Annotated in this window: 53 protein-coding genes and 1 pseudogene (1 of these 54 running past the window's edge); 27 read left to right on the forward strand and 27 right to left on the reverse strand. The window is 63.0% G+C overall.

Going from position 1 to position 55,712, the window contains the following annotated elements; genetic code table 11:
• Positions 1-284 precede the first annotated feature (284 nt).
• A complete protein-coding gene (locus tag DNK06_RS21235) occupies positions 285-1,685 on the reverse strand; it encodes an MATE family efflux transporter (protein WP_131181985.1) in 1,401 nt (466 codons plus the stop codon).
• A gap of 116 nt (positions 1,686-1,801) precedes the next feature.
• Between DNK06_RS21235 and pdxB the strand changes: the two genes are divergently transcribed.
• On the forward strand, positions 1,802-2,953 hold the full coding sequence (pdxB, locus tag DNK06_RS21240) for a 4-phosphoerythronate dehydrogenase PdxB (RefSeq protein ID WP_131181986.1): 1,152 nt from the start codon (positions 1,802-1,804) through the stop codon (positions 2,951-2,953).
• 26 nt (positions 2,954-2,979) lie between these two features.
• Here the strand turns inward: pdxB and DNK06_RS25160 are convergent, their stop codons facing one another.
• From DNK06_RS25160 to DNK06_RS21255, 3 genes are all read right to left on the reverse strand, one after another.
• Positions 2,980-3,156, reverse strand: coding sequence for a PA1571 family protein (locus tag DNK06_RS25160; RefSeq protein ID WP_165493687.1), 177 nt, complete (start codon positions 3,154-3,156; stop codon positions 2,980-2,982).
• A 241-nt stretch (positions 3,157-3,397) separates the two neighbouring features.
• Entirely contained in the window at positions 3,398-3,685 is a 288-nt protein-coding gene (locus DNK06_RS21245; RefSeq protein ID WP_131181987.1) for a DUF3509 domain-containing protein, read from the reverse strand.
• Positions 3,686-4,067: 382 nt separating this feature from the next.
• Positions 4,068-4,289: a hypothetical protein gene (locus DNK06_RS21255; RefSeq protein WP_131181989.1), complete on the reverse strand. Its 222-nt coding sequence runs from the start codon at positions 4,287-4,289 to the stop codon at positions 4,068-4,070.
• A 448-nt stretch (positions 4,290-4,737) separates the two neighbouring features.
• On the opposite strand from DNK06_RS21255, the gene dnaX reads away from it, so the two are divergent.
• From dnaX to DNK06_RS21285, 6 genes are all read left to right on the forward strand, one after another.
• Complete coding sequence (dnaX, locus tag DNK06_RS21260; RefSeq protein ID WP_131181990.1) at positions 4,738-6,840, forward strand: DNA polymerase III subunit gamma/tau; 2,103 nt, start codon at positions 4,738-4,740, stop codon at positions 6,838-6,840.
• Positions 6,841-6,857: 17 nt separating this feature from the next.
• Entirely contained in the window at positions 6,858-7,184 is a 327-nt protein-coding gene (locus DNK06_RS21265) for a YbaB/EbfC family nucleoid-associated protein (RefSeq protein ID WP_007162246.1), read from the forward strand.
• A gap of 210 nt (positions 7,185-7,394) precedes the next feature.
• The gene (recR, locus tag DNK06_RS21270) at positions 7,395-7,994 is read left to right on the forward strand and encodes a recombination mediator RecR (RefSeq protein ID WP_131181991.1); all 600 of its coding nucleotides are present in this window, start codon (positions 7,395-7,397) and stop codon (positions 7,992-7,994) included.
• Between the two features lie 173 nt (positions 7,995-8,167).
• Positions 8,168-8,674: a sigma-70 family RNA polymerase sigma factor gene (locus DNK06_RS21275; protein WP_131181992.1), complete on the forward strand. Its 507-nt coding sequence runs from the start codon at positions 8,168-8,170 to the stop codon at positions 8,672-8,674.
• Between the two features lie 3 nt (positions 8,675-8,677).
• On the forward strand, positions 8,678-9,625 hold the full coding sequence (locus DNK06_RS21280) for a FecR domain-containing protein (RefSeq protein ID WP_131181993.1): 948 nt from the start codon (positions 8,678-8,680) through the stop codon (positions 9,623-9,625).
• A 148-nt stretch (positions 9,626-9,773) separates the two neighbouring features.
• Positions 9,774-12,263, forward strand: coding sequence for a TonB-dependent siderophore receptor (locus DNK06_RS21285; RefSeq protein WP_131181994.1), 2,490 nt, complete (start codon positions 9,774-9,776; stop codon positions 12,261-12,263).
• Between the two features lie 206 nt (positions 12,264-12,469).
• On the opposite strand, the gene DNK06_RS21290 is transcribed toward DNK06_RS21285, so the two are convergent.
• The gene (locus DNK06_RS21290) at positions 12,470-13,381 is read right to left on the reverse strand and encodes an AraC family transcriptional regulator (protein ID WP_131182043.1); all 912 of its coding nucleotides are present in this window, start codon (positions 13,379-13,381) and stop codon (positions 12,470-12,472) included.
• A gap of 279 nt (positions 13,382-13,660) precedes the next feature.
• Here DNK06_RS21290 and DNK06_RS21295 point away from each other — a divergent pair, with 279 nt between their 5' ends.
• Genes DNK06_RS21295 through DNK06_RS21305 form a run of 3 tightly spaced genes read left to right on the forward strand, consistent with a single transcriptional unit; the run spans position 13,661 to position 15,155 of the window.
• Positions 13,661-14,398, forward strand: a complete 738-nt coding sequence (locus DNK06_RS21295) for an SDR family oxidoreductase (RefSeq protein ID WP_131181995.1) — start codon at positions 13,661-13,663, stop codon at positions 14,396-14,398.
• A gap of 17 nt (positions 14,399-14,415) precedes the next feature.
• Positions 14,416-14,859: a carboxymuconolactone decarboxylase family protein gene (locus DNK06_RS21300; protein ID WP_131181996.1), complete on the forward strand. Its 444-nt coding sequence runs from the start codon at positions 14,416-14,418 to the stop codon at positions 14,857-14,859.
• 20 nt (positions 14,860-14,879) lie between these two features.
• Positions 14,880-15,155: a putative quinol monooxygenase gene (locus DNK06_RS21305; protein WP_131181997.1), complete on the forward strand. Its 276-nt coding sequence runs from the start codon at positions 14,880-14,882 to the stop codon at positions 15,153-15,155.
• Positions 15,156-15,222: 67 nt separating this feature from the next.
• Here the strand turns inward: DNK06_RS21305 and DNK06_RS21310 are convergent, their stop codons facing one another.
• Together DNK06_RS21310 and DNK06_RS21315 are read right to left on the reverse strand one after the other, a co-directional pair.
• Positions 15,223-15,651: an organic hydroperoxide resistance protein gene (locus DNK06_RS21310; RefSeq protein ID WP_131181998.1), complete on the reverse strand. Its 429-nt coding sequence runs from the start codon at positions 15,649-15,651 to the stop codon at positions 15,223-15,225.
• Positions 15,652-15,862: 211 nt separating this feature from the next.
• Positions 15,863-16,312, reverse strand: coding sequence for a MarR family winged helix-turn-helix transcriptional regulator (locus DNK06_RS21315; RefSeq protein ID WP_131181999.1), 450 nt, complete (start codon positions 16,310-16,312; stop codon positions 15,863-15,865).
• Positions 16,313-16,815: 503 nt separating this feature from the next.
• Here DNK06_RS21315 and DNK06_RS21325 point away from each other — a divergent pair.
• Positions 16,816-17,208, forward strand: a complete 393-nt coding sequence (locus DNK06_RS21325; protein WP_131182001.1) for a flagellar basal body L-ring protein FlgH — start codon at positions 16,816-16,818, stop codon at positions 17,206-17,208.
• A gap of 69 nt (positions 17,209-17,277) precedes the next feature.
• Here the strand turns inward: DNK06_RS21325 and DNK06_RS21330 are convergent, their stop codons facing one another.
• Complete coding sequence (locus DNK06_RS21330) at positions 17,278-17,535, reverse strand: YgaP family membrane protein (RefSeq protein WP_131182002.1); 258 nt, start codon at positions 17,533-17,535, stop codon at positions 17,278-17,280.
• A 13-nt stretch (positions 17,536-17,548) separates the two neighbouring features.
• Positions 17,549-17,926 (reverse strand): Rho termination factor N-terminal domain-containing protein, encoded by a 378-nt coding sequence (locus DNK06_RS21335; protein ID WP_131182003.1) that lies wholly within the window; start codon positions 17,924-17,926, stop codon positions 17,549-17,551.
• A gap of 234 nt (positions 17,927-18,160) precedes the next feature.
• Between DNK06_RS21335 and DNK06_RS21340 the strand changes: the two genes are divergently transcribed.
• The 3 genes from DNK06_RS21340 to katE all read left to right on the forward strand — a co-directional run bounded on the left by DNK06_RS21340 (position 18,161) and on the right by katE (position 23,428).
• Positions 18,161-18,559 (forward strand): DUF2513 domain-containing protein, encoded by a 399-nt coding sequence (locus tag DNK06_RS21340; RefSeq protein WP_165493686.1) that lies wholly within the window; start codon positions 18,161-18,163, stop codon positions 18,557-18,559.
• 19 nt (positions 18,560-18,578) lie between these two features.
• Positions 18,579-21,035, forward strand: a complete 2,457-nt coding sequence (locus tag DNK06_RS21345) for a glycogen/starch/alpha-glucan phosphorylase (RefSeq protein WP_131182005.1) — start codon at positions 18,579-18,581, stop codon at positions 21,033-21,035.
• A gap of 254 nt (positions 21,036-21,289) precedes the next feature.
• On the forward strand, positions 21,290-23,428 hold the full coding sequence (gene katE, locus DNK06_RS21350; RefSeq protein WP_131182006.1) for a catalase HPII: 2,139 nt from the start codon (positions 21,290-21,292) through the stop codon (positions 23,426-23,428).
• A 76-nt stretch (positions 23,429-23,504) separates the two neighbouring features.
• On the opposite strand, the gene DNK06_RS21355 is transcribed toward katE, so the two are convergent.
• From DNK06_RS21355 to DNK06_RS21365, 3 genes are read right to left on the reverse strand one after another with little or no spacing between them, the layout of a single operon-like run.
• On the reverse strand, positions 23,505-23,741 hold the full coding sequence (locus tag DNK06_RS21355) for a hypothetical protein (RefSeq protein WP_131182007.1): 237 nt from the start codon (positions 23,739-23,741) through the stop codon (positions 23,505-23,507).
• The gene (locus tag DNK06_RS21360) at positions 23,738-24,364 is read right to left on the reverse strand and encodes an NAD(P)H-binding protein (RefSeq protein ID WP_131182008.1); all 627 of its coding nucleotides are present in this window, start codon (positions 24,362-24,364) and stop codon (positions 23,738-23,740) included. Before DNK06_RS21360 ends, DNK06_RS21355 begins: the two co-directional genes overlap by 4 nt.
• Positions 24,365-24,373: 9 nt before the next feature.
• Positions 24,374-24,706, reverse strand: coding sequence for a hypothetical protein (locus DNK06_RS21365; RefSeq protein ID WP_131182009.1), 333 nt, complete (start codon positions 24,704-24,706; stop codon positions 24,374-24,376).
• Positions 24,707-24,892: 186 nt separating this feature from the next.
• Here DNK06_RS21365 and DNK06_RS21370 point away from each other — a divergent pair, with 186 nt between their 5' ends.
• The 7 genes from DNK06_RS21370 to glgB all read left to right on the forward strand — a co-directional run bounded on the left by DNK06_RS21370 (position 24,893) and on the right by glgB (position 37,101).
• Positions 24,893-25,384, forward strand: coding sequence for an MgtC/SapB family protein (locus DNK06_RS21370; RefSeq protein WP_131182010.1), 492 nt, complete (start codon positions 24,893-24,895; stop codon positions 25,382-25,384).
• 81 nt (positions 25,385-25,465) lie between these two features.
• Complete coding sequence (locus DNK06_RS21375; protein ID WP_131182011.1) at positions 25,466-25,708, forward strand: hypothetical protein; 243 nt, start codon at positions 25,466-25,468, stop codon at positions 25,706-25,708.
• A gap of 174 nt (positions 25,709-25,882) precedes the next feature.
• Positions 25,883-26,707: a non-homologous end joining protein Ku gene (gene ku / locus DNK06_RS21380; protein ID WP_131182012.1), complete on the forward strand. Its 825-nt coding sequence runs from the start codon at positions 25,883-25,885 to the stop codon at positions 26,705-26,707.
• Positions 26,708-26,718: 11 nt separating this feature from the next.
• Complete coding sequence (ligD, locus tag DNK06_RS21385; protein ID WP_131182013.1) at positions 26,719-29,265, forward strand: DNA ligase D; 2,547 nt, start codon at positions 26,719-26,721, stop codon at positions 29,263-29,265.
• A 264-nt stretch (positions 29,266-29,529) separates the two neighbouring features.
• Positions 29,530-31,554 carry an alpha-1,4-glucan--maltose-1-phosphate maltosyltransferase gene (locus tag DNK06_RS21390; protein WP_131182014.1) on the forward strand — a complete coding sequence of 675 codons (2,025 nt, stop codon included), beginning with the start codon at positions 29,530-29,532 and terminating at the stop codon, positions 31,552-31,554.
• A gap of 13 nt (positions 31,555-31,567) precedes the next feature.
• A complete protein-coding gene (gene treS, locus DNK06_RS21395) occupies positions 31,568-34,900 on the forward strand; it encodes a maltose alpha-D-glucosyltransferase (protein ID WP_131182015.1) in 3,333 nt (1,110 codons plus the stop codon).
• Positions 34,897-37,101 (forward strand): 1,4-alpha-glucan branching protein GlgB, encoded by a 2,205-nt coding sequence (gene glgB / locus DNK06_RS21400; protein WP_131182016.1) that lies wholly within the window; start codon positions 34,897-34,899, stop codon positions 37,099-37,101. The genes treS and glgB overlap by 4 nt, the downstream gene beginning before the upstream one ends.
• Before the next feature lie 143 nt (positions 37,102-37,244).
• Here glgB and DNK06_RS21405 read toward each other — a convergent pair whose 3' ends face one another.
• Positions 37,245-37,529 carry a hypothetical protein gene (locus DNK06_RS21405; RefSeq protein ID WP_131182017.1) on the reverse strand — a complete coding sequence of 95 codons (285 nt, stop codon included), beginning with the start codon at positions 37,527-37,529 and terminating at the stop codon, positions 37,245-37,247.
• A gap of 285 nt (positions 37,530-37,814) precedes the next feature.
• Here DNK06_RS21405 and DNK06_RS21410 point away from each other — a divergent pair.
• The 4 genes and pseudogenes from DNK06_RS21410 to DNK06_RS21425 form a co-directional block, all read left to right on the forward strand.
• A pseudogene (locus DNK06_RS21410) lies at positions 37,815-37,925 on the forward strand (transposase domain-containing protein); the annotation flags it as partial.
• A gap of 113 nt (positions 37,926-38,038) precedes the next feature.
• Positions 38,039-39,130, forward strand: coding sequence for a DUF1615 domain-containing protein (locus DNK06_RS21415; RefSeq protein ID WP_423228078.1), 1,092 nt, complete (start codon positions 38,039-38,041; stop codon positions 39,128-39,130).
• An 80-nt stretch (positions 39,131-39,210) separates the two neighbouring features.
• Entirely contained in the window at positions 39,211-40,050 is an 840-nt protein-coding gene (locus DNK06_RS21420) for an AraC family transcriptional regulator (protein ID WP_131182019.1), read from the forward strand.
• A gap of 47 nt (positions 40,051-40,097) precedes the next feature.
• The gene (locus DNK06_RS21425; protein ID WP_131182020.1) at positions 40,098-40,703 is read left to right on the forward strand and encodes a LysE family translocator; all 606 of its coding nucleotides are present in this window, start codon (positions 40,098-40,100) and stop codon (positions 40,701-40,703) included.
• 150 nt (positions 40,704-40,853) lie between these two features.
• On the opposite strand, the gene DNK06_RS21430 is transcribed toward DNK06_RS21425, so the two are convergent.
• Positions 40,854-41,531 (reverse strand): GNAT family N-acetyltransferase, encoded by a 678-nt coding sequence (locus tag DNK06_RS21430; RefSeq protein WP_131182021.1) that lies wholly within the window; start codon positions 41,529-41,531, stop codon positions 40,854-40,856.
• A 38-nt stretch (positions 41,532-41,569) separates the two neighbouring features.
• Complete coding sequence (locus tag DNK06_RS21435) at positions 41,570-42,196, reverse strand: FMN-binding negative transcriptional regulator (RefSeq protein ID WP_131182022.1); 627 nt, start codon at positions 42,194-42,196, stop codon at positions 41,570-41,572.
• A 90-nt stretch (positions 42,197-42,286) separates the two neighbouring features.
• On the opposite strand from DNK06_RS21435, the gene pdxR reads away from it, so the two are divergent.
• Positions 42,287-43,843 carry a MocR-like pyridoxine biosynthesis transcription factor PdxR gene (gene pdxR, locus DNK06_RS21440; protein ID WP_131182023.1) on the forward strand — a complete coding sequence of 519 codons (1,557 nt, stop codon included), beginning with the start codon at positions 42,287-42,289 and terminating at the stop codon, positions 43,841-43,843.
• 238 nt (positions 43,844-44,081) lie between these two features.
• Positions 44,082-45,308, forward strand: a complete 1,227-nt coding sequence (locus tag DNK06_RS21445; RefSeq protein WP_242674753.1) for a PrpF domain-containing protein — start codon at positions 44,082-44,084, stop codon at positions 45,306-45,308.
• 52 nt (positions 45,309-45,360) lie between these two features.
• On the opposite strand, the gene DNK06_RS21450 is transcribed toward DNK06_RS21445, so the two are convergent.
• The 12 genes from DNK06_RS21450 to DNK06_RS21505 all read right to left on the reverse strand — a co-directional run.
• Positions 45,361-46,353: a lysylphosphatidylglycerol synthase domain-containing protein gene (locus DNK06_RS21450; protein ID WP_131182024.1), complete on the reverse strand. Its 993-nt coding sequence runs from the start codon at positions 46,351-46,353 to the stop codon at positions 45,361-45,363.
• Positions 46,350-47,582, reverse strand: a complete 1,233-nt coding sequence (clsB, locus tag DNK06_RS21455) for a cardiolipin synthase ClsB (RefSeq protein WP_131182025.1) — start codon at positions 47,580-47,582, stop codon at positions 46,350-46,352. Before clsB ends, DNK06_RS21450 begins: the two co-directional genes overlap by 4 nt.
• Positions 47,579-48,358 (reverse strand): endonuclease/exonuclease/phosphatase family protein, encoded by a 780-nt coding sequence (locus DNK06_RS21460; RefSeq protein WP_131182026.1) that lies wholly within the window; start codon positions 48,356-48,358, stop codon positions 47,579-47,581. The genes clsB and DNK06_RS21460 overlap by 4 nt, the downstream gene beginning before the upstream one ends.
• Entirely contained in the window at positions 48,355-49,266 is a 912-nt protein-coding gene (locus tag DNK06_RS21465; RefSeq protein ID WP_131182027.1) for a DUF72 domain-containing protein, read from the reverse strand. Before DNK06_RS21465 ends, DNK06_RS21460 begins: the two co-directional genes overlap by 4 nt.
• An 86-nt stretch (positions 49,267-49,352) precedes the next feature.
• Positions 49,353-49,766 (reverse strand): CBS domain-containing protein, encoded by a 414-nt coding sequence (locus tag DNK06_RS21470; protein WP_131182028.1) that lies wholly within the window; start codon positions 49,764-49,766, stop codon positions 49,353-49,355.
• 149 nt (positions 49,767-49,915) lie between these two features.
• Positions 49,916-50,560 (reverse strand): glycosyltransferase family 2 protein, encoded by a 645-nt coding sequence (locus DNK06_RS21475; RefSeq protein ID WP_131182029.1) that lies wholly within the window; start codon positions 50,558-50,560, stop codon positions 49,916-49,918.
• Positions 50,557-51,183 carry a class I SAM-dependent DNA methyltransferase gene (locus DNK06_RS21480; RefSeq protein WP_131182030.1) on the reverse strand — a complete coding sequence of 209 codons (627 nt, stop codon included), beginning with the start codon at positions 51,181-51,183 and terminating at the stop codon, positions 50,557-50,559. Before DNK06_RS21480 ends, DNK06_RS21475 begins: the two co-directional genes overlap by 4 nt.
• Positions 51,180-51,938 (reverse strand): PIG-L deacetylase family protein, encoded by a 759-nt coding sequence (locus DNK06_RS21485; RefSeq protein WP_131182031.1) that lies wholly within the window; start codon positions 51,936-51,938, stop codon positions 51,180-51,182. The genes DNK06_RS21480 and DNK06_RS21485 overlap by 4 nt, the downstream gene beginning before the upstream one ends.
• Positions 51,935-52,972, reverse strand: a complete 1,038-nt coding sequence (locus DNK06_RS21490) for an acyl-CoA dehydrogenase family protein (RefSeq protein ID WP_131182032.1) — start codon at positions 52,970-52,972, stop codon at positions 51,935-51,937. The genes DNK06_RS21485 and DNK06_RS21490 overlap by 4 nt, the downstream gene beginning before the upstream one ends.
• On the reverse strand, positions 52,969-55,098 hold the full coding sequence (gene glgX, locus DNK06_RS21495; RefSeq protein WP_131182033.1) for a glycogen debranching protein GlgX: 2,130 nt from the start codon (positions 55,096-55,098) through the stop codon (positions 52,969-52,971). Before glgX ends, DNK06_RS21490 begins: the two co-directional genes overlap by 4 nt.
• 18 nt (positions 55,099-55,116) lie before the next feature.
• Entirely contained in the window at positions 55,117-55,443 is a 327-nt protein-coding gene (locus tag DNK06_RS21500; RefSeq protein ID WP_131182034.1) for a DUF2934 domain-containing protein, read from the reverse strand.
• Positions 55,440-55,712: the end of a malto-oligosyltrehalose synthase gene (locus DNK06_RS21505; RefSeq protein WP_131182035.1), read on the reverse strand. Its footprint extends 2,532 nt past the window's final position; 273 of the gene's 2,805 nt are visible here — the last part of the coding sequence; its start codon lies beyond the right edge, outside the window; the stop codon is at positions 55,440-55,442. Before DNK06_RS21505 ends, DNK06_RS21500 begins: the two co-directional genes overlap by 4 nt.

A 55,712-nucleotide genomic window follows, 5' to 3' on the forward strand; every position in this document is an offset into this window, starting at 1 on the left:
ATGCGCTGCTGGCGATTTCGTCGTACGCTTTTGCATGGCCTTGCCCTCGCTGCCGTTGGTCATCATTAGAATGCCACCGTGGCGCATCGACGCCTCGGCGGGGGCGAGTCCATCTAATTACGACTACAGTTTCTCAAGAGGCGATAGGATGTAGGGTGGATGACGCTCTTTTCATCCACCATTGCGATCGCAGAGCGGTGGACGGATCGGGCCGCGTAGGCAAGCGTCAGCTGCGCGCCCCGATCCACCCTACGAATGGCCGCTTCCGCCATAATCCTGTCATTTCATATCGACGCCTCTTCGTGCCTGCGCGCCTCGACCAGCCGGATATGCCGTCGGGCGCTGCTTTTCAGGCGCAGGGTCAGCATCAGGGCCGCGCAGGTCAGGCCGACGATCAAGCCTTCCCACAATCCAGCCGGGCCGCTGGCCTCGCCGAACAGGTCGGTCAGGCCCAGTACGTAGCCGACCGGCAAGCCGATCCCCCAGTAGGCGAACAGGGTCATGATCATGGTCGCGCGAGTGTCCTGGTAACCGCGCAGGGCGCCCGCAGCCGTGACCTGGAGGGCGTCCGAGAACTGGAATAGCGCGGCGTAGACGATCAGGCTCGCGGCCAGGGCGATGACTTCCGGCGCGGGCGTGTAGATCTGCGCGATCTGCTCGCGCATCAGCAGCATGCAACTGGCTGACACGCAGGCATAGGCCAGGGCGGTCACCATGCTGACGCCTGCGGCGAAGCGTGCCTCGCGCGGCTCGCCGCGCCCCAGGGCCTGGCCGACGCGTACGGTGGCCGCCATGCCGATGGAGTAGGGGATCATGAACACCAGTGAGGCGAAATTCAGGGCGATCTGATGCCCGGCCACCACAGTGGCGCCCAGGCCGCCGATCAGCAGGGCGATCACCGCGAAGATGCTCGACTCGGCGAATACCGAGATACCGATTGGCAGGCCGATGCCCAGCAGTCGTTTGATCAGCGGCCAGCGCGGCGGGTCGAAATGCTGCAGTGGCGTGGTGTTTTTATACGCCGGCGCGCGGCGAATCCACCAGAGCATGCCCAGCAACATGAACAGCATCACCAGCGCGGTGGCCCAGCCACAGCCGACACTGCCCAGCGGCGGCAGGCCGAGCTTGCCGTAGATCAGCACGTAGTTCAGGGGGATGTTCAGCATCAGGCCGAACAGGCCCACCACCATGGCCGGTCGTGTGCGGCCCAGGCCGTCGCTGTAGCAGCGCAGTACATGGAACAACGCCACGCAGGGGAAGCCGAATGCCACGCCGTGCAGGTAGCCCATGGCCGGCTCGATCAGGTCGGGGTCGACTTTCATCAGCCGTAGCACGACCTCGGCATTCCACAGCACGGCGCCCGCCAGGCAGCCCACCGCCAGAGCCAGCCACAACGCCTGGCGCACCAGCGGGCCGATTTCCGAGTGCTTCCCGGCGCCGAAACGCTGCGCCACCTTTGGTGTGGTGGCCAGCAGGATGCCGGTCATCAGCAGGAATACCGGTACCCAGATCGAGTTGCCCAATGCCACCGCGGCCAGGTCGCGCGCGCTGAAGCGCCCGGACATCACCGTATCGACGAAGCCGATGGAGGTGTACGCCAGTTGCGCGATGATGATGGGCGTGGCCAGGGCCAGCAGCGTGCGCAGTTCGGTGCGCACGCGCTGCAGGCGGGATCGGGCAGGCATGGAGGATTCGCAGTCATACGTGGAAAGCCGTGCAGTCTACGCGCTGACGGTTCGGTCAGGAAAGGCGCCGGGCGATGTATCTGGTTAGAATGTACGCCTGATTGCGGAGATCCCCCATGCGCATAGTCGCCGACGAAAACATCCCCCTGCTCGAAGAGTTCTTTGCCGGTTTTGGCGAGATTCGCCGGTTGCCTGGCCGGGCCATCGACCGTGCTGCTCTCGGCGATGCCGAGTTGCTGCTGGTGCGCTCGGTGACCAGGGTCGACCGGGCGTTGCTGGAGGGTAGCCAGGTACGTTTCGTCGGTACCTGCACTATCGGCACCGACCATCTGGATCTGGATTATTTCGCCGAGGCCGGCGTTGCCTGGAGCAGTGCGCCGGGTTGCAATGCGCGTGGTGTGGTGGATTACGTACTTGGCAGCCTCCTGGTGCTGGCCGAGCGACTCGGCGTTGACTTGCCGGAACGTACCTATGGCGTGGTCGGCGCCGGCCAGGTCGGCGGGCGGCTGGTACAGGTGTTACGCGCTCTGGGCTGGCGCGTGTTGGTCTGCGATCCGCCGCGCCAGTGTGCCGAGGGCGGTGATTTCGTTGAGTTGCAGCAGATTGTCGAGCAATGCGATGTGATCAGTTTGCATACGCCGCTGGAGCGCGGCGGCGAATGGCCTACTTATCATCTGTTCGATGCCGAGCGTCTGGGGCGGCTCAAGCCGGGTGCCTGGCTCATCAATGCCAGCCGTGGTGCGGTGGTGGATACCGTCGTCCTTCGTGAACGCCTGCAACAGGGCGCTGACTTGCACGCGGTGCTGGATGTCTGGGAGGGCGAGCCGCTGGTCGATCCGCTTCTGGCCGCGCTGTGCGCTATCGCTACGCCGCATATCGCCGGCTACAGCCTGGACGGCAAGCTGCGCGGTACGGCGCAGATCTACGAGGCTTTCTGTCGGCGCCAGGGCATTTCGCCGACACTGGCACTGGATACCTTTACACCTGAGCGCTGGTTGCCGCGCCTCACTATTTCCGCCGGAAGTGATCCCGCCTGGGCACTGGCAACCCTGTGTCGTGCGGTCTATGACCCACGTCGCGACGACGCTGACTTACGCCGCAGCCTGGTCGCCGACGCGCAGGCACGCAGGGCTGGTTTCGATCTGCTGCGCAAGCAGTATCCGATGCGTCGGGAAATCGAGGGGCTTGAGGTGGAGCTGAGAGGCGAAGATGAAAGCTTGCGAGCGCTGATCACGGCGTTGGGGGCGCGCGTAATCAGCGTGGCGTAACGGCGGCGTGTGGGCTGGCGGGTGCTTCAGGAAGCGCTTTCTTCCCGTGCTTTGTCCAGCCCCTTGTCCAGCTCGCTGCAAGCTTGCTGGATCATGCTTTCAGTGATCGGAACCTCGCGGCCGCTGGGGTCGATCACCGCGCCATTGGCGATTTCCGATTTGGCGCTGGATCGATTGGCGTGTTGCTCGTCAGGGCTGCTCATGGGTGTTTCCTCATCCGTTTTTCGCGTGTCTACCGAATAGGGCAGTGCCCGTGCGGTGCCGACAGATAAAGTCTGGGGGCGCTCAGGTATGGCTTCAAGCGCGCTCTGCTTCACTGTTGCAAAAAAATTCCTGTCCAGGCAATAGGCCGACGAGTGGAGTACTGCGCTTTGCGCGCTCAGGATCGCAAAAACGACAAAGCCCCGCGCCGATCAGGCTGCGGGGCTTTGTCTTGGACAGGTCTCAGGCGTGGTGGTAGCTGATTACGCTGTCCTGTTCCTTGAGCATCTTGCGCATTTCGGCCGGAATATTGCCAGCTCTGACGGCGAGTTCGAGGCGGATATCTTCGAGACTCTGAGCGAACGCATTCGAATCATTGAGCTGCAGCTTCTGCAGCACCCGGCTGTAGGCGGTGGCGTCGGCTTCATCGATCAGGGAAAGAACGATGCTGCCGTCCGGGCGAGGCCGACTGAAGGTGGCGCGTAGGGGGGCGAATAGCTGCTCGACAAGCTGTCGATTACTATTTTCCATTGACGAACTCCAGTTGAAGTATGAATACCTATGAGTAGCCAGGATTCATTTAGTTCGACGATGGCTGCTATTTGCTCCCGTAGGGTCTGTTGATGTTTCAGCACGACCGCGCCGGAGCCCGTTTTGCCGCGAGGCAAGGCACGAGCCGCGAAGTTTAGCTGGCTAAATGAGCCGGCGAGAAACGCAGCATCGCGACAAAACGGGCCCGGCCCTTTGGGTTGCGCGGGAAATCTCGCCATGCGTTGTTGGAGGACTTGGCAAGGGAACAACCATTACCGGCGTCCTCCGCCTAGCCTGGCGAGATTTCTCGCGGCAACGCGGCTTGCGCTGAAACGTCAACAGACCCTAATAGTGATGTTGTTTGCAACATTACTTGTTTCGATCAGCGACGCAGTGCCTGACGCGTACGTTCGATCACGCCTTTCAGGGAATCGTCGCTGTACTGGCCGGGGTACAGACGCTGGCTGTGCTGCGCGACACCAGTGTGGTCGACCACGGTAAAGCTGAAGCTGCCCTTGCGGGGCGCCAGGATATGACAGGCGAGCGGAGCGAAAGCGTTGGACAGGGTATGGATAGCAGTTTGGATTTGTTGATTGGTATTCATATTCGGGTGTTTCCTGATACTACGGGCACATGATCGCGCCATAAAAGAGGGCTCCGGGCACTGGCTTGGGCCAATGGGATTGATTATCGGAGCGGACTGCGCGCTTTTAAGTTCCACCTGTAAGTGAGGTGAAAACTAGAGCGGGTCTGTACTTCGGAAGGCTGGCGGAAGGTCGACGCGTGAGCGGGACGGCCAGATCAGTCAGCGGAGGGGGTCTTGGCATTTATGCGTGCATCGTTTGCGATGCCGATTGCCAGGAAACCATCGAGAAGGCCATAAGGCCGAATGACTTGCAGCGTGGTACGAACGATGCGGACTATACGTGGCTGTATAAAATTTAGCCAGCCCTGATCCCATTCTTTTTCATGTCCGCTGATCGGCATCGCACTGAGAGAGCGATTTGAGCTAGCATTAGTCCTCTTTTGCTTTCCTCTGGCGACGGTTTTCAATGAGTTATCAGGTTCTTGCACGCAAATGGCGCCCGCGTTCGTTTCGCGAAATGGTCGGGCAGACCCATGTGCTGAAAGCGCTGATCAACGCACTCGACAGCCAGCGCCTACACCACGCCTATCTGTTTACCGGCACCCGTGGCGTGGGCAAGACCACGATCGCGCGGATCATCGCCAAGTGCCTGAACTGCGAAACCGGTATCAGTTCCACGCCCTGCGGCACTTGCTCGGTGTGCCGGGAGATCGATGAAGGCCGCTTCGTCGACCTGATCGAAGTGGACGCCGCCAGCCGCACCAAGGTGGAAGACACCCGCGAACTGCTCGACAACGTGCAGTACTCGCCGAGCCGTGGGCGTTTCAAGGTCTACCTGATCGACGAAGTGCACATGCTCTCCACCAGTTCCTTCAACGCCTTGCTCAAGACGCTCGAGGAACCACCACCCCACGTCAAATTCCTGCTCGCCACCACCGACCCGCAGAAGTTGCCGGTCACCGTGCTGTCGCGCTGCCTGCAGTTCTCCCTGAAGAACATGCCGCCAGAACGTGTGGTCGAGCACCTGACCCACGTTCTGGGTGCCGAGAACATCCCCTTCGAAGACGATGCCCTGTGGCTGCTCGGTCGCGCGGCCGACGGTTCCATGCGCGACGCCATGAGCCTGACCGACCAGGCCATCGCCTTCGGTGAGGGCAAGGTACTCGCCGCCGACGTGCGCGCCATGCTCGGTACCCTCGACCATGGCCAGGTGTACGGCGTGCTCCACGCGCTGATCGAGGGCGACGCCCGCGGCTTGATCGAGGCGGTGCGCCAGCTCGCCGAGCAAGGCCCGGACTGGAGTGGCGTGCTGGCGGAAATGCTCAATGTGCTGCACCGCGTGGCCATCGCCCAGGCGCTGCCGGATGCGGTGGACAATGGTCAGGGCGACCGTGACCGGGTTCTGGGTCTCGCCCAGGCGCTGCCGGCTGAGGACGTACAGTTCTATTATCAGATGGGCCTGATCGGCCGGCGTGACCTGCCTCTGGCGCCGGATCCGCGCAGCGGTTTCGAGATGGTGCTGCTACGCATGCTGGCGTTCAGGCCAGCGGGCGAGGGCGATGTCCCGAAGGTGGCGCTAAAGCCACTGGGGATCAGCCAGGCCAAGGCTGATCCCCAGGCAACTCCGCTGGCCGACGCGGCTCCTGCCGTGTCGCCGTCTGTTGCCAGTGCCCCCCCCGGGGTTGCGGCGGCGTCAAGCGAACCCGCGCCAGTCGCCGTCGTGCAACCAGCACCAGCACTTGAGCCTGTTGTCGAACCTGCGCCTGTCGCGCCAGCGCCCGTTGCGCAAGCGGCGGTTGTTGCTGTACCTGCGGTAACCCCGCCTTGGGAAGAGGCTCCGGCCGAAATCAAAACCATCGCGCCTGCGGCGCCAGTGAGCGAAGCGCCGCAGGAGCCGGTTGCCGTGCAGGCGCAGCCTGAGCCGAAGCCTGAGGAACCAGCCAAGGCACCTGAACCCGAGCCGGCAGCAGCATTGCCCGTTCCGGAACTGGCCGAGGTGCCGGTGATCGATAGCAGTGATCTGAATCCACCCGACAACGATGACGAGCCGCCACCCGGTGACTACGACTACGTGGCGATGGATACCGAGAACCTGGATTACGATTTCGCCGATGCGCTATCCGACGAGCAGCCGGAAGCGGAGCCCGAGCCTGCTTCATTGCCGGCCAGCGGTCTGGCGGCGGACTGGCTCGAGTTGTTCCCGAAACTGGGCCTGAGCGGCATGACGGGCAGCATCGCCGCCAACTGCAGCCTGATCGCCGTGGAGGGTGACAAGTGGCTGCTGCACCTGGATCCCGCCCACAGTGCGCTGTTCAACGCGACCCAGCAGCGGCGCCTGAACGATGCGCTGAACGGCTACCATGGCCGTGAGCTGCAACTGAATATCGAGCTGATCAAGCCCGAGCAGGAAACGCCTGCCCAGGCGGCGGCGCGCAAACGCGCCAATCGCCAGCGCGAGGCCGAGGCTTCGATCCAGAACGATCCGCTGATCCAGCAGATGATTTCGCAGTTCGCGGCCTCCGTGCGTGCGGGCAGCATCGAACCCGTCGATACCGTCGTTAATCCCTGACTACCGAGGACAACATCATGATGAAAGGTGGCATGGCCGGCCTGATGAAGCAGGCACAGCAGATGCAGGAAAAAATGCAGAAGATGCAGGAAGAATTGGCCAACGCCGAGGTCACCGGGCAGTCCGGCGCCGGTCTGGTCAGCGTGGTGATGACGGGCCGTCATGACGTCAAGCGCGTCAGCCTCGACGACAGCCTGATGCAGGAAGACAAGGAAATCCTCGAAGACCTGATCGCCGCTGCCGTCAATGATGCCGTGCGCAAGATCGAACAGAACAGCCAGGACAAGATGTCCGGCATGACCTCCGGCATGCAGCTGCCGCCCGGCTTCAAGATGCCGTTCTAAGGCCGCTGCAAGGCGATAGCGGCCGTAGGGTGGATGACGCTCTTTTCATCCACCATTGCGATCGCAGAGCGGTGGACGGGTCGGGCCGCGTAGGTGAAGCGTCGTCCACCCTACGCATGTCCGCTTCCGCCTTAAAGCATCCGCAGGATCGAGTCGCATAGCGACGCTTTGCCGTACTATCTTCCCGTTTTTATCGTCGAGCCCCGCACCATGAGCTTCAGTCCCCTGATCCGCCATCTGATCGACTCCCTGCGCATCCTGCCCGGCGTCGGCCAGAAGACCGCCCAGCGCATGGCCCTGCAGTTGCTCGAGCGCGACCGCAGCGGCGCAGTGCGTCTGGCCCAGGCGCTGAATCAGGCAATGGACGGTGTCGGTTACTGCAAGTCGTGCCGCAGCCTGAGTGAAGACGAGCTCTGCCAGATCTGCCTCGATCCGCGCCGTGACGACAGCCTGCTGTGTGTGGTCGAAGGGCCGATGGACGTCTATGCCGTGGAGCACACCGGTTTCCGTGGACGTTATTTCGTGCTCAAGGGCCACCTGTCGCCGCTCGATGGGCTGGGCCCGGAAGCCATCGGCATTCCGGAATTGCTGTTGCGCATCGATGCCGGCCAGTTCAACGAAGTGATACTGGCGACCAACCCGACGGTGGAGGGCGAAGCGACTGCCCACTACATCGCCCAGTTGCTGGCCGGCAAAGGCCTGGTGGCTTCGCGCATTGCCCACGGCATGCCGCTCGGTGGAGAACTGGAACTGGTGGATGGCGGCACCCTGGCCCATGCATTGGCAGGTCGCCGACCGATAAATATCTGAGCGAAGGTCGCTCTTGTAGCCAGGGTTGAAAATAACGATACCCAGGGTGCGATCTACCGGGTATCGCTGCGCTCGACCCAGGCGACCGGTCAGCAAAACTACGAATCCCTATAATTCGCTTCTGAGAAGCATTACCATTCTTGCCTTGTCCAGGTACGGTGATGGTGTGCTCGATGTCGCTTGTTTCCTCTCAGCAATCCCTGCAACAGTTGTATCGCGAGCACAGCAGCTGGTTGAACGGCTGGCTGCGCAGGCGTCTGGGCTGTGCCGAGAATGCGGCGGATCTGGCTCAGGACACCTTCCTGCGCGTGCTCAGCAAGGAGCGCGAGCTGCCGGCACTGCGCGAGCCGCGTGCCTACCTGTCGACCATCGCCCACTCGCTGCTGGTCAATCACTGGCGGCGCCAGGCGATCGAGCGTGCCTACCTCGAAGCCCTGGTGTTGCAGCCCGAGCAGCGTGCACCCTCGCCGGAAGCGGCCGAACTGATCATCGAAACCCTGCTGGCCATCGACGCCATGCTGCTGCGCCTGCCGAGCAAGGTGCGCGAGGCGTTTCTGCTGTCGCAGCTGGACGGGCTTACCTATGCGGCCATCGCGCAGCGCCTGCAGGTTTCCGAGCGCATGGTGAAGAAGTACATGGCCCAGGCGATGTTGCAGTGCCTCGTTCTGGTCGAGTGCTGAGCGATGGCTCCCGATCACCGCACCCTGCAGGAAGCCGCCGAGTGGTTCGCGGTGCTGGCCGATCCACCGGTCAGCGACCATCAGCAACAGGCCTGGCGGCAGTGGCTGGCGGCGCGGCCCGAGCATGCGGCGGCCTGGCAGCGGGTCGAAGCGATCAGCGGCCAGTTCGCCCGGCTGCCCGGCGATACCCGCCGTCAGGCCGCCGGCCAGGCGCTGCGCAGTACAGGTCGCAGCCGGCGTCAGGTGCTTGGCCTGTTCGCATTGCTGGGCGCAGCCGGCATGCTGACGGTGGCGGCACAGGGGCGTCCCTGGCGCGCCTGGGTGGCCAGCGAGCGAACCGGCACCGGCGAGATTCGTGACAGACGCCTGGCCGATGGTACCCATCTGTGGCTGAGCAGCCGTACCGCCCTGGATGTCGATTACAGCGCGTCGGCACGTCTCCTGCGGCTGTTCCAGGGCGAGGTGCTGATCGACACGGCCCGCGATCCGCGCCCGTTGGTGGTGGATGCCGTGCACGGTCGTTTGCAAGCACTGGGCACCCGTTTCAGCGTGCGCGAAGGCGATGGCTTCACTCAGCTCAGCGTGTTCGAAGGAGCCGTGCGTATCGAGCCCTTTGGCAGCGCCGTACCACGGGTATTGCAGGCGGGAAATCAGGTGCGCTTTGGCCAGCATGGCATCGCGGCCAGCGAGCCGGTGGATCAGGCCCGTGAGGCCTGGAGCCGGGGTGTGCTGCTGGCCGATAACCGGCGGTTGGGGGATTTCATCGAGGAGCTGGCCGAACATGTACCGGGCTATCTCGCATGCGACCCGCGGGTTGCCGATCTGCGCCTGGTCGGTGCCTATCCCCTGAGCGATACCGGGCGCATTCTCGACGCCCTGGAGGGCAGCCTGCCGGTTCGCGTCAACCGCCGCTTGCCATGGTGGGTGACCCTGGAGCCGCTGCAAGGCTGAAAGCGTGGGCCGTCAGCCGTGTGCCGTGGCGGTCTCGCGGCTTTCGCCAAAAAAATTGCAATCAGTGGTTCCCCTTTTTCGGTTTCGCTTGGCTTCAGTGCATCCGGCCCTTGCGTGTCATGCGCGGCCCCTGCAATGAGGAATACCCATGTACCCGAGTCTCAGTTTCTCGCCGACCTGCCTGCGTCGCTCCATCCGCCTTGCCACGCTGACGCTGGCGGCATTGTCGCCGGTGATCGGCCATGCCCAGGCCGTCGAGGCTGACAGCTACCAGCAGAGCGCACGTAGCTACCAGATTCCGGCCGGCCCGCTGTCGGCAGCATTGAGTCGTTTCGCGGCGGAGACAGGTGTCTTGCTGTCGGTGGATGCACGCCTCACCGAAGGCAAGCAGAGCCCTGGTCTGCAGGGCGAGTTCGACATCGACGAGGGGTTTTCCCGATTGCTGCAAGGCAGCGGCCTGCAGGCAGCCGCTGACGGCAATGGCGGCTACTCGCTGCAGGCCGCTGGCCAGGACGACGCAGGCTCGCTGGAACTGGAGAGCACCGCTATCCGTGCCTTCGCCCTCGGCAATGCGCTGGGCAGCATGGACGGTTACAACGCCACCCACAGCAGCGTGGCGAGCAAAACCAGCAAGGAGCTGCTGAAAACCTCGCAGAGCGTGTCGGTGGTCACTCGCGAGCAGATCGAGAAGCAGGGCGCCGTCAGCGCTGCCGATGCGATGCGCTACACCCCGGGCGTGCTGACCAATCCCTATGGCAATACGCACCGCTACGATTACCTGGCGATTCGCGGCATCAACGATGGCGCGGTGGACAACATCATCATCGACGGCCTGAAGTCCATGGGCGATCCCGGCTCCTACAGCAGCCTGCAGATCGACCCGTACTTCATCGAGCGTATCGACGTGCTCAAGGGCCCATCCTCGGTACTTTACGGCCGCAGCAATCCGGGAGGTCTGGCCGCCATCAGCACCAAGCGCCCCGAGTTCAGCCAGGCTGGGCAGGTCGATATCTCCTACGGCAGCAACAACCGCAAGTCGCTGGGTTTCGACGTTACCGGGCCGTTGAACGAGAACATCGCCTACCGCGTCGTCGGGCTGGCCAAGGACGCCGACTCCCAGGCCGATCATGTCACGGAGACCCGCTATGCGCTGATGCCCAGCCTGGCGTTGAACCTCGGTGAAGACACTTTCATGACCCTCTACGCCTACCTGCAGGACGATCCCAACGGTGGCTACCACGGCAGCCTGCCGGCATCCGGTACCCTGCACAAACGCAATGGCCAGCGAATCTCGAGCAGTTTCTTCGAGGGCGACCCCGCCGTCGAAGAGTTCACCCGAACCCAGCAGATGCTCGGTTACGAGCTGGAGCATCGTTTCGACGATACCTGGAGCGCCCGGCAGAACTTCCGCTACCTGGATGCGCGCGTGTCGAACAGCCAGATCTGGGGCTCGGGTTATCTGAGTGACACCAGCAACGAGCTGTATCGCGGCTACAGCGGCGGCCAGGAGCGTTTGCACGCCTGGATCGTCGATAACATGCTGCAGGCCGAGTTCGCCACTGGTGCCGCTCAGCACACCGTGGTGGTCGGTCTGGATTATCAGTACTCGAAGAACAAGATCGCCGACCAGCGTGACAACTCGATACTGCAGCCGCCAGGTTCGGTCACGCCCATCGATGTGTTCGATCCTGTCTACGACAACAACGGCCTGACAGCCATCAACCCGGTGACCGATGCCCTGCGTCGGCAGAAGCAGACCGGCTTGTACGTACAGGATCTGATCGAGATCGACAGCTGGAACCTGTCCCTCGGCCTGCGCCAGGACTGGTACGATGTTTCCATCGACGATGAAATCAACGGCCAGAACGACAACCAGGGCGAGAAACTCAGCGGCCATGTCGGCGTGCTCTACGCGTTCGACAACGGTGTGTCGCCTTACGTCAGTTATTCGACCTCGTTCAACCCGACCTCCAATTACTCCAGTGGCGCACAGATTCTCGACCCGACCACGGGCGAGCAGTGGGAAGCCGGTATCAAGTTCCAGCCCCAGGGCACCGACGACCTCTACACGCTGTCGTTCTTCAACCTGGAAATGGAAAACCTGTTCGCCAAGGAAAACAGCCTGGTCACTGACAGCTTCTACAAGGGCGTTGGCGGCATCCAATCCAAGGGCATCGAGCTCGAAGCGCGCTTCAAACCCATCGACAACCTGCAACTGATGGCCAGCTACACCTACACGGACGTCTCCTACAGCAAGTCCTACTTCGTCAACGACGGTGCGGGTGTAGTGGATGCCAAAGGCAATACGCCACCGCAGACGCCGGAACAGATGGCCACCCTGTGGGCGGACTACAGCTTTACCGAAGGTGCGCTCGCCGGGCTGACGGTCGGTGCCGGTGCGCGTTATGTAGGGGAGAGCAAGGGCAGCGAACTGAATGACTTCAAGGTGCCGTCCTATACCCTGTTCGACGCCTCCGTCGGTTATGACCTGACCCAGGTCGGGCTGCGGGGAACCTCGGTGCGGGTCACCGCCAACAACCTCACCGATGAATACTACGTGGCGTCCTGCTATTCGGCGGTCGCATGCTATCTGGGTGATGAGCGTAGCGTTACAGCGACCCTTACCCAGCGTTTCTAAGAGCCTGTTCACGATCTTTGTGCACTTGGCAAACAGGAACCCGTATCCCTATAGATCGGCGGCAATGTGGCGATAGCGGCCTTTCGTAGGGTGGACGACGCTTCACCTACGCGGCCCGACCCGTCCACCGCTCTGCGATCGCAATGGTGGATGAAAAGAGCGTCATCCACCCTACGGAGTGAGCGTCCGCTTACGCCTTTCTGCAATCAGCCCGCGTTGCGCAATCTGTGCATGTCGCGCAGCGGTGGTGCACCGAACAGGCGGCTATATTCACGGCTGAACTGCGACGGGCTCTCGTAGCCGACGCGGAAACTGGCCGATGCCGCTTCCAGCCCTTCGCTGAACATCAGGCGGCGGGCCTCCTGCAAGCGCAATTGCTTCTGGTATTGCAGCGGGCTCAAGGCAGTGACCGACTTGAAGCGGTGGTGCAGGGTCGAGGCGCTGAGATTGACCTCGCGGGCCAGTTCTTCGATGCGCAGCGGTTTATCGTAATGCCGGTTGATCCACTCGATGGCGCGGGCGATACGGTGGCCCTGGCTGTCGGCCATGACTAGTTCGCGTAAACGCTGACCCTGCGGGCTGCGCAGCAGGCGATAGAAAATCTCGCGCAGCGCCAGGGGCGCCAGCATGGCGGCATCGCGCGGTGTGTCGAGCAGGCGCAGCAGGCGAATCACCGCGTCGAGCATCGATGGATCCAGGCGGTCGACGAACAGTGCCCGGTTAGGGCCGGGGTCTGGCAGGCCGATAGGGCCGGCTTCGGCGAGCAGGTCGCTGATCAGCGCAGGGTCGATGTCCAGCTTCAGGCTCAGGTACGGCAGCTCGGGTGTCGCCTCGATCACCTGACCGGTGACCGGCAAGGTAACCGATGCCACCAGGTAATTCAGCGGGTCGTAGAAGTACTGTTCCGTACCCAGGCGAACCTCCTTGCGACCCTGGGCGATGATGCACAGGCAGGGCCGGTAAAGCGCCGGCATCGGCAGGCTGGGCGCTGTCGTATAGGAGAGGCCCAACCCCTCGATGAGGGTGTCGTGCATGCCCTCCGAGGGCGTTTTACGTTTGATCAAGTTGGCGAGTTCGATTTGCCGGGCGGCCAGTTCATCAAGCTGATCGGGTTGCATCATGGGGGCACTCCTGAGTCTCGGCGCAGACTATCCGGGATTTGCCCAAACGTCCTGCGCGCCAGGCGTAGTCCGCAGGAATGGGCAAGCATCTGAGAGTAATAGGCAATTTTATATCTGTACGCCAGCATGCATGGGAGTGACGAGGTAGCACTCGCAAGCAGTTGCGCAGAATCAGGCAAGAATGCTCCAGTAATCGACTAACGGAAAATTGGCCTGCCCCCCTAATCTCTGGAGCTATCGCGGCGCAGTCAGCCGCACTTACCAGAGGATCGCGTCATGTCCAATATCCAAGAAAAAGTCGTACTGATCACTGGCGCCAGCAGCGGTATCGGCGAAGGCTGCGCCCGTTTGCTGGCAGAGAAGGGCGCTCGAGTCGTGCTCGGCGCCCGCCGTGTCGAGCGTCTGCAGCAGTTGGTCGAAGAAATCGGCGCGACTGGTGGCAAGGCCATCGCCCGCCAGCTGGATGTCACCGATGCCGCCGATGTTCAGGCTTTCGTGGACGCCGCGCTTGCCGAATATGGCCGCGTCGACGTGCTGATCAACAACGCCGGAGTGATGCCACTGTCGATGCTCGAAGCCCTCAAGCTCGACGAGTGGAACCGCATGATCGACGTCAATATCCGCGGTGTGCTGCATGGCATTGCCGCTGCCTTGCCGGTGATGCAGGGGCAGCGTAGCGGGCAGATCATCAATGTGGCTTCCATCGGCGCCTATCGCGTATCGCCGACGGCAGCGGTGTATTGCGCCACCAAGTATGCGGTGCGGGCGATCAGCGATGGCCTGCGTCAGGAAGTGGGCGGCGATATCCGCGTCACCCTGGTCTCGCCGGGTGTGGTCGAGTCCGAACTGGCCGAGAGCATTTCCGATGAAGCCACCCGTGAAGTCATGCGTGAGTTCCGCAAGGTCGCCATCGGCCCCGATGCCATCGCCCGAGCCGTGGCCTACGCCATCGAGCAACCGGCAGATGTCGACGTCAGCGAGCTGGTGGTTCGTCCCACCGCAAGCATTCACTGAGCCTGGGAGAAACCATCATGAATAATCCATGGTTCGGCATGCCGGTACTGTTATTGGCCATCGCCTCTGCCGAGGCAACCCAGGATGAACGTCGGGCACGGGGCGAGAAGGTCATCGAGACGCTTGTCGGTACTGGCGGTCAGCCGGTGCTACAGGCGATGCACGAGGACTTTCCGTTTCTCGCCGGTGCCATTACCGATTACGCGTTGGGTGATGTGTGGGCGCGCGAGGTGCTCGATCACCGTACCCGACAGCTCGCCACCGTCGCGGCCTTCGCGGCTCAGGGCAACCTGGCGCAACTGAAGATTCACGCCGGTTATGCCCTGCGGCTGGGCGTCACTCCCGATGAGCTCAAGGAAATGATCTACCTGACCACCGTGACGGCTGGGTTTCCGCGTGCCATCGATGCGGCGCAAGCTCTGCGCGAGGTGCTCGCCAGCGCCGACGCTTCGCCATCCTGATTCATCCCCCGAGGGGAAACATGCTCATGCAGACCCACATCACCGTTCTTGATGCTCCACCTGGCCGCTGCGAAGAATTGGGCGGCTACCTGCGCGATCTGCTGGAGCCGGTACGTGGCCTTGAAGGCTGCGTGGCATTCGAGTTGCACCGGGATCGGCAGCGCTGGCAACTGCTCGGCAGTTGGCGGTCGAACGCCGATCTGGATCGCTACTTCCATGCGCCATTACTGCAGGAGGTGCTGGACAGCGCCTGGCGTAGCGGGGCGATCCAGCATCTGGAGAGCCGCGCCGCCTGAACCCATAACGACAACGCCCCGGCATAATCCGGGGCGTTGTCGTTCGAGCATACGCTTAGCGCGAGGATCACTCGACCAGGGTCAGAGTCACGTCGATATTGCCTTGAGTGGCGTTCGAGTAAGGGCAAACGATATGCGCCTTGTCGATCAGCGCCTGGGCTTCTTCACGATCCAGACCTGGCAGGGTGATCTTCAATTCCACTTCGATGGCGAAACCGGTGGGCACTGCGCCGATGCCGACGATGCCTTCGATCCAGCTGTCCGGGGAGACCTTGTGCTTGTCACGGGCGCCAACGAACTTGATCGCCCCAAGGAAGCAGGCCGAATAACCGGCGGCGAACAGTTGCTCCGGGTTGGTGCCCAGGCCGCCAGCACCGCCGAGTTCTTTCGGAGTGGTGAGCGCGACATCGAGCACGCCGTCGGAGGAAATGGCACGGCCTTCACGACCGCCAGTGGCTTCAGCGTAAGCGCGGTAGGCAACGGTTTCGATAGACATGATAAGAGTCCTCAGTTTGGGTATGTGTATTGTGCATTAAAATTTAGCGCACAAGTTAGTTGCTGATTCGGACTCTAGTCCTGATTTAGTTTGCGCGCAAGGTATTTTTAGAATTTTATCGAGTGTGGTTCAGGAGCCCGAACAGGCAAGCCGGTAGGCGAGGCTGATCGTAGACCTGCTGCTGGGCGTACGCGGACGCGAGCCGCAGGTGTCAGAGGCTTTCATGGAGCTGCTTGCGCAGTGCGATGAGTTCGGCGGTCAGGCTGGCCAGGCGCTTGGCCGTTTGCGCGCTGGCATTGATGATGCAACCGGGAATCCGTCGGGCCTCGGCGTGCAGGGCACGGCCCTTGTCGGTGAGCTGCAGATGCACGACGCGCTCGTCGGTACTGCTACGGGTTCGACTGAGCAGGCCCTCGGCTTCCAGACGCTTGAGCAGTGGCGTGAGTGAACCCGGATCGGTCAGCAGCCGGGCACTGATCTCGCCTACGGTGATGCCGTCGCGTTCCCACAGCACCAGCATGGCCAGGTACTGCGGATAGGTCAGCCCGAGCTTCTTGAGCAGCGGCTTGTAGACCTTGGTCATCATCAGCGAGGTGGAATGCAGGGCAAAGCACACCTGATTGTCGAGGAGCAGATCGGCGCAGGTGTCGTCGGTGGTCATGAAGGCTCCGGAATCGGGGGCAGGTGGATAGCGCAATTTATCGTGGCATCCGTGCCGATACCAGCGGATGCCTGCAAATCCGGAGTGATTAGGGTCTGTTGCCGTTTCAACGCGAGCCGCGTTGCTGCGAGAAATCTCGCCAGGCTAGGCGGAGGACGCAGGGAATGGTTGTTCCCTTGCCAAGTCCTCCAACAACGCATGGCGAGATTTCCCGCGCAACCCAAAGGGCCGGGCCTGTTTTGCCGCGATGCTGCGTTTCTCGCCGGCTCATTTAGCCAGCTAAACTTCGCGGCTCGTGCCTTGCCTCGCGGCAAAACGGGCTCCGGCGCGGCCGTGCGTGAAACGGCAACAGACCCTAGCTCAACTATCGGTAGCTGATCGTGACCTGGCGCAGGTGAACCGACGGCTAGCAGGCATACAATGCAGCGCCGCTGATCGCCCTCCTGCAAAGCAGCAGGCGAGATGACGAGCAGTCCTGATCGGATTCCACGGGAGTGAAACGCATGAAAACCTTGATGGTCGCACTTGTCGCTGCGCTGATGCTGGCCGGTTGCAGCAGTCAAAGGACGCCGCCTGCGCCGCAGGTTCCCGTCGCTGGCAAGATCAACCCAGCGCGGTTTCTGGTGACGCCCGCCCAGGCCGATATCGAGGCGGCCAAGACCAGCCTGTTCACGGCGATCGATCCGCGCGGCATCAGCTTCGATTCATTGTTCGGTACTGCCGCCAGTGCGGCCGGCGATGATCTCGCCGTATGTGGTTTTGCCAGCCGCGACGAGCAGGAGGGAGCGCTGTATTTCGCTTACTACAATGGCGAACTGCTGCTCTGGGACGAAACCGCGCCGCATGGCACCAGCACCGAAAACCAGTTTCTGGCGATGATCTGTTCCTACCGCTAAAGCCGCTCCGATTGCACGAGACAGGCATGCCCGCCTAAGCAGGGATGCTCCTGGCCATCTTGCTCACCATTAGCCGAGCAAGCGTCGAGGCGCAGGCAGCCGTTTCAGCTGTGCTGTCGGCTCCCTGGAACCCATGCGTCGTTTCGCCGGACAGATACCCGTCACCCCGCGAAACACCCCCAGAGCACCTGCCGCGATATCCACCAGGCCGAACAGTCCGCGAACGGTCAGTCCTTTTCGTATCAGCAATACGCCGCCGGCGATGGAAATGACGCGCTCCATGGGCGCCAGGTTGATCGCGCTGTTCTGCTTGTTCTGCTCACTCATGCCGCTACTCCATTCAAGAGGCTTTCTTCAGCGCGCCGACCAGCTCGGCTTTGCGCATGGTCGAGCGCCCCGTGATCTGCCGGGCGCGAGCCAGGTGCAGCAGTTCCTGCTTGCTCTGGCTTTCCAGCGGTCGGTCAGGGCGTATCTCACCCTGGCGGGTAGATACCGCCTGGCGTGCGGAGCCCTTGCGGGCTTTGGCTTTTTGCGTGGCGCTGGTGGTGCGCCCGGAGCCGCCGACGCGCTCACCGCCACCGGACTGCTTGTTCACGGTCGCCCAGGCGCGAGCGCGGGCCTCGTCTTCCGAGACACCACGTTCTTCATAGGTGGCCTCGATCGCCGCCGCCTTGCGTTTCTGGGCCGCGGTGTATTTGTCCTTGCTTCCACGTGGCATGGGAGTCTCCTCAGGCTTCATGCGTCAAAGACCGGCTCGTGGCCGATAGGGATTGTGAAACGTGCCCGGCAGGGCGAGTTCATGACGATGGATGAGTGGTCGTCGGCAAATGCATCTATGGGTTGAACTCTAGTCGCGCGTGGGGGACTCATTGCTAAGTGTGCTTTTGGAACAGGGCGCCCCCGCTCTGAAATGCGCCTGTCAGCCACTGACAATTTCATGAGGAGATCGACGATGAAACGAGATTGGGAACTGATTCGTGAGCTACTGTTGCAGATCGAAGCACTGGAAGCCGGGCACCACTTCTACCCGCAGGCCGTAGGCGAGCACTGTGCTGAAGCCGTCAGCTACCATATTCACCTGATGTGCCAGGCCAACCTGATCGAGTGTTCCCAGCACCATCCGTGGAACGGTGCGCCAGTGGCCATCGTCAGTGGCTTGACCCTGACCGGGCATGATCTGCTCGACGGCATCCGCGAAGCGTCGCTGTGGGAAGCCAAGAAGACCTTTCTGCAGGCACGTGCCGGTGGTATCACCTATGAAGGTCTGAAGAACGCACCGACCGCCGACTCCATGCTGTTCGCCGCCAATCGCGGCGCCGGCGAGGGTCACAACGGACGCCTCTACAACTGATTCAGGGAGTGAACCTGTTATGGCCGAAGAAGCAGCGAAAGCAACAGACCCTGTCGAAACTTTCAAACAACTGATTCTGGCCAAGCTCAAGTACTCGGTCGGTAAGGATCCGGGCAATGCCTATGACCATGACTGGTTCGAAGCCGTCGCCCTGGCAGCCCGCGATCATCTGATCGATCACTGGGAAGACGCCTCGCTGCAGGTCGACCGCCAGGAGCAGAAGCGGGTCTATTACCTCTCCCTGGAGTTTCTGATCGGTCGTCTGCTGGTCGATAACCTGAGCAACCTCGGTCTGCTGGACACCGCTCGCGAGGCGCTCGCCCAACTGGATGTGGATTTCGAACAGATCCGCAACATGGAGCCGGATGCGGCTCTAGGGAACGGTGGCCTGGGGCGATTGGCAGCCTGCTTCATGGAAAGTATGGCGTCGCTGAATATCGCCGCTCATGGGTACGGCATCCGTTATGAGCACGGCTTGTTCCGCCAGGTGGTGGTCGATGGTTGGCAGCAGGAACACACCGAAACCTGGCTGGATTTCGGCAACCCCTGGGAGTTCGAGCGCCCCGAAGTCAGCTACCTCGTCGGTTTTGGTGGCAGCGTGGCCAATCTCGCCGAGTCCAGCGAAGTGCCGCGTCATGAGTGGCTGCCGAATGAGCATATCCGCGCCATCGCCTATGACACGCCCGTGGTCGGCTGGCGCCATTCCAGCGTCAACACCCTGCGTTTATGGCGTGCCCGCGCCGAAGAAGACCTGAAACTGGAGCGCTTCAACGCCGGCGACCATTTCGGCGCCGTAGCCGATGTCGTCAAGGCCGAGAGCATTTCCCGGGTGCTCTATCCGGCCGACAGCACCGAGGCTGGCCAGGAGCTGCGCCTGTGTCAGGAATTCTTCTTCGTTTCCGCCTCGCTGCAGGATCTGATCGCGCGGCACCTGGAGTTGAACCTCGATATTCACTCGCTGCCGGATCGCGTCGCCATCCAGCTCAATGACACTCACCCGGCAATTGCCGTCGCCGAGCTGATGCGTCTGCTGGTCGACGTGTATCGCCTGGAGTGGTTCGAAGCCTGGAAGCTCACTGTCGCCACGCTGTCCTACACCAACCACACCCTGCTGCCCGAAGCGCTGGAGTCCTGGCCGGTGTCGCTGATGGAGCGTCTGTTGCCGCGGCACATGCAGATCATCTACCTGATCAACGCCTATCACATCGATTCGCTGCGGGCGAAGGAGATCCATGATTTCGACCTGCTGCGCTCCATCTCGCTGATTGAGGAAGACCACGGTCGCCGTGTGCGCATGGGCAACCTGGCGTTTCTCGGCTCGCACAGCATCAACGGGGTATCGGCGCTGCACACCAACCTGATGCGCAAGAGCGTGTTCAGCGACTTCCATCGCCTGTATCCGGAACGCATCAACAACAAGACCAACGGCGTGACCTTCCGCCGCTGGCTGTATCAGTCCAACCCGCAACTGACCGAGCTGCTGGTCGGCGCGGTGGGTGAAGAGCTGCTCGATGCGCCAGAAACCACCTTGCGCAAGCTCGAGCCGTTCGCGGCCAAGGCGTCGTTTCGCAAGCAGTTCGCCGCTCAGCGCCAACACGCCAAGCGCGAGCTGGCAAAGCTGGTTCGCGAGCGTATGGGCATCAACCTGGACACTCAGGCGATCTTCGATGTGCAGGTCAAACGCATCCATGAATACAAGCGCCAGCTGCTCAATCTGCTACACACCGTGGCGCTGTACCAGGCGATGCGCAACGATCCGGCCACCGACTGGGCGCCGCGGGTGAAGATCTTCGCCGGCAAGGCCGCGGCCAGCTATCACCAGGCCAAGCTGATCATCAAGCTGGCCAACGATATCAGCCGCACCATCAACGTCGACCCGACCCTGCGCGGCTTGCTCAAGGTGGTGTTCATCCCCAACTACAACGTCAGCCTGGCCGAGGTGATCATCCCGGCGGCCGATCTTTCCGAGCAGATTTCCACGGCAGGGCTGGAGGCGTCGGGTACCAGCAACATGAAGTTCGCCCTCAACGGTGCACTGACCATCGGCACCCTCGACGGTGCCAACGTGGAGATGTCCGAGCAGATCGGTCGGGAGAACATGTTCATCTTCGGCATGACCGCCCAGCAGGTGGCGGCGCGCTCGCGCCGTGATCTGAACATGAGTGCCGAAGTCGCCGCCTCGGAGCGGTTGGCGGGGGCGCTGGAAGCGATTCGTTCCGGCGTGTTCTCGCCGGATGATCCCGGCCGCTATGTCGGTCTGATCGATGGCCTGCTGGCCCACGACCGCTTCCTGGTCTGCGCCGACTTCCAGGCCTATTGGGACGCGCAACGCAAGGTCGACATGCTGTGGCGAACCCCGGATCGCTGGTGGCAGGCAGCGGTGCTCAATACCGCCCGCACTGGCTGGTTCTCCTCGGATCGCACCATTCGTGAATACGCCAAGGATATCTGGAAGGTATCGGGTATCGGTGACTGATTCTCGCCAGCCCTGAAGGCCCGGCTCGGAATCTTTCCGTACCGGGCCTTTTTCAATTCCGGGCATGCCGAAAAGCCAGTATGCCGTCCGTCTTGCCAGGCCTCTGGGCGCTGACAAACAACCCGAACCTCCCGCCGTCCATGACCTCACATTTCCAAGGGATCACGCCTGCCTGAGCGTGGCCCGGCCGCCCGAATTCCGTTTCGATGTCGCTCTCGCGACTCGACGGGCCATGAAAGCCGAGGAGATGACCGATGAAATCTGATGACAAGGGCCGCGCCAGCGAGCTCGCCGGAACCGATACCCTGGATCGCGGCAACAGCAACAAGAAGATCGAGCAATTGGAACGCTATCGTGAGGACGCCACCGGCCAGGCGCTGACCAGCGACCACGGCACGCGTATCGCCGATAACCAGAACAGCTTGCGGGCAGGCGAAAGAGGGCCGTCGTTGCTGGAGGATTTCCTCCTGCGCGAGAAGCTCACCCACTTCGATCACGAACGCATTCCTGAGCGCGTGGTGCATGCGCGTGGAGCAGCGGCTCATGGTCACTTCCAGGTCTATGAGTCATTGGCCGACCTGACCAAGGCCGACTTCCTCACCGACCCGAGCAAGAAGACGCCGGTCTTCGTGCGCTTCTCCACCGTGCAGGGGCCCCGGGGCTCGGCTGATACGGTGCGCGATGTGCGCGGCTTCGCCACCAAGTTCTATACCGACGAGGGCAACTTCGACCTGATCGGCAACAACATGCCGGTGTTCTTCATTCAGGATGCCATCAAGTTTCCGGATTTCGTGCATGCCGTGAAACCCGAGCCACATAACGAGATTCCCACCGGCGGCTCTGCTCACGATACCTTCTGGGACTTCGTTTCGCTGACCCCCGAGTCTGCGCACATGGTGCTCTGGACAATGTCCGACCGGGCAATTCCCGTGGGCTTTCGTGGCATGCAGGGGTTTGGCGTGCACACCTTCCGCCTGGTCAACGCGGAAGGTCGCGCCAGTTTCGTGAAATTCCACTGGCGCCCGGTCGCCGGGGTGTTCTCGCTCGTCTGGGACGAGGCTCAGAAACTCGCCGGCAAGGATCCGGACTTTCATCGCCGTACCCTGTGGGACGATATCGAACAGGGCGACTACCTGGAGTGGGAGCTTGGCCTGCAGGTGATCGCCGAAGAGGACGAACACAATTTCGACTTCGACCTTCTCGACGCCACCAAACTGGTGCCGGAAGAGCAGGTTCCCGTGCGGGTGGTGGGCAAGCTCGTGCTTGACCGTAACCCGGACAATTTCTTCGCGGAAACCGAACAGGTGGCGTTTCAACTGGCCAATATCGTGCCGGGCATCGATTTCACCAACGACCCGCTACTGCAGGGCCGACTGTTTTCCTATACCGACACCCAATTGCTGCGCCTGGGCGGGCCGAACTTCAACGAGATCCCCATCAATCGCCCGGTCTGTCCGTTCCACAACAACAACCGCGATTCCTTCCACCGCCAGACCATCAACAAGGGGCGCGCGTCCTACGAGCCGAATTCCATCGACGGCGGCTGGCCCAAGGAAACGCCGGAAGCACCGCAAGACGGTGGTTTCGTCAGCTATCCGCAAGAGGTGTCGGGGCCGAAGATTCGCAAGCGTGCCGAGTCGTTCGGCGATCACTTTTCCCAGGCCAGGCTGTTCTTCAACAGCATGAGCGACGCGGAGAAAGGGCATATCGTCGCGGCTTACAGTTTCGAACTGGGTAAGGTCGAACGCATGCATATCCGTGAACGCCAGGTGCACGAAATTCTGGCCAATATCGATCTGGATCTGGCTACCCAGGTTGCTGCCAATGTCGGCGTCAAGGCCCCCGCCGGGCCATCCGTGCAGGTGCCGGAGATTTCCCTCAAGGCTTCACCGGCGCTCAGCCAGATGAACCTGCTCCCGGGCAATATCAAGTCGCGCAAGGTGGCGATCCTGATTGGCAATGGTGTGAAGCAGGCCGATATCGACACGCTCACTGCGCAACTGGACAAGGAAGGGGCGCACTTCAAGCTGCTGGCTCCGAGCGCCTCTGCGGTGAAAAGCGATGCCGGCAAAAACCTGGTACCGAACGGTTCCATGCAGGGCTTGCCGTCTGTAGCTTTCGATGCCGTTTGGGTGCCGGGCGGTGCGGATTTCTCCAAGGCGTTGGCCGCGGATGGTGTCGCGTTGCACTACCTGCTCGAAGCCTACAAGCACTTGAAGGCCATCGCCTTGTGTGGCGAGGCTGCCGATCTGCTGGGGTTGTTGCGGCTCAAGGAAGATGAAGGGCTGCTGACCGACAAGAATGGCAAGGCCCTGGTCAAGCCCTTTACCGAGGCCATTGCCAAGCACCGGGTCTGGGCGCGGGAGCCGCTGACCAAGGCCATTCCGGCCTGATATGAGAATGCCCCCGCGCCATGGCGCGGGGGCATTTCGATGGGATTGGAATGAGCCGTGGGCCGTTGCGGGTGTTTCAGTGCGCGTGCTGTAGCCGGGTACGTTGCGCACGCTCACGCAGTCGCGCACGGCGCGGCGCATGCTGGCGACGCCAGGACTGGTTACTTGGTGAGGTGGGCAGCGGAGGGAATTCCTCGGCCAGCTGGGCTTCGAGCTGGTAACGATTGACCAGGCGCAGCATGCCCCAGAGCATCGCGGCCGAAACCATCAGCCAGCCCGATATCATCAACAGAATGTAGCTTTCAGGACTCATGGTGCCTCCTTGGCCTGAGGGCGAGAGTCGACGTGTATGCGTTGATTGACACTCGTCCCCAGCAGGCATTGGTCTATCACGCTGCAGGCGTAATGTTGCAGGGTGATGATTGCAGTATGGTCGATATCCCGAGCGGTCGCCTTGCTGCCGTTCGAGCGATGACTTGGCGCATCCACCAGCGTCCAGGCCAGTGGCGACTTGTGCAGGCTGTGCTGCAGATGCTCGACCTTTTCGGCCGGCAGCTCACTGGCATCGTCCAGCCAGCCGTGATCGCCGATCAGCATCAGGCGTTCCACCCGCGCCGTGGGTAGCCCCTCCAGCAGGGCGATAATGGCGTCGTACGTCCTGGCGAAACCGCGGGCGTCACCGCCGGCGCGCAGCTGCCAACTGCTCAACACGGCAATCACCGCATCCGTGCCCGCTATGCTGTGGCCAACGCTGGTGGCGTCGAACAGATCGCCGTTCTTGGCGCTCAACCTGGGGCGTGCCGCAATATCGGTCGGATCGTCGACGATCACGATGGCCTGCAGGCCTTTGCCCAGCAGGGCCTCCAGCAGGGCATCGGTAATTCTGTCCGGGGCGCCGTACAGGGCGATCTTATCGATGGTGTGCGAGGTGCTCATGGTGATCGCTCAAGACTGTCGTACTTGACCAGGCTCCTGCTCGGTCACAGCCACATCGCCGAGCGGCTTCACCTCGATATCGGTGATTTCGCTGGGCAGGTCGCTGCTGTGCAGCGATTCGACGTGGTAACGCGCCTGCTCGGGTGTGAGCACCGATGCTCCGGCCTGAACTTCGGTGGATTTCTTCTGTTTGCCGAGCCTGTAGCTGACGAGAAAGTAGTGATTTCTGGACATCCGAACCTTCTTTTTCCGTCGGGCGCTCTCGAGCGCGTTCAAGTGATGCTGCTTGTATGAAAGACCGGGCAACGTATCGGCGCGTTCAGGTTTTTTGTTGCCTGCCATCCCTGGCGGCAACCCTGCGGGCCGTCGCGGAGCGACGTCAAAAATTGCTCCCGGCAATTTTTTGCCGGACGGTCAGGCCTCTGAAAAAAGGACAAACCTATAGGCCTGCGCAAGGTCGATACAGGAGCGCCAGCAGCGGTTCGGCGAGGCGCGCTCATTTGGATCAAAGACAGGCTGGGAGCGATCATCTTGAGTTTCTGGGACGAGGTACTGGCCACACTGGCCAACGAGTTTTCCGATCTGAGTACTCCCGAGCAATTCACCCAGGTCACCTTGCGCCTGCTATTGGCGGCGCTGCTGGGTGGCCTGCTGGGGCTTGAGCGCGAAACTCATGGCAAGGCCGCGGGCGTCCGCACGCACATGCTGGTGGCGATGGGCTCGGCGCTGTTCGTACTGGTGCCTGCACAGATGGGCGCCGAGAGCGACGCCATGAGCCGGGTCATCCAGGGGCTGGTGGCCGGTATCGGTTTTCTCTGCGCCGGTACCATCATCAAGGGCAGCTCCATGGCCGAGGTGAAGGGGCTGACCACTGCTGCCGGTATCTGGCTGACCGCTGCGATCGGCATCACCGTGGGTATGGGCCGCGAGGCCACGGCGGTCTTGAGCACACTGCTGGCACTGTTCATCTTCAACACCGTGCAGCACTTCGTCACCTGGTTGGAAAAGCGCGCTCGCTGAATCCACTGGAACGCCTGGGCTTGCTTGCGCTCCTATCAGATAGGCCCGTATTAAATGGCCTCGAGAGAAGTGGAGTTCGGTATGTTCAGAAACTTCAAGGGATGCATTGCCTGGACGGATGCCATGAAGGATGGCCAGCAATATGTTGGCCTGATCGAATACCAACCCAAGTGCGCTGGCGCTGCGGTGCAGATGCTGTGGGTCGTCGCCCCCGGCTGCATCTGCGAGAGCGAAGCGGAAACCGTTGCTGACAACATGCTGCGCGAGATCCGCGACATCACCATCGACGGCAGCGTGATCTATCGCGACGGCGTGGCCCTGTAGCGAGACCCACTTGCCAGCAGAACCCGAACTGCGCCATCGCGGCGCAGTTTTCGTCTATCCGTTCTTCTCATTCCCCCCTGACACTGCCGCCAATCACGACACCTCGGCGGATCACTGAAACTTTTGTTTTCGCCCCCCAGTCACCCGTAAACGTTCATACAGCGGGGAGCCCTCATGGCACGTGCAATCTGGAAAGGGGCGATCAGTTTCGGGCTGGTGCACATTCCCGTTTCGCTGGTATCGGCGACCGAGACGCAGGGTATCGATTTCGACTGGCTCGATTCGCGCAGCATGGAGCCGGTCGGCTACAAGCGCGTCAACAAGGCCACTGGCAAGGAAGTCGACAAGGCACACATCGCCAAGGGCGTGCAGGTGGAGAAGGGCCGCTACGTGATCCTCGGCGAAGACGAGATTCGTGCCGCTCACCCCGAATCCACGCAGACCATCGATATCTTCGGCTTTCTCGATGCAGAAGCCATTCCGCTGCAGCATATCGAACGCCCCTATTACCTGGCGCCAGACAAGCGCGGTGAAAAGGTCTACGCGCTGTTGCAGCAAACCTTGAAGGACACCGGCAAGGTGGCCCTGGCTCACGTGGTGCTGCACGTCAAACAGCACCTCGCTGCGCTGATGGTCGACGACTCCGCGCTGCTGCTGGTGTTGCTGCGCTGGCCCGACGAGGTGCGTGGCCTCGATACCCTGGAACTGGGCGAGGCGGTGACCGGCGCCAAGCTGAGCAAGGGCGAGCGCGACATGGCCAAGCGTCTGGTGCGCGACATGGCGGTCGATTGGCAACCGGATGAGTACCACGACACCTTCCGCGACAAGATCATGACGCTGGTCGAGAAGAAGGCCAAGGCCGGCAAGATCGAGGATGTCGAAAGCGGCGAACGCAAGCCGGCAAGCAAAAGTGCCGATGTCATCGACCTGACCGATCTGCTCAAACGCAGTCTGGAGGGCAATTCATCCAAGCCGGCGCGCAAGCGGTCGGCGAAGTGAGGTGAGCAGGCATGGCCAAGGCAACCAGCGTCTACAACCGAAAACGCAACTTCGAATCCACCAGCGAGCCCCGAGAATCCGCGCAGCGCCGTCGCTCCAAGGCCGGAGCGTTGCGTTTCGTGGTGCAGAAGCACGACGCCCGCAACCTGCACTACGATTTTCGCCTGGAGCTGCAGGGCACCCTGAAAAGCTGGGCGGTGCCCAAAGGGCCGAGCCTCGATCCCAAGCAGAAGCGCCTGGCGGTACATGTCGAGGATCACCCGTTGGACTACGCGACCTTCGAGGGCAGCATTGCCGAGGGCAATTATGGCGCGGGCGATGTGATCGTCTGGGATCACGGCATCTGGCAGCCCGAGGGCGATCCTGTCGCCGCCTACGAGGCCGGCAAGCTCAAGTTCACCCTGATCGGCGAGAAGCTCGGCGGCGCCTGGGCGCTGGTGCGCACGCGGCTGAAGGGCAGCGGCGACAAACAGCAGTGGTTGCTGATCAAGGAACAGGACGACGTGGCGCGGCCCGCGAGCGATTACGACATCGTGACAGCGCTGCCGGCCAGTGTGATCAGTGGCGGTCTGGTCGGCGGCATGCAGAAGCCGGCGGCCAATCAGTCGCGATCATCCACAACCAGGCGCAAGGCCACGTCGAATACCAAGGCTCGCGGCAAAGACCAAGCCATGCCCGAGCTCCTGTCACCGCAACTGGCGACGCTGGTCAGCGCTCCGCCAGGCGGCGACTGGATGTACGAGGTCAAATATGACGGTTACCGCATCATGGCGCGCATCGCCGATGGCGAGGTGAAACTGTTCAGCCGCAACGGCCACGACTGGACGCAGCGCATGGCACCCCAGGCCGCGGCGCTGACCAAGCTCAAACTGGGTGATAGTTGGCTGGATGGCGAAGCCGTGGTGCTCGATGACAAAGGCCTGCCGGATTTCCAGGCTCTGCAGAATGCCTTCGATGAGGAGCGCAGTGCGGACATCCTGTATTTTCTCTTCGACGCGCCTTGGCTCGATGGGCGGGATCAGCGCAGCCTGCCGGTGGAAGAACGGCGTGCGGCCTTGCAGAAAGAATTGCCGGCACGGCGCAGCCTGCTGCGTTTCTCCGAGGCCTTCGAGGTGGATCACCAGAGCGTGCTGGGCAGCGCCTGCTCCCTGGGCCTGGAGGGTGTGATCGGCAAACGCGTGGGCAGTCCTTATCGATCTGCCCGCGGCCCGGACTGGATCAAGCTCAAATGCCGGCAACGCCAGGAGTTCGTGGTGGCCGGCTACACCGTTCCCCAGGGCAGCCGCTCGGGCTTTGGCGCGTTACTGTTGGCCGTCAATGATGCCGACGGCCTGCGTTACGCCGGGCGTGTTGGCACTGGCTTCAACCAGGCGCTGCTGAGCAACCTGCACAAACGCATGAAGGCACTCGCGCGTGATGCCTCGCCGCTAAGCAAGCAGCCGAGCGCGGCCCAACGCCGCGGCGTGCACTGGATCGAGCCGCAGTTGGTGGTGGAAGTGGCATTCGCCGGCTGGACGCAGGAAGGCCTGGTTCGCCAGGGTGCCTTCGTCGGTGAGCGCAGCGACAAACCGGCCGAGCAGATCGTCCGCGAACATGCGGCTTCCGCCGAGGCGGTGAGCGAGGTGTCAGAGAACGCGGCCAAGGGCTCGCGTCGTAATGGCCGGGAAAGCGTCGCCGATGTGTCCATCAGCCATCCGGATCGCGTCATCGATCCGCAGAGCGGGACAACCAAGGTCGAGCTCGCGCATTTCTATGCCGAGATCGCCGACTGGTTGCTGCCGGATGTGCGTACTCGCCCGGTATCGCTGCTGCGTGCGCCAAGTGGCGTGGACGGTGAGCAGTTCTTCCAGAAGCACGCCGAGCGTCTGGCGATTCCCAATATTCGGCACCTCGACCCAGCGCTGGATCCCGGTCACGACCGCTTGATGGCGATCGAGAATGTGCCAGCGCTGGTCGGCGCAGTGCAGATGGGCGCCATTGAGCTGCATACCTGGAACGCCACCTACGCCAGCATCGAGCGGCCAGATCGGCTGATCCTCGACCTTGATCCGGATCCGGCGTTGCCCTGGCGCGCCGTTGTCGAAGCGACGCGCCTGAGCCTGGCGGTACTCGATGAGCTGGGGCTGGAGGCGTTCCTGAAAACCAGCGGCGGCAAGGGCATGCACCTGGTCGTGCCACTTGCCCGGCATGTCGATTGGGACACGCTCAAGGTGTTCGGCAAGGCCGTCTCGCAGTTCATGGCCGACGAATTGCCGGATCGCTTCAGCGCGCGCATGGGCCCGAAAAACCGTATCGGCAAGGTTTATCTGGATTACCTGCGCAACCAGCGCGGTGCCAGCACGGTGGCAGCTTATTCGGTGCGCGCGCGGCCGGGACTGCCGGTATCCGTGCCGATCCGCCGTGAGGAGCTGGCGGAACTGCGTGACTCGGCGCACTGGCATATCGGCAATCTGCAGCAGCGGCTGTCGCGGTTGAAAACCGACCCCTGGGAGGGCTACGCCAACCGCCAGCGAATCACCCGAGCGATGTGGAAAAAGCTCGCTGCCGAAGCGCCGTGATGGCCCGGTGCCGGCCTTGTTCTGACCTGCTCATGGCGCCTCGGAAACTCTGAACTTTGCCAGCGCCAGCAGGTTCGGAGATAGACAGGTCACGGTGCCTCGGAACTTTTCTGTCAGAGCCTTTTTTCGATGCCGCAGATCTTGATTTCCCTCCAGGTGCCGCGGCTAACCCGCATTCAGGTACGCACTGTCGCGTACGGCCCATGGCATGTGCCATGGGGCTAACAGCTTAATACGCCTGCCAGGTGTGAGGAGCCCGTTTCGATGCCACCTGCTTATCTGCAAATCCCTTATCTGCAAGAGCCTGTCCGTCTTAGTCATGGCGAGTTGTCATTGGAACAGGCGCTGGAGTTGCCGCGCCTGGCCATCGAGGAGGTAGAGCCGCAGGTCGAGCAGGGCCGCTTCGCCGTCAAGGCGATAGCCGGCGATCGGGTCACGGTCAGCGCGCTGATCTTTGCCGATGGCCACGACAAGCTCGCTGGTGAAGTGCTGTGGCGCTATGTCGGCGCCCAGGATTGGCATCGCGAGCCTCTGGAATCTATCGGCAATGACCGCTGGCAGGCCGAGATAACCCCGCAGCGGGTCGGTGAGGTCGAGTTCCTTATCGAGGCCTGGTGGGATGTTTACGCGAGCTATTGCTACGAGTTGTCGAAGAAATTCGGTGCTGGCGTGATCATCACCCTGGAGCTGCAGGAAGGCGAACTGTTGTTGCGTCAGGCTGCGGAGCGTGCCGAAGGCGACCTGGCCATGATCCTGCAAGCGCTGATCGATGAATTACTCGATTTGCAGAGCCTCGACGAGCGCGTGGCCCTGCTGCTGGCGCCGCAAACCCAGCATATGGTGCGCCGTGCCGAAGGGCATCCGCACCGAGCCCGCAGCGCCGTCTATCAGCTCGATGTGGAGCGCCCGCTGGCGCGCTTCGCCAGCTGGTACGAGTTGTTCCCGCGCTCCGAGACCGATGATCCGTCCCGCCACGGCACCCTGCGCGATGTGATTCGCCGGCTGCCAGACATCCAGGCCATGGGCTTCGATGTGCTGTATTTTCCGCCCATTCACCCCATCGGTACCACACACCGCAAGGGCCGCAACAATTCGCTCACGGCCGGGCCGGACGATCCTGGCAGCCCTTACGCCATCGGTAGCCACGAAGGCGGACACGAGGCGATTCACCCGCAGCTCGGTACCCGCGAGGACTTCATCGCCCTGGTCGAGGCCGCCCGCGAGCATGACCTGGAGATCGCCCTGGATTTCGCCATCCAGTGTTCGCCGGATCACCCGTGGCTCGAGCAGCATCCGGGCTGGTTCAGCTGGCGCCCGGACGGCAGCATCCGCCATGCGGAAAACCCGCCGAAGAAGTACGAAGATATCGTCAACGTCGACTTCTACGCCGAGGACGCGGTGCCCGGATTGTGGCTGGCGCTGCGTGACGTGGTGCGTGGCTGGGTCGAGCTGGGCGTGTACCAGTTCCGCGTCGACAACCCGCACACCAAGCCGCTGCCGTTCTGGGAATGGCTGATCGCCGATATTCGCAAGACCCATCCGCAGGTGATGTTCCTCGCCGAGGCCTTCACCCGCCCGGCGATGATGGCGCGCCTCGGCAAGCTGGGGTTCACCCAGAGCTACACCTACTTCACCTGGCGCAACACCAAGGCCGAACTGGAAACCTACCTCACCGAGCTCAACGAGGCGCCGTGGCGCGACTGCTACCGGCCCAACTTCTTCGTCAACACGCCAGATATCAACCCATACTTCCTGCACCACAACGGTCGTGCCGGTTTCCTGATTCGCGCCGCGCTGGCGACCATGGGCTCGGGGCTGTGGGGCATGTACTCCGGCTTCGAGATCTGCGAATCCCTGCCGGTGCCGGGCAAGGAGGAGTACCTGGATTCGGAGAAGTACGAGATCCGCCCGCGCGACTATCAGGCGCCCGGCAATATCGTCGCCGAGATCGCCCAGCTCAACCGCATCCGCCGCCTCAACCCGGCCCTGCAGACACACCTGGGTTTCCAGGCCTTCACCTGCTGGAACGACAACATCCTGTACTTCGGCAAGCGCACCGCCGACCGCGAGAACTTCATCCTCGTGGCCATCAGCCTCGATCCGCACAACGCCCAGGAAGCGCACTTCGAATTGCCGCTCTGGGAGCTGGGGCTGGACGACGACGCCACGACCCTGGGCGAGGATCTGATGAGCGGCCATACCTGGCAGTGGCACGGCAAGGTGCAGTGGATGCGCATCGAGCCCTGGCACCAGCCGTTCGGTATCTGGCGTATCCGCGTGGCAGGCTGAGAGGGCATAACCGATGGCACGAAAAGCCCGACGCGATACGTTCCTCAACGACCCGCAGTGGTACAAGGACGCGATCATCTATCAGGTGCACGTCAAGTCATTCTTCGACGCCAACAATGACGGCATCGGTGATTTCACGGGGTTGATCGACAAGCTCGACTACATCGCCGACCTGGGCGTCAACACCCTGTGGTTGCTGCCGTTCTACCCGTCACCGCGCCGCGATGACGGTTATGACATCGCCGAGTACCGCGGTGTGCACCCGGACTACGGCACCATGGCCGATGCCCGCCGCTTCATCGCCGAAGTCCACAAGCGCGGCTTGCGGGTGATCACCGAACTGGTCATCAACCACACCTCGGATCAGCATCCCTGGTTCAAGCGGGCCCGTGCCGCGAAGCGTGGCAGCAAGGCGCGGGACTTCTACGTGTGGTCCGATGATGACGGCAAGTACGACGGTACGCGGATCATCTTTCTCGATACCGAGAAATCCAACTGGAGCTGGGATGCCGAGGCCGGGCAGTACTACTGGCACCGCTTCTATTCGCACCAGCCGGATCTGAATTTCGATAACCCGCAAGTGCTCAAGGAAGTGCTGGCGGTGATGCGCTTCTGGCTGGACATGGGCGTCGATGGTTTGCGCCTGGACGCCATCCCGTACCTGATCGAGCGCGACGGCACCAACAACGAGAATCTGCCGGAAACCCACGAAGTGCTGAAGAAGATTCGCGCCGAGCTGGATGCCAATTACCCGGATCGCATGTTGCTGGCCGAAGCCAACCAGTGGCCCGAAGACACTCAGCTGTATTTCGGCGGCCAGAACGGCGGCCCTGGCGATGAATGCCATATGGCGTTCCATTTCCCGCTGATGCCGCGCATGTACATGGCCATCGCCCAGGAAGATCGCTTTCCGATCACCGATATCCTGCGCCAGACGCCGGAGATTCCGGACAACTGCCAGTGGGCGATCTTTCTGCGCAACCACGATGAGCTGACCCTGGAAATGGTCACCGACCACGAGCGCGACTACCTGTGGAACTACTACGCGGCCGATCGCCGCGCACGTATCAACCTGGGTATTCGTCGCCGCCTCGCGCCGCTGGTAGAACGTGATCGGCGTCGCATCGAACTGCTCAACTGTTTGCTGCTGTCCATGCCGGGTACGCCGACGCTGTACTACGGCGATGAGATCGGTATGGGCGACAACATCTTTCTGGGCGACCGCGACGGCGTGCGCACACCGATGCAATGGTCGCCGGATCGCAATGGTGGGTTTTCCCGCGCCGATCCCGCCAGCCTGGTGCTGCCACCGGTAATGGATCCGCTGTATGGTTTTCAGAGCGTCAACGTCGAGACCCAGTCCCGCGATCCGCACTCGCTGCTCAACTGGACGCGGCGCATGCTCAACATCCGCAAGCAGCACAGGGCATTCAGCCGCGGCACCCTGAAGATGCTCACGCCCAACAACCGTCGTGTGCTGGCTTACCTGCGCGAGTCGACCGATGCTGAAGGCAACCCGGAACTGATCCTCTGCGTGGCCAATCTGTCCCGCGCGGCCCAGGCGGTCGAGCTGGAGTTGTCGGCCCACGACGGCAAGGTGCCGGTGGAGATGGTTGGCGGCTCGTCGTTCCCACCCATCGGCCAGCTCAATTACCTGCTGACCCTGCCACCTTACGGCTTTTACTGGTTCCTGCTCGCCGAGGCGGCGCAAATGCCCAGCTGGCACGTGCCACCGGTCGATCGCCTGCCGGAACTGACCACCCTGGTCATCAAGAAGCAGCTCGGCGAGCTGCTGCAACTGCCAGCCCGCGCGACCCTGGAGCAGGAGTCGCTGCCGGCCTATCTGCCCAAGCGTCGCTGGTTCTCGGGGCAGGGCGAGGATCTGGGCCCGGTCAAGCTGCTCTACGCCATTCCCTTCGGTGGCGCGGACGAGCTGTACGTGCTCAGTGAGGTGGAAGTCAGCCGTGAGTCGGGCGCCTGCGAGCATTACCAGGTGCCACTGGGGTTCGTTGGCGAGCATGAAGCCGGCAGCAGCGTGCCTCAGCAACTGGCCATGGCGCGTCTGCGCCGTGGACGGCAGGTCGGGTTGCTGACCGATGGTTTCACCCTCCCTGGTTTCGTCCGTCACGTGATGCGTCATTTGCGTGAGCGCAGCGTGCTGGGTTGGCAGGGCAGCGAGATCCAGTTCGTGCCGACGCCGCGTCTGGAGGCGCTGGGTGATCTGGCCGACGCGGACGTGCAGCTGATCTCTGCCGAGCAATCCAACAGTTCGGCGATCATCGCCGAGCTGGCGGTGCTCAAGCTGGTTCGCCGCGTGCTGCCCGGCATTCACCCGGAAGCCGAGGTGGGCGGCTACCTGACCGCCGTCGGCTTCGAGCACATCGCGCCGCTGTTGGGCGAGGTGCGCCGGGTCGACGAGCAGGGCGTGCCCCATACGCTGATGATTCTGCAGGGCTATCTGAACAATCAGGGCGATGCCTGGCAGTGGACGCAGAACAACCTGGAGCGGGCCATTCGCGATGAGCTGGCCGGTGGCCTCTCGCAACAGGAAAACCAGTACACCGCCCTGGCAGAACTGGAATCCTTCGCCGGACTCCTCGGGCAGCGCCTGGGCGAAATGCATGTGGCCCTCGGCCAGCCCAGCGACAACCCGGATTTCGGTTATCGGGAAGCCAATGAGGCCGATGTGGCCGAGTGGTCGCAGAGCATCGCCGCCCAGGTGCGGGAAGCACTGAATGTAGTGGCCGAAGGCAGAGGGCATCCGCCGGGTGAGGCGGCCAATCAGGCCGATTGGCTGGCCGCGCGGCACGAGCAGATCATCACTCTGGTGAACGATCTGGCACGCCGTTCGGCGGGCGGTATCCGCATGCGCGTGCATGGCGACCTGCACCTTGGCCAGGTGCTGGTGGTGCAGGGCGATGCCTACCTGATCGACTTCGAAGGCGAGCCGACGCGCACCCTGGACGAGCGCCGTGCATTCTACAGCCCGCTCAAGGATGTCGCCGGCATGCTGCGCTCTTTCGACTATGCCGCCGCCATGGCCATGCGCAGTGCCCAGAGCGCGGACGTATCGAACGAGGCAGAGGAGGCGCGTCAGCGCATCGCCGGGCTCTATCGCAGCCAGGCCAGAACGGCTTTCAACGAAGCCTATCGCCTGGCCGCGGCGAATCTGCCCCATGCCTGGCACGACCGCGAAGGTGAAGTGGCGGCGTTGGCGCTGTTCTGTATCGAGAAAGCGGCCTACGAAATCCTGTATGAAGCGCGCTATCGACCCGATTGGCTGGAGGTTCCAGTACAAGGACTGATAGAGCTGACCAAATATCTTTTGGGGAGCGGTAAACGATGATCAATGGAGAAACCGATCGCCAGGTGGCGGGTGTCGAGCGCGCTGCCATCGAGGCCCTGGTGCGGGCCGAGCACGGCGATCCATTTTCGATTCTAGGGCCCCATGAACTGGCTCACGGCCTGACGATTCGCACCTATTTGCCCGGCGCCCTGGGTGTCGAGCTGATCCACGCGGTTACCGGCGAGGAGCTCGGCGCGCTGGAGCAGTCCAGTGTGCCAGGGCTGTTCAGCATTCGCGTGGAGCAGCGCATTCCCTATCGCTACCGCATCCACTGGAGTTCCGGTGTACAGGAAACCGAAGACCCCTACGCCTTCGGCCAACTGCTCGGTGAGATGGATCTGTACCTGTTCGCCGAAGGCAACCACCGCGAGCTTGGCAAGAGCCTCGGCGCCCAATTGACCACCCATGAAGGTGTGCAGGGCGTGCGCTTTTCCGTGTGGGCACCGAATGCCCGCCGGGTGTCGGTGGTCGGCGGTTTCAATGACTGGGATGGTCGTCGCCACCCGATGCGTCTGCGCCAGCCGAGCGGGGTCTGGGAATTGTTCATTCCGCGCCTCGCTGCGGGCGAAGTCTACAAGTACGAGATTCTCGGTCGTGACGGCCTGTTGCCGCTCAAGGCCGACCCCATGGCGCTGGCCAGCGAGCTGCCGCCGGCCACCGGTTCGGTGGTTTCCGCGCCGCTGGAGTTCGACTGGCGTGACGGCGACTGGATGCAGCGCCGTCAGGCCCATCAGGGCTACCAGGCGCCCATGTCGATCTACGAAGTGCATGCTGGCTCATGGCGCCACGATGGTGATGAAGAGGGCCGCGTGCTGAGCTGGAAAGAGCTGGGCGAGCAGTTGATTCCCTATGTGCAGCAGTTGGGCTTCACCCATATCGAGCTGATGCCGATCATGGAGCATCCCTTTGGTGGCTCCTGGGGTTACCAGTTGCTGTCGCAGTTCGCGCCCACAGCGCGCTATGGCAGCCCGGCGGATTTCGCCGCCTTCGTCGACGCTTGCCACCAGGCCGGCATCGGCGTGATTCTCGACTGGGTGCCGGCGCATTTCCCCACCGATGCTCACGGCCTGGGCCAGTTCGATGGCACCGCGTTGTACGAGTACGCGCACCCCTTCGAAGGCTTCCACCAGGATTGGGATACCTACATCTACAACCTCGGCCGCACCGAGGTGCATGGTTTCATGCTGGCCTCGGCGCTGCACTGGCTGCGTGCCTATCATATCGATGGCCTGCGCGTGGATGCGGTGGCTTCGATGCTTTACCGCGACTATTCGCGCAAGGAAGGCGAGTGGATTCCCAATCGTCATGGCGGGCGCGAGAATCTGGAGAGCATCGACTTCCTCCGTCATCTCAACGATGTGGTGACCCAGGAAGTGCCCGGTGCCCTGGTGATTGCCGAAGAGTCGACCGCCTGGCCCGGCGTCAGTCGGCCGGCTCAGGAGGGCGGCCTGGGGTTTGCCTACAAGTGGAACATGGGCTGGATGCACGACAGCCTCCAGTACGTCGCCGAAGACCCGCTGCACCGTCAGCACCATCACCACCAGTTGACCTTCGGCCTGCTGTACGCCTTTTCCGAGCACTTCGTGCTGCCGATTTCCCATGACGAAGTGGTGCACGGCAAGCGCTCGCTGCTCGACAAGATGCCCGGTGATCGTTGGCAGAAGTTTGCCAACCTGCGCCTGTACCTGAGCTTCATGTGGAGCCATCCGGGCAAGAAGCTGCTGTTCATGGGCTGCGAGTTCGGCCAGTGGCGCGAGTGGAACCACGACCATGAACTGGATTGGTACCTGCTGCGTTACGGCGAGCACAAGGGCGTGCAGCAACTGGTCAGCGACCTCAACGGTCTGTACCGCCACGAGCCTGCGCTGCACAGATTGGACGGCCAGGCCGAGGGCTTCGCCTGGCTGATCGGCGACGATGCCATCAACAGTGTGTTCGCCTGGCTGCGTCAGGATGAAAGCGGTGCACCACTCCTTGTGGTGCACAACTTCACGCCCGAGCCGCGCAATGGCTATCGCGTCGGCGTACCGAAGGAGGGGGCCTGGCACGTGCTGCTCAACAGCGATGCCGAGCGCTACGCCGGCTCGAATGCTGGCAGTCAAGGCGGGCTGCTGACCGAGGCACTCGCCAGCCATGGCCAGCCGCAGTCGTTGTTACTGGATCTGCCACCACTCGCCACGCTGGTGATCAAGCCGCAGTGAGGGCAGGAAGGATGGATCTAGAGGGCGATCCATCTTTCTTCGTGAAGCGCCATTCGCCTGGAAGGCCGTTTTCAACGGCTTTCCATGGGCTACCTGTTCTTGAAGGCTCAGGTGGCCCATGGCAACGCCAGGACGCTATGCCGTCAGACGTAGGGCTGACCGGAGAAACCGCGTGGCAGACGATGGGTACCCGGCAGCTCGGTGAGGTGCTGTTGCCAGGCGGAGCGCCAGTCAGTGCGAGGCTGATTACTCTTGGCCTGGCGAGCGGCACGACGGGCCGCATTGCGGGTGTCGCGACGGGCCTGTTGGTAGACTTCGGTGTTGCGGCAGTTGCGGCACTTGACCCGATTCAGCTCTTTGCTGGAGGTGACGTTTTCGCCGTGGGTGCCACAGGCCAGGTGACCATTGGTCTTGTAATGGGTAACCATGGGTGGATCTCCTTACACATGTCGATCCTGGAGCGAAACTTGCTCCGTGTCCGCAGGCCTGATGATTCAGGCCGTAGGTGTTTGGTAGACCGTTACGCCTGTGCCTCGGTTCGAACTGCTTTTCCGCCGCACATGGGTCAATGCCCGTCACCGCGGTAAGGCGGATCAATATCTGTAGGGTGGATCGGGGCGCGCAGCCTGGCGAAGCGTAATCCGTCGTTTTACCGTGAACGGTTTTGTCGCTTCATTCGGCGGATTACGCCTTCGGCTAATACGCCCTACGGCCTGAATGGTCATGGTTCATGCGCCTATCTGAAGGATGTTCTCACGCGCCTGCCGACGCAGAGGGCGAGTGAGATCGAGCAGTTGTTACCACATAGGTGGCGGCTGGCTTGATCACACAAGGCGTGACGCCCGGACGCATACCTCCGAGCCTGGCGAAATTATCGCGGATAGGCTGCGTGCTGGCGTTGTCTCACCAAGGTTGTATCTATCTGAGGATGTTCCTGGTGAAGCCATTGTTCCTGCGTACGCCTTGTGCGCTGTTGATCCTGCTGCTGGCTGGCTGTTCCAGCCGTGGGCCGCAGGTACCGGCGCCGAAACCGGCCGAGGTGCGCGCGCAGATCGTCCGGCTGTTGCCAGCACAGACAGCGGATCGTCAGGGGTGGGCGGCCGATATCTATGCCGCGTTCGCCGCCCAGGACATTCCGCCGACCACCGAGAACATCTGCGCCGTGCTGGCGGTGACGGAGCAGGAGTCGGCTTTCCAGGCCGACCCGCAGGTGCCGGGCCTGGCGAAGATCGCCCGGGCGGAAATCGACCGCCGTGCAGCCAGCCTGCATATTCCGCGCATGCTGGTGAATGCCGCGCTGAACATCGAATCGCCCACTGGCAAGACCTATCAGCAACGCCTGGACAGCGTGCGCACGGAAAAACAACTGAGCGCCATCTTCGATGACTTCACCGGCATGGTGCCTCTCGGTCGGCAATTGTTCGGCACCCTCAATCCGGTGCGTACCGGTGGGCCGATGCAGGTCAGCATCGCCTTCGCCCAGGCGAATGCCGAGGGTTATCCCTATCCGCCCGACGGCTCGATTCGCCGCGAGGTATTCAGCCGCCGCGGTGGCATGTATTTCGGCATCGCACACCTGCTGGGTTATCCAGCCAATTACCCGAAACCTCTGTACCGTTTCGCCGACTTCAACGCCGGCTGGTACGCCAGCCGCAATGCCGCCTTCCAGCATGCGGTCACCACCGCCTCGGGCATCCCGCTGGCGCTGGATGGCGACCTGATCATCCACGGCAGCAGCAAGGCCGGTTCCACCGAACTGGCCGTGCGCTCCCTGGGCAACCGCCTGAACATGAGCGATAGGGCGATCCGTCGGGCGCTGGAGCAGGGCAACAGCCTGGACTTCGAGTCGAGCCGTCTGTACGAACGGGTTTTCGCCCTGGCAGAAGACGCCGAAGGCAAGCCATTGCCGCGGGCCGTGCTACCAGGGATCGTGCTGAAAAGCCCGAAGATCACCCGGCGCCTGACCACCGCCTGGTTCGCCGAGCGTGTCGACAGCCGCCATCAGCGGTGTATGGCGCGGGCCAGGTAAAGGACTGCACAAAACTTCCAGAATAAGCGCGGCGGCTCGGTTAGCATGGAAGTTCCACAGAACGTGGCGCTGGAGCAGGCATGAGCGCACAGAGCTGGGTCGATCTGGCCCAGGACGAAGACACCGGTATCGAGACCATCCGCGCGCATTTTCGCGGACACGCCTACGATCCTCACTGGCACGACGCCTATCTGGTCGGTTTTACCGAGCAGGGCGTGCAGCAGTTCCATTGCCGCAAGCAACTGAACAGCAGCCTGGCCGGTCAGGTGTTTCTGCTCGAGCCCGGTGAGCTGCATGATGGCCATGCGCCGGAACCGGAAGGCTTCACCTATTCCATGCTGTACCTGGATGCCCAGTGGCTGGAGCGCGAGTTGCGCAGCCTGTTCGAACAGGCGCCCGCCGACTGCCTGCCGGGGTTCAGTGCGACCCTGGCCAGTGAGCCGCGCCTGCTGGCGGCTGTCGGCGAGGCCTTTGGCGCCCTGCATCGCCAGGAGATGCGCATGGTCAGGCAGGGTGCACTCGACGGCCTGCTGACTCGCCTGACCGAACAACTGCACTGGCGTCGACGACTCGATCCGGATCCGCGTCTGCCACTGGTGGCGCAACGGGCGCGGGATTTCCTGCATGATCAGCACACCCGCGATATTGGCCTCGATGACCTGGCCGCTGCCTGCGGTGTCGATCGCTTTCGCCTGAGCCGCGCCTTCAAGGCAGCGTTCGGCCTGGCGCCGCACGCTTACCTGGTGCAATTGCGCCTGGCGCGAGCCCGACATCTGCTGGCCCGTGGCGAGCCACCGGTGCAGGTCGCGGCGATCCTCGGTTTCGCTGACCAGAGCCACCTTGGCCGCTGGTTCCGGCGCGCTTACGGCATGACCCCCGCCCATTACCAGCGCCGCTGCTCAAACCTTCCAGACGCCTGACTCTGCTCGACTCATCATCAGCTTTCGGTTTGTTCTGGAGCGGGTCGATGAGTCAGTTGTTGCCTTTCATGCTGTTCGCTTTCGTCGCGTCCATCACGCCGGGGCCGACCAATGTGCTGGTGCTCGGTAGCAGTGCCCGCTACGGCGTGGCGGCGACCTTGCCGCTGGTGCTGGGTGCCTGTTTCGGTGCGGCGGCTATCGTGGTAGCGGTGGGGCTTGGCCTGGGCGAGCTGCTGCAACAACATCCGCGCCTGCAGTGGGCGATGGCCTGGTTCGGCGTGCTGTGGCTGAGCTACCTGGCGTGGCGGATCTTCACCAGCCCGCCTGCTGCACTGGATGGCTCGGATGTACAGCGTGGCGAGCACCGGCTCGGGCTGTTCGCCGGTGCGGCGCTGCAACTGGTCAACCCCAAGACCTGGATGATGGCCCTGGCGGTGGTCAGCATTTTCGCCACGCCCGGCCCCGGGCAGGCCATGCGGGTGAGCCTGCTGGCGGCGATCTTCCTGGCGATTTCGCTACCCTGTCTGGGTTGCTGGGCATTGCTGGGGCGCGGTGCTGCCAGGGTGTTCACGTCAGCGCGGGCCATGACCCGTTTCAATCAGGCCATGGCGTTGCTGTTGCTGCTTTCGGCCTGGCTCGGCGCGCCGCTGTAATCCCATCGCCCGCAAGGCTAGGCGCCCCCGCAGCTCCTACATGACGGTGGGTAACGCAATCCTGTAGGAGCGGCGACCTCGCCGCGAATGCTGGCGGTGATGCGGAGAGTGCGGGATGGCTGCAATCGCATCGCCCCGAGGTCGGGGCTCCTACCGGGTGCGCAGTTCTTCCAGGCGCTGACGCTGATTGCCCTGCTCGTCGAAATTGTCGGGTGACAGCCAGCGTTGCAGAGCGTTGCGGCACCGCGGCCATTCGCTGTCGATGATCGAGAACCAGGCGGTATCGCGGTTCTGTCCCTTGATCACGGCGTGCTGGCGGAACAGGCCCTCCTGAACGAAACCCAGGCGTTCGGCGGCGCGTCGCGAACGCTGGTTGCGAGCGTTGCACTTCCACTCCAGGCGCCGATTGCCGAGGTTGTCCATTGCCAGGCTCATCAACAGCCAGATCGCCTCGGTGGAGGCGGGCGAGCGCTGCATGGCACGGCCAAAGGCGATATGGCCAATCTCGATACAACCGTCATTCACGGCGATGCGCAGGAAACTGAGCAGGCCCACGACGCGTTGCGTGGCGTTGTCCCGTACGGCGAAGAACAGTGGATCGCTGCTGGCCTGATTGGCCGCCAGCCAGGCATCGAACGGTGCACGTTCGGCGAACGGGCCGTAGGGCAGGTAATCCCACAAGGATGGGTCGCTGTCCGCACCCTGCAGTGCATGCCAGAGATCATCGCCATGGCGCGCGGCATCCAGTGGTTCCAGGCGCACGTAGCGGCCATCGATGGCCGCGCGGGGCGGTGTCGAGACGGGTTTCCAGTCGAGCAGGGTGGTCATGGTGCACCTCGGGATGTACGCGGTTTGTATTGTGCTGCTCAGGGATTCATGCGTTGCGCCAGGGCGCGGTCGCGATAGTCGCTGCTGGCGCTGAGGCCGTCATGTACGCCCTGGCGATCCGCCTCGCTGCGGTTCTGGCCAAGCTTCCATTTGCCTTCCAGGCGCTCGATGGGCAGGGCGAAGCCGACGATGGCGCGTAACATGCCGGCGATGTAATCCTGTGGCGCATCGCCTGGCGCCCAGGGTTGCGGGCGCGGGTCTTCGTGGCGTGCGGTCAGTTCGTCGAGCAGGCTCAGCAGGCGCTCGGCATCGTCGAATACTTCAGCGCGACCATAGGCGTGCACGGCAATGTAATTCCAGGTCGGCACCACCTTGCCGTGCTCGGCCTTGGCCGGGTACCAGGACGGACTGACATAGGCATCGGCGCTATTGAAGATCACCAGCGCCTCGCCGCCTTCGGCCAGCACCCGCCAGTGTGGATTGGCCCGCGCCAGGTGGCCGTACAACGTGCCATAGGGGCCTTCTTCGGGGCGCAGCAGCAAGGGCAGGTGGCTGGCTTGCAGGCCGTTTTCGCCATGGCTGATCAGGGTGGCCAGGCGGCAATCGGCGATCTCCCGGTGCAGGGCAGCGAGGTCGTTCTGGCGGAAAGCGGAGGGCACGTACATGGCTCGTTCCAATGAGAGGACGAGCTCATGCTAGAACTGCTATTGGTCTGTTGTAAGATCCATTTTCTGTGACTTTAATGGGGCCAATTCATGGCGTCTTCAGCACTCTTGCCGGTCGATCTGTCGGGCCTGCGTCTGCAGCCTGGCAGGGGATTGGCTCGTCAGCTCTACCAGGCTCTGCGCGAACGCATGCTCGATGGTCGCTTGCCCGGTGGCACACGTTTGCCAGCCAGCCGGCAGTTGGCCGAGCGTCTGGGCGTGTCACGCAATACCGTGAACCGTGCGCTGGATCAGCTCTACGCCGAGGGCTACGTGCAGGGGCGCGTCGGTGATGGCACCTATGTGGCCGATATCGCCGCGGTGGCAGAGGCGCCAGTTGCCGAAACGCCTGGCACCGCTACGAGTGCCGCGCTGCAGTTGCTTGACGAGCACCACCTGCCGTCGCCGTTGCCGGGGGCGCCACGGGCTTTTCGCGTCGGCGTGCCGGCCTTCGATCTGTTTCCGTTCGAGACCTGGGCGCGGCTCTCGGCGCGTTTCTGGCGCAGGCCATCGCCGGCGCGGCTGGGCTACGGCGATCCGGCTGGCGACCCGCAATTGCGCGAATTGATCGCTGCCTACCTGCGCAGTAGCCGTGGGCTGCAGTGCGATCCGGCGCAGATCATCGTTACCTGCGGTGCGCAGCAGGCAATCAGTCTGTGCGCGCAACTGCTGATCGGGCCGGGCGACCCGGTGGCCGTCGAAGACCCGGGTTACCGTGCCGCCGCCCATGCCTTCACCGTTGCCGGTGCACGGTTGCGGGGTATTGCCATCGATGCCGACGGCTTGGATGTCGCGGCGCTGGAGCGGGCAGGGGCCTGCCGACTGGTCTATGTCACGCCTTCGCACCAGTATCCGACCGGAGTAACGCTGTCGCTGTCCAGGCGCCTGGCGCTGCTCGACTGGGCTGAGCGCAACGAGGCCTGGATCATCGAAGACGATTACGACGGCGAGTACCGCTACAGCGGCACGCCCCTGGCGCCGCTGGCCGCCTTGGATCGCGCGCAGCGCGTTCTCTACGTCGGCACCTTCTGCAAGATCGCTTTTCCGGCCCTGCGCCTCGGCTATCTGGTACTGCCGCCCAGGCTGGCCCGTGCCTTCGCCCGCCGTCGCGCCGTGGATATGCGCCATTGCGAAATCGGCACCCAAGCGGTGATGGCCGAGTTCATCGCCGCCGGGCATTTCCAGCGGCATATCCGCCGCATGCGCAATGCCGCCCGCGCGCGCCGCGATGCCTTGCTTGCAGGCTGGCCATGGGCCGTGCCGGGCTGCGCGTCGCTGCCCGAAGTACAGGCAGGTCTGCATGTGAGCGTGCGTTGCGAAAGCCTGGCGCGCGAGCGCGAGCTGGTTGCCGGGGCCGCCGCCGTTGGCGTCGAGATCAATCCACTCAGCGCCTACTGGCTGCCCGACAGTAATACGCCGCAGAATGAGCGTGCCGGCCTGGTACTCGGCTTTGCGGCGGTGCCGGAAAAGGATATCGATGATGCGCTGCAAGCCTTGCGCGGCGCTTGGAATCTCCCTAGCCACCAAGCCATTCACGCCGAGGCTGGCTGGCAAACAACCGCTACGCCGTCGAAGCGCACTTCGGGCGGACACCGCGATGATCGATGAAAAGAGCGGCGCAGACACAACCGGCGAAACTGCTCCAGTGGATCGGGCGCGTAGCTGACGCTCTTTTCATCCACCATCGCGATTGCAGAGCGGTGGACGGGGCGGGCCGCGCAGGTGAAGTGTCGTCCACCCAACGAACTGCTGCCGATCATACGGATACGGGTTCCTGTTTGCCGACTAAGCAAAGATCGTGAGCAGCTTTTAAGATAGGCACCCACCCGAGCATGAGGAAACACCGATGCGGATGTTGCAGTCTGCCGAATTCCAGCCCCGCCTGCGTGATGGCCTGATCGAGTTTCCTGTACATCACGTGCGCGGCGGAACCTCCACCGGCCTGGTGCTCTGGGAGCCGTTCGCGCCTGCTGACCCGGCGTTGCGTGAAGAGCTGTTGCGCCATCTGATGGGCGTGCCGCTGAGTGGTTCGCAACCCGGCAATCGGCAGATCACCGGTCTTGGCCGCGGCGCTCCAACCAGCAACAAGGTGTTTTTCGTCGATTGGGAATCTGCCAGCGACGGCGAGCGACTGGTCAGCACCCTGGCGCAGTTGGCCGGTGATCACGCGGCAGTCGACTGGAGCGTCAATTGCGGGAATCTTTCCAGCGCCTTGCCGCTGTGGGCGCTGGATGTCGGCCTGGTCACGGCCGCGCCGGGCGAGGCCCGCGATATCGGCATTCGCAATAGCAACACCGGCGTACTCAGTACCGGGCGTATCGGTCGTGCTGCCGATGGTGCCCTGGTCACGGCAGCGATTCCTGGCGTCGACGGTGAGTTTCCCTCCGTCGACCTGTTCCTGCACGACCCCGTGGGTGCCAAGACAGGGCAACTGCTGCCGACCGGCCAGGTCGTCGAGCGGATCGACGGGCGTGCGGTGTCCTGCGTCGATGTGGCGGTGCCGATGGTCATCGCTCTGGCCAGCGATTTCGGCAAGACCGCCCACGAGCCGCTCGCCGAACTGCAAAGCGATCAGGCGTTCATGGCCGACTTGCGCCGTGTGTGGGTGGAGGCGGGCCTGCGCATGAGGCTGCGTCGCCGCGACGGTGAGTTGATGACGGCCGACGAGTTGGCACGCAGCGAAACCCAGCCAAAGGTCTGTATCGTTGGGCCACCCAAAGCGGACGGTAACCTTTCGGTGCGCTATTTCACGCCGCAGGTTCTGCATGCATCGATGGCGGTTTCCGGCGGTTGCTGTCTGGCGGCTGCGGCATTGATTCCGGGCTCGGTGGCCTGGCAGGTCGCCAAAGGGCTCGAAGCGCCGTCAGGCGAGTTCGCCGATATCGAAGTGGCCATCGAAAACCCCGCCGGCATTCTCGCCACTACCGTGGTGGCGCGTGAGCACGAGGGCAAGTTGCAGATCAGCAGTGCGGCTTATCGGCGAACGGCGCAGGTGCTGCTGCGCGGGTATGTGCCGCTGTATCGGGCATCGCCGGCCCTGGTCGCGGCACTGCGGCCGCTGACGCAAGGCTAGGCTCCGGCGCGGTCGTGCGGAAACGTCAACAGACCCTAACATGCCCACGGCCTCAGGCCGGATCGGTACTCTCTGCGGAGGTTTCCTGGTTGCTGTTCCGGCGCAGCTTCTTCGCGCGTTTCTCCAGCACCAGGTACACCACGCAGGCGACGGCCAGGGGCAGCAGGAAGTAGATTGCCCGGTAGCCGATCAACGCGGCGACGATGCTGCCCTTGGGCATCTGGTGCTGCAGCAGGGCGATGAACACCGCCTCGATCACACCCAGCCCGGCAGGGATATGGGTGATCACCCCAGCGATGCTGCTGATCATCAGAATGCCGAGAATCATCGGGTAGAAGGCTTCTTCCGGCAGCAGCAGGTAGATGATCAGCGCCATCAGCGACCAGTTCAGCGCGCCCAGTGCCGCTTGCAACAAAGCCATGGGCAGTGCCGGCAGGGTCAGTTCATGGCCGCGTACGCTCCAGGTACGGCGCTTGGAAAACTGGCAGGCCAGCAGATAGCCGATCCCCACCGCCAGCAAAGCCAGGCCGATGATGCGCAGCCCGGTGGCGCCGATGCTCCAGCTTTCCGGCAGCTCCAGCAGGCCGAAGGTGAACAGCACTCCCGCCAGCAGGATGTAGCCCAGCCAGTTGGTGATCAGGCTCATGCTCAATACGCGGGTGATGGTCGAGACCTTGAGCCCCAGGCGCGAATACAGGCGATAGCGCAGGGCGACGCCGCCGACCCAGGAACTGAGGTTGAGGGTGAAGGCATAACAGACGAAGGTCAGCGGCAGGATCTGCCGCGCCGGCAGTTTGTGGCCGGTGTAGGCGCGGCCGATCAGGTCGAAGCTCGAGTACACGGCGTAGCTCAGCGCCGAGACGCCGACTGCTGCGAGCAGAATACCGCCGCTGTAACCGCGCAGCGCCTTGCTGACCTCCTGCCAGTCGAGATTCTTGACCAGCACGAACAGCAACACCGGCACCAGGATGAAGAAACACAGGGTCAGCAGGCGTTTGGCCCAACGCCACACGGGCTTGCCTTGCTTGTCGTCGGGCGCGCTCACGAGACTTTCTCCTGGTCGACCTGCAAAGTACTGCACGGCGGATTTTCGACTTCCGGCTGCAGCAGCTTGAGCCGTGGAGAGTGCGCCGGGAACCAGCCGGCGATGGCCGGGAAATGGCGCAGGAAGTGGAAGCACAGGAAGATCAGCGGCGCGCGCCACCAGTAGCCGCGCATCACCCGTTTCAGCGGCACCGACTTGCAGCTGGAGGTAGCCAGCTCCATCAGGTGTTCGTACAGGCGGCGGTTGAGCGCCGGGTCGCGGACGATCACGTTGGCTTCCAGGTTCAGCGACAGGCTCAGCGGATCCAGGTTGCTGGAGCCCACGGTCGACCATTCATGATCGGCCAGTGCCACCTTGCCGTGCAGCGGACGCTGGCAGTATTCGTAGATGGTCACGCCGTCGCGCAGCAGGTAGTTGTAGGTCAGCCGTGAGCACAGGCGTACCAGCGGCATGTCCGGCTGGCCCTGCAGGATCAGCGTGACCTTGACCCCACGCCGCGCTGCGTTGCGCAGTTCGCGCAGCAGGCGATAGCCCGGGAAGAAATAGGCGTTGGCCACCACCAGCCGGTGCTGGGCATTGCGGATAGCGTCCAGGTAGTGCTGTTCGATGGTGTTGGTATCGGTGTCATTGTCACGCACGGCCATCAACAGGCGGCTGTTACCGGCGTGGCGCTGCAGGGTCGGCTGATTGCTGCGGCGCAACGCCACCTGGCGGTCGTCGCGGCTTTCCAGCAGGCGCTCGCTGGCGGCATGCAGGTCGGCGACGATCGGGCCGCGTACGCGTACCGCGTAGTCCTGCTTGGCCATCGGCCCGTAGTCATCGAGGTGGTCGGCGCCGAAGTTGATGCCGCCGACATAGGCGATTTCGCTGTCGATCACCACGATCTTGCGGTGCAGGCGACGGAACAGGTTGGTGCGCATGCCCAGCAGGCGCTTGCCTGGGTCGAACATATGCACGCGCACACCGGCCTCGACCAGTGCGGCGACATACTGCGGCGTCAGGTCGGCGGTGCCGTAACCGTCCACGGTGATCTCCACGCGGGCGCCATTTTTCGCCGCGGCGATCAGCGCTTCCTGCAGCTCCATGCCGACCTTGTCTTCGAAGATGATGAAGGTTTCCAGCAGCACTTCGCGTTGCGCATTGCGAATGCTCTCGAACACGGCCGGAAAGAAATCCTCGCCATTGATCAGCAAATCGACCTGGTTGCCATCACGCCAGTCGTACTTCATAGCCGTATCTCCACAGCCAACGGTGCATGATCCGACAGGTGCGACCAGGGGCGAGTCGACAGCACCTGCGGGTGGTGAGTCGTTGCGTTACGCACGTAGATGCGATCCAGACACAACAGCGGCCAGCGCGCGGGGAAGCTCTTGGCCGGTGTGCCGTGCTCGCTGACGAAAGCCTCTTTCAAGCCGCTGGCGGCCAGCAGCCCGTCGGCGCGCTTGCGCCAATCGTTGAAGTCCCCGGCGACGATCACCGGGGCATCGGCGGGCAGTCGGTCGAGCACCTTGCACAGCAGGTCGAGCTGCTGCTTGCGATGGATTTCGCGCAGCCCAAGGTGCACGCAGATGGCGTGCACTTCGGCGTGGCCCGGCACGTCGAGTACCGAGTGCAGCAGGCCGCGTTGCTCCTGGGTACCGATGGAGATATCCAGGTTCTCGTGGCGCAGGATGGGGAATTTCGACAGCAGCGCGTTGCCGTGATCGCCGTGCGGGTAAACGGCGTTGCGCCCGTAGGCGAACTGCGGCCACATGCTGTCGGCGAGAAACTCGTACTGTGGCGTCGGCGGCCAGTCTTCGTAGCGCTTGGCATGGTGTTCGTGGGTGCCGTGCACCTCCTGCAGGAACACCATATCCGCCGACAGCGTGCGCACCGCGTCGCGCAGCTCCGGCAGGATGAAACGCCGATTCAGCGCGGTGAAACCCTTGTGGGTGTTGACCGTGAGAATCTTCAGCGAATGTACCGCGCTGGCCAATTCGGTCGGGGCGGGTTGGAGGGTGGTCATGAGGGAGCTCCTGGCGACCGGCCGGGGGCGTTGGGTAGAGCCTCGGCCAGATCGAACTTCTGTAAAAGCGAGTAGGCGTCGTAGGGCGCGCGTACCTTGAGGTCGTTGTCGAAATAGCAGTAAACGTCACGCGAGGCCCGTGCCCGCGGCTTGTGTTTGTCGATCAGTTGCGCGTCGCCGGGGTGGTGACCGCGGCTCCAGGTGGCGATGCGCTGGTGCCAGTGATCCAGCGCCTGTTCGTCATAGCCACTCTCGTAGAGCTTGCCGTTGCCGTGCAGGCGCAGGTAGACGAAGTCGCTGGTCAGGTCTTCGGCGTAGGGCCACTTGCCGCCGCTGTCGGCGAACACCAGGGCGACCTTGTGCTTGCGCAGCAGGGCGATGAAGGCTGGGTCACGGAAGCTGTCATGGCGGATTTCCACGGCATGCTGCAGGCGCTGGTGATGGGTCACCTCGAGGCTGCCCTCGCTGTGGCGATCCGCTGCGCGCGCACAGCGCTGCGCCTGTTCGGTATCTTTCGGCAGCAGGGCGAGAAATTCGGCGAAGCGCTGCTCGTCGAAAGCCATGCTCGGCGGGAATTGCCAGAGAATCGGGCCCAGCCTGTCGCCCAGTTGCAGCGGGCCGGAGGCGAAGAAATTGGCGATTGGCGTGGCCACATCGTTCAAGCGGCGTATGTGGGTGATATAGCGCGGCGCCTTGACCGCGAAGCGAAAACCGCTCGGTGTTTCGCTGGCCCAGCCGGCATAACGCTCGGGTGTCTGCAGGGCATAGAACGAACCATTGATCTCGATGCTGCTGACTGCGCGGGAGGCGAATTCCAGCTCCTCGCGCTGGCGCAACCCGGGCGGATAGAAATCGCCACGCCAGGGCGCGTAGCGCCAGCCGGAGATGCCGATATGGATACGGTTCAAGGGTGTGCACCGACATGATGGGCACCGGCCGGCAGGCTACCTGTGCGAACGTTCGCACACGCAACCGGCTGCCTTCGCCCCATGGCTCAGTGAGCCCCGGTGACGCTGCGCAGCAGGGCTACGCTGGCATCGTTGTCGCCGCCCTGAGCGATATTGCCCAGGGAAATCACGCCAACCAGCCGCTTCTCGCGGCTGAGCACCGGTAGGCGGCGCACCCTGTTCTCGCCCATGTTGCGGGCGACATGCTGCAGGTCTTCATCCTCGAAGCAGTAGCGGATGTCGCCACTCATCACTTCGGAGATCGGCGTTTCGCCCGGCATACCGGTGGCCACAGCGCGAATGGCGATGTCGCGGTCGGTGATCATGCCGATCAGGCGATCGTCCTGATTGACCAGCAGGGCACCACAATCGATGCGCGCCATTATCGCGGCCGCTTCGTGGATGGTCTGGCTTGGCGTGATGGTTTGCACGCCGCGGGTCATGATATCGCTGACTTTCATTCTGTCCTCCTGGTCGGTGGTCGAGCTGGTTCAGCGAGGCGCCTGGGTAGCCGTATGCGTTCCAGGCGTCGTTAAATTCCGACTGGAAGGACAGAGTGGGGTTCAAGGTTTCTGCCGGCTGGACGGCGGGCGCTCGGGCTTGTTCGGTGCTAAAGCAGGGACTTGAGATAGTCGCCGAAGCCACCTCGGGCTCGGCAGTCCAGCCGCGCGCTGGTGTACACCTGCGGCAGGCAGCTCCAGGCGATGCGCGCGCCAATACGCTCGAAGGCCGCCACCAGTTGCACGTCTTCGTCGACCGGGATTGCCTTGAACCCGCCCGCGCGGCGGTAGCAGGCGGCGCTGAAGGAGAGATTGGCACCATGGATGTGGCGGTGTCCGTCGCGGGCCTGGTAAGCGCTTTCGTAGCGCGTCTGTACTGCCTGGCCGAGGTCGCCCCATTCGGCGATCTGCACGGTGCCACACACCATGTCGGCATTCAGATCCAGCTGGCGCACCAGCCAGTCCTGCGCGACGTGGCTGTCGGCGTCGGAGCACGCGATCCAGGTGGCGCCGTGAGACAGCAGCCACTCGATGCCTGCAGCCCGCGCCAGGCCGACATTGTGTGCTTGCAGCGTCAGGGTATCGACCGGATAGCTGGCCGCGATACTGGCAGAGCCGTCGCTACAGCTATCCAGCACCACCAGTATGCGAACCGGCACGGCCAGGTCGGGATGAGCTGCAGCAGCCAGTACCGCACCAAGGCATTGGTCGAGAGACAGCTCTTCGTTGTGCGCGGGAATGACGATACCGATCATGCTGGCAACTCATGTCCATCGCCGGGGGCGAGCCCCTCGCGTTGTGCCACGGAAGTCGACTGGGTACCCCACACCTCAAGCAGCATGTCGGTATCCTCGTGACGGAGCAGGTGCGGCAGCCCCAGACCCTGGTGAAGACGCTCGTGTACTTCATCACCGGTCAGTGGGCATTCGTCGATGGGCCTGCGCCAGTGGCAGGCGAGCAGGTTGCCGCCCTGGTTGAGCGCAGCGCGGGCACGGGTGATCAGTTGGTCGAGATCCTGCTCGTCCAGGTAGTAGCACAGTTCGCTGAGCACGATCAGGTCGAAGCTGCCTGGCGGCCATTGTTCGGGCAGGCGAGTCTGCAGCAGACGCACGTTGCTGCGGTGTTCGAGGCGGTTGCGGGCCAGCTCCAGGGCGATGGCCGAGGTGTCGCTGCACAGCAACTGAGTGCAGCGTTCCGCCAGACGGACGCTGAGCTCGCCATTGGCGCAACCCGGTTCGAAGATACTGCCGTAATGGCTGCGTGGCAGAGCGGCGAGCGTCAGGTTGCGCTTGCGCTGCTCGTACCAGCGCTCGCGGAACGACCAGGGATCCTGGCTGCCCTTGTAGAGCTTTTCGAAGTAGTTGTCTGCGACGCTCATAAGAACACCACCTCGAATGGTTGCTGCAGGCGTTCCACGGTAATGGCCGAAAGCACCGGCTCGTGGTCGGTATCCGGATCGCTGTACAACTGGCTGGCAAAGGCCTGTATGGCGTGACGCTTGCGCGCCTGGGCCCATTTATCCAGCTGTAGCTTGCGGGCACGAGCCCACGGAATGCGCGGGTCTTCCGGGTTGGCCCAGTGCCAGGCCCATACGGGTATCTCGTGCACGCGCGCGCCACATTCCCGAGCCACCGCCAGGGCAGCACGGCCTACGGCCTCGTGGTCGCTGTGGCCATCCTCGCTCCAGGTGGTGAACACCACGTCGCTGGATTGCAGGTAGGTTTTGAGAAAATCGCGCAGTTGGTTTTCCTGAGTGGCTACCCCGGTATCGGGAAAGCCACCGTGTATCCATTGCATCTGGTTGAGTGGCAGACCCAGGCGCTTCAGCGCGTCGGCGGTCTCCAGCGGGCGTACGATGCTCAGCCGTTGCGGTGTCCAGTAACGCGAGCCCTGGTGGCTGGCACCGCCATCGGTAACCGAGATCAGCAGGACTTGGCGTTGTTCGCGAGCCAGCAGTTGCAGCAAGCCTCCGCAACCGAGGATTTCATCGTCCGGATGGGGCGAAACGATCACCGCCCGTGACCCGGCCGGCACCAGCTCCGCGCAGTCGATATCGGCCACCCGTGCCAGGTGCCGTGACGCTTTCCAGGCTTGTGGCGAGGTGCCTTGTCCTTGAATCGGGTTGGCATTCATAGCATCCAGCTCCCTTGTTGTTGTCGCGCTGTGAGGCTGCCGAGGGCGGCCAGATCGCGCTCGGCATGGCTCTGTCGCAGGAACACCGGCAGGTCGGCGAGATGCCGGGCGAGCGCGGCATCTCGGCAGTACGGGGCGGCGCCCAGCGCACGGCCGACATGGCGAATCACGGTCTCGGCGCTGCTTTCGCACAAGGCACGTACGCGACGCACCGGTAACTCGGCGTTGGCCTGTGGGTTTTCGTCGATCCAGCGGGCGCAGTCGTGCAGTGCGCTGGCAGCCGCCAGCAGCGTACTGTCCACCTCGCCGAGGTGGGCGAGGGCATGGGGTTCATCGTGCCGGGCACAGTGCCTGCGCAACGCCTCGCCGATGGTCTGTGCCGAGCCATACCAGCAGGCCGCGATACCCGCGCCGCCTTGCCAGAAACCTGGTCGCTGCAGATAGCCGTCGGCTGGGCCTACGAGCCACCCGCGGGCTTCCTCGAACAACACTTCGACGCTCTGCGTGGCCTGCATGCCGATCGCCTGCCAGCCCTGGTCTGTGATGTGCACACCAGGCTGCTGCAATGCGACGGCGACCAGTTGCTGCTCGCCGCGGGTATTCCAGGCGGTGAGCAGCCCATGGCTGAGCACCTTCGCGCCGGAGCACCAGGCCTTGCGTCCATGCAGGCGCACACTGCCGTCGCTTTGCTCGGCGTCCAGCTTGACGCGCGCCTGCGGCGGTTCGGCTGCCCACATGCCCCAGGTACTGTCCGCGGGCGGTGGGTTGGCAGCGAAGTGCTGCATGATCGCCAGCGCGTCAGTGTGCCCTTCGTAGAGTTTGCACAGGCTCAGGTCATGTGCAGCGACCGCGGCCAGCGCCTGCCAGCGGTGCATCGTCTGGCCGCTGCCAGGCTGCGGTAACTGGTCGAGATCGGCGCGGCAAAGCGTTTGCAATGCCTGCGCGAGGGCCTCGGGCTGGATCGGTGCGGGTAGCGGCAGCTCGCTTAGTAGAGCGCCGAGGCGATCCGCTGAAAAGCCGCCGCTGTGTGTCATACCGGCTTTTCCTTGTGCAGCTCGAAGAGCACCAGCGAGCGATGAGTCATGGTGAACTCGCTGCCGAACTGGAAGACTTCGTCTTCCGGCTCGTCGGTGCGGTTGGTGTCGAGCATGCACGTCCAGTGGCTGCCCTGGGCGACTTCCGGCAGGTGGAAATTGACCACGTCGTGGTGGGCGTTGACCACCAGCAGCAGGGTCGCGTCGGCGCCGCTGCGGCGAATACCGGTCGGCTGAGCGCGGCCATCGAGCAGCATGCCCAGGCAGCGGGCGTGCGGGTCGTGCCAGTTTTCCTCGCTCATCTCCTCGCCGTGGGGCGCCAGCCAGGTCACGTCCTTGACGCCCAGCTCTTCGTTGTAGGCGCCGACGAAGAAGCGCCCGCGACGCAGGATCGGATAGTTCATGCGCAGCTTGATCAGCCGGCTGACGAAGGCCTGCAGTTGCTTGCCCTGCTCACCGAGGTTCCAGTCGATCCAGCCGATTTCGCTGTCCTGGCAGTAGGCGTTGTTGTTGCCGTGCTGGGTGCGGGCGAACTCATCGCCGGCCACCAGCATCGGCGTGCCCTGCGACAGCAGCAGGGTGGACATGAAGTTGCGCATCTGACGGAAGCGCAGGTCGTTGATTTCCTCGTCGTCGGTTGGCCCCTCGACGCCGTGGTTCCAGGACAGGTTGTTGTTGCTGCCGTCCTGATTGTTCTCGTCGTTGTCCTCGTTGTGCTTGTCGTTGTACGACACCAGATCATTGAGGGTGAAACCATCGTGGGCGGTGATGAAGTTCACCGAGGTGAACGGCCGCCGACCGCGCTGGTTGTACAGGTCGCCGGATGCGGTAAGGCGGCTGGCAAGCTCGGCCAGCTGACCTTCGTCGCCTTTCCAGAAACCGCGCACGTTGTCGCGGAATTTGTCATTCCACTCTGCCCAGCCCGGCGGGAAGCCACCGACCTGATAGCCACCGGGGCCGCAATCCCACGGCTCGGCGATCAGTTTCACCTTGCTCAGCAGCGGATCCTGGCGGCAGGCGACCAGGAAGCTGTGGCGCTCGTCGTAGCCGTCATGGGCACGGGCAAGAATGGTCGCCAGGTCGAAGCGGAAACCGTCCACACCCATTTCCCTGGCCCAGTAGCGCAGCGAGTCGGTGACCATCTGCAGCACGCAGGGGTGGCTCAGATCCAGGGTGTTGCCGGTGCCGGAATCGTTGATGTAGTAACGCTTGTCATCGGGCATCAGCCGGTAATAACTGGCGTTGTCGATACCGCGCATGGACAGGGTCGGGCCCAGCTCGTTGCCTTCGGCGGTATGGTTGTAGACCACGTCGAGAATCAGCTCCAGGCCGGCATCGTGCAGGTGCGCGGCCATCTCCTTGAACTCGTTGATGTGCCCGCTGGCCAGGTAGCGCGGATGCGGCGCGAAGAAGCCGATGCTGTTATAGCCCCAGTAGTTGTTCATGCCTTTTTCCAGCAGGTGCTGGTCGTTGACGAAGGCATGGATGGGCAGCAGCTCTACCGAGGTAACGCCGAGCTTGCGGATGTGCTTGATCACATCGGCGTTCATCAGCCCGGCGAAGGTGCCGCGCTTGTCGTCGGCCACCGCCGGATGACGCATGGTCAGGCCGCGCAGGTGCGCTTCGTACAGCACGGTCTTGTCCCAATCCACGCGATGGCTACGATGCTTGCCCCAGGTGTACGCCGGATCGACGACCTTGCACTTGGGCACGAAGGACGCACTGTCACGCTCGTCGAAACTGAGGTCGCCATCGGGATGACCGATCTCGTAGCCGAACAGTGCTTCCGACCATTTCAATTCGCCCACCAGTTGCTTGGCATAGGGGTCGATCAGCAGTTTGTTGGGGTTGAAGCGGTGCCCGGCTTCCGGCTCGTAAGGGCCATACACGCGGTAGCCGTAGATCAGCCCCGGATGCGCATCGGGCAGGTAGCCGTGCCAGATTTCGTCGCTGTACTCCGGCAGTTCGATGCGCTCGATCTCCTCCAGGCCGTCGGGATCGAAAATGCACAGCTCGACCTTGGTGGCGTGGGCCGAGAAGAGCGCGAAGTTGACGCCCAAACCATCCCAGGTCGACCCCAGAGGAAAGGGGTGACCTTCGGTAATACGCGAGCGTGGATGACTCATTCTGGGGGGCTCCTGGTGTCAGGCCTTGGGCTTCTTGGTGGTGGGCTTGGGGGCGGTCGGTTTGGCTTTGGTCGGCGCCTTGGCCGGTTTGAGCAAGGCTGGCTTCTCTGCCTCGGGCGGAGCCGTCTTGCGGGCACGCGACTTGGTCGGTGCGGCGGGCGCTGGCTCGGTGGCGGCAGCTTTAGGCTTGCTCACGCGCTTGGCCGTGGCCTTGGCGGGCGTCTGCTCGGCTTCAACGAGCTTGGTGGCCATTTCCCAATGACGTTTGGCTTGGCCATGGGGTTTCCCTTCGGATTCCCAGATCTGGTAGGCGAATTCACGGATGCGTTCTTCATTGGCGCTCATGGGGGTGACTCCTGAGATTGGGTAGAGACGATCAGCAGGTTGACAGGGACATCGCGCAGTACGTCGCGTAGCGCGATATGGCAGTCACTCGGTAATGGGGCGGCAGGGCAGAAAACGCTGTACAAAGCCTTGCCGGACAGCGCCGATGGCAGGGCGATGCGGGTGTCGCCCCATTGGTCATGGGTAATCAGTGGCGTCTGGCTGTCGCCCAGTAGCGAGGCGGCCAGGCGTGGCACGACCACCAGCAGGTGGGTCTCGCCATGGTTGCG

The organism is Phytopseudomonas daroniae (genome assembly GCF_004327285.1).
GTDB classification, from domain to species: Bacteria; Pseudomonadota; Gammaproteobacteria; order Pseudomonadales; family Pseudomonadaceae; genus Aquipseudomonas; species Aquipseudomonas daroniae.

What these genes read in the sequence shown, in the direction of transcription:
- DNK06_RS21435 (WP_131182022.1), bottom strand. Translation starts at nt 42,196, where the DNA reads ATGTACGTGCCCTCCGCTTTCCGCCAGAACGACCTCGCTGCCCTGCAC.
- DNK06_RS21430 (WP_131182021.1), bottom strand. Translation starts at nt 41,531, where the DNA reads ATGACCACCCTGCTCGACTGGAAACCCGTCTCGACACCGCCCCGCGCG.
- treS (WP_131182015.1), top strand. Translation starts at nt 31,568, where the DNA reads ATGGCACGAAAAGCCCGACGCGATACGTTCCTCAACGACCCGCAGTGG.
- DNK06_RS21275 (WP_131181992.1), top strand. Translation starts at nt 8,168, where the DNA reads ATGTCGCTTGTTTCCTCTCAGCAATCCCTGCAACAGTTGTATCGCGAG.
- DNK06_RS21245 (WP_131181987.1), bottom strand. Translation starts at nt 3,685, where the DNA reads ATGGAAAATAGTAATCGACAGCTTGTCGAGCAGCTATTCGCCCCCCTA.
- DNK06_RS21390 (WP_131182014.1), top strand. Translation starts at nt 29,530, where the DNA reads ATGCCACCTGCTTATCTGCAAATCCCTTATCTGCAAGAGCCTGTCCGT.
- DNK06_RS25160 (WP_165493687.1), bottom strand. Translation starts at nt 3,156, where the DNA reads ATGAGCAGCCCTGACGAGCAACACGCCAATCGATCCAGCGCCAAATCG.
- pdxR (WP_131182023.1), top strand. Translation starts at nt 42,287, where the DNA reads ATGGCGTCTTCAGCACTCTTGCCGGTCGATCTGTCGGGCCTGCGTCTG.
- DNK06_RS21300 (WP_131181996.1), top strand. Translation starts at nt 14,416, where the DNA reads ATGAATAATCCATGGTTCGGCATGCCGGTACTGTTATTGGCCATCGCC.
- DNK06_RS21325 (WP_131182001.1), top strand. Translation starts at nt 16,816, where the DNA reads ATGAAAACCTTGATGGTCGCACTTGTCGCTGCGCTGATGCTGGCCGGT.
- ku (WP_131182012.1), top strand. Translation starts at nt 25,883, where the DNA reads ATGGCACGTGCAATCTGGAAAGGGGCGATCAGTTTCGGGCTGGTGCAC.
- DNK06_RS21405 (WP_131182017.1), bottom strand. Translation starts at nt 37,529, where the DNA reads ATGGTTACCCATTACAAGACCAATGGTCACCTGGCCTGTGGCACCCAC.
- DNK06_RS21375 (WP_131182011.1), top strand. Translation starts at nt 25,466, where the DNA reads ATGTTCAGAAACTTCAAGGGATGCATTGCCTGGACGGATGCCATGAAG.
- DNK06_RS21420 (WP_131182019.1), top strand. Translation starts at nt 39,211, where the DNA reads ATGAGCGCACAGAGCTGGGTCGATCTGGCCCAGGACGAAGACACCGGT.
- DNK06_RS21345 (WP_131182005.1), top strand. Translation starts at nt 18,579, where the DNA reads ATGGCCGAAGAAGCAGCGAAAGCAACAGACCCTGTCGAAACTTTCAAA.
- DNK06_RS21425 (WP_131182020.1), top strand. Translation starts at nt 40,098, where the DNA reads ATGAGTCAGTTGTTGCCTTTCATGCTGTTCGCTTTCGTCGCGTCCATC.
- DNK06_RS21360 (WP_131182008.1), bottom strand. Translation starts at nt 24,364, where the DNA reads ATGAGCACCTCGCACACCATCGATAAGATCGCCCTGTACGGCGCCCCG.
- DNK06_RS21365 (WP_131182009.1), bottom strand. Translation starts at nt 24,706, where the DNA reads ATGGCAGGCAACAAAAAACCTGAACGCGCCGATACGTTGCCCGGTCTT.
- DNK06_RS21255 (WP_131181989.1), bottom strand. Translation starts at nt 4,289, where the DNA reads ATGAATACCAATCAACAAATCCAAACTGCTATCCATACCCTGTCCAAC.
- DNK06_RS21265 (WP_007162246.1), top strand. Translation starts at nt 6,858, where the DNA reads ATGATGAAAGGTGGCATGGCCGGCCTGATGAAGCAGGCACAGCAGATG.
- DNK06_RS21445 (WP_242674753.1), top strand. Translation starts at nt 44,082, where the DNA reads ATGCGGATGTTGCAGTCTGCCGAATTCCAGCCCCGCCTGCGTGATGGC.
- DNK06_RS21235 (WP_131181985.1), bottom strand. Translation starts at nt 1,685, where the DNA reads ATGCCTGCCCGATCCCGCCTGCAGCGCGTGCGCACCGAACTGCGCACG.
- DNK06_RS21490 (WP_131182032.1), bottom strand. Translation starts at nt 52,972, where the DNA reads ATGACACACAGCGGCGGCTTTTCAGCGGATCGCCTCGGCGCTCTACTA.
- DNK06_RS21460 (WP_131182026.1), bottom strand. Translation starts at nt 48,358, where the DNA reads ATGACCACCCTCCAACCCGCCCCGACCGAATTGGCCAGCGCGGTACAT.
- DNK06_RS21305 (WP_131181997.1), top strand. Translation starts at nt 14,880, where the DNA reads ATGCTCATGCAGACCCACATCACCGTTCTTGATGCTCCACCTGGCCGC.
- DNK06_RS21475 (WP_131182029.1), bottom strand. Translation starts at nt 50,560, where the DNA reads ATGATCGGTATCGTCATTCCCGCGCACAACGAAGAGCTGTCTCTCGAC.
- DNK06_RS21355 (WP_131182007.1), bottom strand. Translation starts at nt 23,741, where the DNA reads ATGAGTCCTGAAAGCTACATTCTGTTGATGATATCGGGCTGGCTGATG.
- DNK06_RS21315 (WP_131181999.1), bottom strand. Translation starts at nt 16,312, where the DNA reads ATGACCACCGACGACACCTGCGCCGATCTGCTCCTCGACAATCAGGTG.
- DNK06_RS21485 (WP_131182031.1), bottom strand. Translation starts at nt 51,938, where the DNA reads ATGAATGCCAACCCGATTCAAGGACAAGGCACCTCGCCACAAGCCTGG.
- DNK06_RS21285 (WP_131181994.1), top strand. Translation starts at nt 9,774, where the DNA reads ATGTACCCGAGTCTCAGTTTCTCGCCGACCTGCCTGCGTCGCTCCATC.
- DNK06_RS21280 (WP_131181993.1), top strand. Translation starts at nt 8,678, where the DNA reads ATGGCTCCCGATCACCGCACCCTGCAGGAAGCCGCCGAGTGGTTCGCG.
- DNK06_RS21340 (WP_165493686.1), top strand. Translation starts at nt 18,161, where the DNA reads ATGAAACGAGATTGGGAACTGATTCGTGAGCTACTGTTGCAGATCGAA.
- pdxB (WP_131181986.1), top strand. Translation starts at nt 1,802, where the DNA reads ATGCGCATAGTCGCCGACGAAAACATCCCCCTGCTCGAAGAGTTCTTT.
- DNK06_RS21310 (WP_131181998.1), bottom strand. Translation starts at nt 15,651, where the DNA reads ATGTCTATCGAAACCGTTGCCTACCGCGCTTACGCTGAAGCCACTGGC.
- DNK06_RS21295 (WP_131181995.1), top strand. Translation starts at nt 13,661, where the DNA reads ATGTCCAATATCCAAGAAAAAGTCGTACTGATCACTGGCGCCAGCAGC.
- glgB (WP_131182016.1), top strand. Translation starts at nt 34,897, where the DNA reads ATGATCAATGGAGAAACCGATCGCCAGGTGGCGGGTGTCGAGCGCGCT.
- dnaX (WP_131181990.1), top strand. Translation starts at nt 4,738, where the DNA reads ATGAGTTATCAGGTTCTTGCACGCAAATGGCGCCCGCGTTCGTTTCGC.
- clsB (WP_131182025.1), bottom strand. Translation starts at nt 47,582, where the DNA reads ATGAAGTACGACTGGCGTGATGGCAACCAGGTCGATTTGCTGATCAAT.
- glgX (WP_131182033.1), bottom strand. Translation starts at nt 55,098, where the DNA reads ATGAGTCATCCACGCTCGCGTATTACCGAAGGTCACCCCTTTCCTCTG.
- katE (WP_131182006.1), top strand. Translation starts at nt 21,290, where the DNA reads ATGAAATCTGATGACAAGGGCCGCGCCAGCGAGCTCGCCGGAACCGAT.
- ligD (WP_131182013.1), top strand. Translation starts at nt 26,719, where the DNA reads ATGGCCAAGGCAACCAGCGTCTACAACCGAAAACGCAACTTCGAATCC.
- DNK06_RS21335 (WP_131182003.1), bottom strand. Translation starts at nt 17,926, where the DNA reads ATGCCACGTGGAAGCAAGGACAAATACACCGCGGCCCAGAAACGCAAG.
- DNK06_RS21470 (WP_131182028.1), bottom strand. Translation starts at nt 49,766, where the DNA reads ATGAAAGTCAGCGATATCATGACCCGCGGCGTGCAAACCATCACGCCA.
- recR (WP_131181991.1), top strand. Translation starts at nt 7,395, where the DNA reads ATGAGCTTCAGTCCCCTGATCCGCCATCTGATCGACTCCCTGCGCATC.
- DNK06_RS21330 (WP_131182002.1), bottom strand. Translation starts at nt 17,535, where the DNA reads ATGAGTGAGCAGAACAAGCAGAACAGCGCGATCAACCTGGCGCCCATG.
- DNK06_RS21500 (WP_131182034.1), bottom strand. Translation starts at nt 55,443, where the DNA reads ATGAGCGCCAATGAAGAACGCATCCGTGAATTCGCCTACCAGATCTGG.
- DNK06_RS21290 (WP_131182043.1), bottom strand. Translation starts at nt 13,381, where the DNA reads ATGCAACCCGATCAGCTTGATGAACTGGCCGCCCGGCAAATCGAACTC.
- DNK06_RS21480 (WP_131182030.1), bottom strand. Translation starts at nt 51,183, where the DNA reads ATGAGCGTCGCAGACAACTACTTCGAAAAGCTCTACAAGGGCAGCCAG.